This is a genomic window from Brenneria roseae subsp. americana, assembly GCF_003115815.1.
Lineage (GTDB): Bacteria > Pseudomonadota > Gammaproteobacteria > Enterobacterales > Enterobacteriaceae > Brenneria > Brenneria roseae.
The window spans coordinates 57672-115342 of sequence record NZ_QDKJ01000004.1 but is presented as its reverse complement, the minus strand read 5'-3'; the positions used below and the strand labels follow the sequence as shown (position 1 = coordinate 115342).

Sequence of the window (57671 nt, the reverse complement as noted above, 5' to 3'; positions counted from 1 at the left end):
AAGGGGAGATGGTTTTGCCGCTGAAAACAAAAAGGCAGCAGGAATATGCCTGCGAGTAAAAAACGCAGGCCGATAAAGCCAAATGTGGGCATTCCCCGGAGAGACTCCTTGGAGAAAATCCATCCAAAACTGGCTATTAGTGTCGTCGCCACTAATAGCAAATCCGCGCGCCGTTGTTGGCTTAACATTATGTGTTTGACCGCTTCAAAAGAGTGTTCTAATTATCCTGATCTTTTTTTCAAAAAAAAGCATGAATTAAATTCTAAATAGCTGCCGGCTCTACCCTGAGATGAACGGTTTAGCAAGCCCGGCAGGCGCGGTAGTTAATTTAAATCGTGGAATATGAAAAATGCAGAGCCTTCCGCTTTTTAAGTACGATACTACGCGGTATTTTTTTCTGTATGTCGGTCAAATAGAGAGTAAGAGTGTAATGAAATCAATCATGAGTGCCGGTGGTTTGGCAATTTTTATGCTGGCAGGCTACGTTCAGGCGGCAAGTTTGCAGGATTCGCTTTCCAGTGCGGTTGGCCAATTAGGTCAGAATAGTTCTTCATCTGGAGGCCTGAGTGGATTGACGGGGCTGCTCAATGGCGGCAATCAGACGCTGAGCGCGGGCAATATGAACAACGCTGCTGGGATTCTGCAATACTGTGTGAAGCAAAAACTGGTTTCAGCAACCAATACAGAAAACATCAAAAACCAATTGTGGGATAAGCTTGGCCTTACTTCCCAGCAGGAAACACAACAACAGACCGACTATACGCAAGGGCTGGCCGGTCTTCTGAATACCAGCGATGGCAAGCTGTTGAACCTGAATAATATCGGGAATACTCCCTTGGCCGAGAAGGTTAAAACCAAGGCGTGTGATCTGGTATTAAAACAAAGTGTAAATTTTATTTCCTGATCAATGTCCTCTTTTTAAGGGCCGGCGGTGATGACCAGACGTTCGTCACTACGTCATCTTATCAACGATATGATCTCAGTAAAGAATGCAAGCCCGGTTGGTTACTGGCTCATATTTAACATGGTACGGACATTACGTGCACTGGTTGCAATAATATCAATTGCGCCGGTGCGCAACGCACCCATAATCGCCATTGCTTTGGTATTTTCAGAAGCGATGGCGATGACGCAGGGGATCTGTCTCAGCTCTTCAACACTCAGGCCAATCACGCGGTTATCCATGACGGTGTTCACATGTTCCCCTCGGGAATTGAAGAAATCGTAACCGGCAATATCGCCGATGACACCCTGAGTAAGACTGGCATCGTTAATCTCCTGCGGAGTGAACCAGCCCAGCTTCACCATATAGCTTTCTTCATTCATGTCGCCAATGCCCACCAGAGCGATATCGGCTTTGCGCGCGCGGTCGAGCGTTTCCTTAATGGTGCCGTTTTGCAGCAGCAACTCTTTTAACCGAATGTTCTCAACGTAGGCCGGGGCGTACAGTGATTCGCTACTACCGCCAAACTTTTTCGCCAGAAGGCGGCTGATATGGTCGGCGTTGATGATATCGCCTGGCCGGTGAGTGCCGCCGATGCCGCAGATGAAGCGGCAATCGCGCTCCTGGATGGTGCCGGAAAACTCCGCCACCGCAGCTACATTGCGGCCCTGTCCAACCGCCACCACGACATTATCTTTCAACATATTATTGAGATGGCTTGATACCAGCGTGGCAACCTGACGACGCTGATCTTCTTCGTCGTTATGGTCCAGCGCGATAAGCGCGCGGGTGATGGGAAAGCGTTCTTTTAGCTGCTTTTCGAGTTGTGTACTGAAAATCGGGTGGTAACGGACGTTGATCTCGACAATCCCTTCTTCTTTTGCTCGTTTTAGCAAGCGTCCGACCTTAATACGGGAAAAACCAAATTTATTGGCAATCTCCTCCTGCGTCACCTCATCACAGTAGTAGGCGACAGCAATCTCGGTGAGTAACTCATATTCCCGGGACGCGCTCGATTTTTCCATGCGGCTGCTTTCTCCATGCAGTAGATTAATGTTTAGGGCGTGAACATTTGCTGAAAGTATATCAGAAATGTTTTTGCCTCAAGCACGGTAAGCGCGACGGGGCTGGCATGTTGCCCCGTCACATGCATCAGAAACGTAAATCAGTTTCCTGAGTGGCTGGTGATGATTTTCTGCGCCTCTTCAAGAATCGACGCGAAGGCCTGAGGCTGGTGTGCGAAACGTCCGAGGAAAACCCCGTCAACATCTGGCCACAGACGGCTCAACAAGCCGGGGCCAGCGCTTCCTCCGTAGATAACCTGAAACTGTGGGCCGTAATGTTGATGCAAATGCGCGCGCAACGCCTTACAGACATGCCGAATATATTCATCGCTGGCGGGGTGCGGCGCGCCAATGGCCCATTGCGGCTCCCAGGCGAAAATCGCCGGGGGCAGGGGCGTCTCCCCGCGATGCGCCAGCAGCTCCTGCGTCTGGTTAATGGCGAAAATGGCGGCATCTTCGGCGCTCATTTGCCGATCTTCACCGATACAAATGACCGGGGTGAGATAACTTGCAAAGGCCATATCAATTTTCTGATTGATGATTTCCGTTGTTTCGCCGAAATGGCGGCGACGCTCGGCATGACCAAGTTCTACATAGCGGCAGCCCATTTCCTGCAACATCGCCGCACTGGTCTCGCCAGTCCATGCGCCGGGTGGGGCAGCGCAGATATTCTGCGCCCCCGTTGCCATAGTCGTTCCGGTAAAGTATTGCAGCGTCGCCGCCACCGCAGGCATGGCGGGAAAGGTGAACAGCTGCAATTGCGTGGTCAACTCTGCCGGTTGCCGGCGCAATATGTCAGCGACCTGCCGGCACCAGTTCTGCGTTTGCCGGTAGCCAAAATAGGTTTTATGACTGGTGCCGATGACCAGATTCAGGGACATACGTTCTCCCGGGTCTCTTCTGTTTCGGTTTTATCGGTCATACAGGTGCTCACTGTGGTGATGATCATCGCCAGCGATACCGCGCCGGCATCCGGCGTACCGAGACTGCGCTCCGCCAGTGGACGTGCGCGGCCAATTTTAGGTAACAGCTGTGCGGTATCTTTCGCGCTCTGCTGTGCCACCTGATCAGCTTTGCGCCAGGCGTCCGTGAGGGATAATCCTTCGTCGGCCGCAGCACTCAGCGCCTGGCTAAAGGGGTGCAGCACATCGACCAGCGTTTTGTCGCCAGGCTTGGCTTTGCCAAAGTGCATCACCCCGGAGCAAGCCTGTGATACCGCCAGCGCAACCTGCGCGGCATCCGGTTTTTCGTTGTTTCCGATAGTGATGCCCAGCGTATTCAGGATAACGCCCCAGATTGCTCCGGACGTACCGCCAGCTTCATCTGCCCAGGCGTCAGCGGCGAATTGCAGTAAAGTACCGGCTCCGGCGCCTTGTTCCAGCGCATTTTTTGCGGCGACGCGCGCGGCGACAACCCCGCGTTCCATACCGATGCCGTGGTCGCCATCGCCGGCCACGGCGTCAATGCGCCCCAGCTCTTCGGCATGATCAATAACGGTTTGCGCCACGGCGTCAATCATCTTCATGACCTTGACGGCGGCTTCTCTCGATGCCGGGCTGCCCTGCGGAATTTTTACCGCGCCGCTTTGTTCCAACTGTAACGGATCGAGCGGTTTGTGCGGCAGTACGGAACCGCGGCTAAAGGCTGGCGTAGTGGCGGGAGCGAGCCACAGGGCTTCCAGCTCGTCATCAAACCAGACGAAAGTCATCGACATCCCGGCCATATTGAAACTGGTGACAAACTCGCCGATCTGGACATCGGCAATCACCACTTCCGCATCCTGTAACCGCTGTTGAACGTCATGCCAGAATACGAACAATTCTTCATATTTGACCGAGCCAAGGCCGTTAATAATCACGCCCAGGCGCGCGCCTTTGGTTTGTGAGATGGCTTGCGGGCGCTCTTCCAGCAGGGCGCTGGTCAGCATACGCGCCAGTTCGCCCGACGATACGGTGTCCAGTTCGCTGATGCCCGGTTCGCCATGAATCCCCATGCCGAAGCCCATTTTCCCTTCCGGAACGGTGAATAACGGATGTTCCGCGCCGGGGAAGGTGCAGCCGCTAAAAGCCAGACCCAGTGAGCGGGTTTGTTCATTGGCGCGGCGGGAGATGGCCAGTACATCGGCCAGTGAATCACCGCGTTCAGCCGCTGCCGCAGCGGCTTTAAACACCACCAGATCCCCGGCCACGCCGCGACGTTTCTCTTTTTCGGCGAGAGGCGCGCTGGAAATATCATCGGTGATGGCGATGGTTTCGCAGGGAATGCCTTCGGCGCGTAAACGTTCACAGGCCAGACCGAAATGCAGCACATCACCGGCATAGTTGCCGAACATCAACAGTACGCCGCCGCCGTTGTTGGCGGCGCGCGCAACGGAGCAGATTTGCTGGGCGGAAGGAGAGGCGAAAAGATTGCCCATCGCCGCACCGTGGGCCAGCCCCTGACCTACCAGTCCGGCGAACGCGGGATAATGTCCTGACCCGCCGCCTACGACGATAGCGACGCTGCCCGGTTTACTTTGCGTGTTACGCACCACGCCGCCAGGAACCTGCCGCACCATTGAGGCATGCGCACTGACAAATCCCGCCACCATTTCTTTCGCGAAGTCTGACGGTCGGTTAAAAATCCAGGTCATTTTTTCTTCTCCAGATGATTTGCATTTATTACCCCAGCCGCCATTTTCTGGCCTTTGTATAACCATCACAAATGAACGCTAGCAGATCACTTGAATCAATCAAATGTTCAGTGGGTGGATTTGTGATCATGGTCGTGATTTGATGAATAAAGCGATTTTTTGTGTATTCTCCTCTTTTTTAGCTGCGTTTTTCTTGCTAAACATTATTACATACGAACATGCAGTGAACTTTAGTTCGGTTTTGCGATCAGGAATCCCAGTTCGAGCCAATCACATGAGCAATTACTGAGCATAAGTTCAATGCGAACACTGTAATCCATGAGGTAAAAAATATGTTGAAAGTCGCAATCGGTGCAGATGACGCTGCTACCGGACTTAAAAACCTGGTGAAAGAACATCTGGAACAGAGAGACATTGAGGTCGTCGACTTTAGCCACGACGTGGCGGGCAATGACCAAATATATCCGGACATCGCCTTCAATCTGGCTTCTGCGATACGCGAGGGCACATTTGAGCGCGGGATTTTGTTTTGCGGTACCGGTATTGGTATGGCGATTGTGGCCAATAAAGTTCCCGGCGTTCGTGCGGCGCAATGTCATGATGTTTACTCGGCCGAGCGCGCCCGCAAAAGCAACAATGCGCAAATCATGACGCTGGGCGCTCGCGTGGTGGGGAGCGAGTTGGCGTTAATGCTGGTCGACGCCTGGCTTGCCGCCGAGTTTGAAGCCGGGCGTTCCGGACCGAAGGTGAAACGTATCGATTATTACGAAACGCTCATTCACCCGGACGGTGCGGCCCGGGTAGATAAATAAAGGAGCCATCGCGATGACTATTCTGGAAAAACTCAAAGAAGTGACAACTGTCGTCGCGGACAGCGGCGATATTACCGCTATTCGCGAATATCATCCGGAAGACGCGACAACCAATCCGTCACTCATTTTGAAAGCCACCGCGCAGCCGCTTTATCGCCCGCTCATCGAGCAGGCCATTGCGTGGGCCTGCGCGCAGGGCGGCACGGCGCAGACGCGTCTGATCAACGCCAGCGATAAACTGGCGGTTAACATTGGTCTGGAATTGCTGCGTCAGGTGCCGGGCAAAGTATCTACCGAAGTTGACGCCCGCCTCTCCTTTGATCGTGGTTTATGCGTGGCAAAAGCGCGCAAGCTGATTCGTCTGTATGAAGAAGAAGGTATCGATCGCTCTCGCGTGTTGATCAAACTGGCATCGACCTGGCAGGGGATTAAAGCGGCGGAAGAGCTGGAGCGTGAAGGTATCCACTGTAACCTGACGCTGTTATTTTCATTTGCGCAAGCGCGCGCCTGTGCCGAAGCGGGCGTATGGCTGATTTCACCGTTTGTCGGGCGAATATACGACTGGTATCGCGAGCATAATCTGCTGGGAGATGCAGACCCGCAAAACGATCCGGGCGTTATCTCCGTCCGCAATATCTATGATTATTACAAGAAACACCGTTACCCGACGGTTATTATGGGCGCGAGCTTCCGTAAAACGGAACAGATTATCGCTCTGGCCGGATGCGATCGCCTGACGATTGCCCCCGCGCTGTTGGAAAAGCTCAACCAGATGGACGGCGATCTCGTTGTTGCGCTGGCGCCTCCGCTGAAAGGCGAAGTACCGCCGTCGCCGCTGACCGAAGCCGAGTTTTACTGGCTGCACAATCAGGATCCTATGGCTGTCGATAAGCTGGCTGAAGGTATCCGTTTATTTGCTCAGGATCAGGAGAAACTGGAATCGATGCTGAGCGAACTGCTGGCAAAACAGGAGGCGGCGAATGTCATCGCGTAAGACGCTGGCTAATGCTATTCGTGCGCTGAGCATGGATGCGGTACAGAAAGCCAAATCCGGCCACCCGGGCGCGCCGATGGGGATGGCTGACATCGCCGAGGTTCTGTGGCGTGATTTCCTGAACCACAATCCGCAGAACCCGTCCTGGGCCGATCGCGACCGCTTCGTGTTGTCCAACGGTCACGGCTCCATGCTGATTTACAGCCTGCTGCACCTCACCGGCTATGACCTGCCGATGTCTGAGCTGAAAAACTTCCGCCAGTTGCACTCCAGAACGCCGGGGCATCCGGAAGTGGGTTACACCTCTGGGGTGGAAACCACCACCGGGCCGCTGGGGCAGGGGATTGCCAACGCGGTGGGGATGGCGATTGCCGAAAAAACGCTGGCGGTGCAGTTCAACCGTCCGGGCCACAATATCGTCGATCACTTTACTTACGCCTTTATGGGCGACGGCTGCATGATGGAAGGCATCTCGCACGAGGTGTGCTCGCTGGCCGGTACGCTGAAGCTGGGTAAACTGGTGGCGTTCTACGATGACAACGGTATCTCCATCGATGGTCACGTTGAGGACTGGTTCACCGACGACACGGCGAAGCGTTTCGAAGCCTACGGCTGGCACGTGGTGCGCGGTATTGACGGCCACGATGCTGAAGCGATTAAACGTGCGGTAGAAGCGGCCCGCGCCGTGACCGACAAACCGTCGCTGCTGATGTGTAAAACCATCATCGGTTTCGGTTCGCCGAACAAGGCCGGCACCCATGACGCCCACGGCGCGCCGCTGGGCGACGCGGAAATTGCCCTGACCCGTGAAGTGCTGGGCTGGAACCATGCGCCGTTCGAAATCCCGTCTGACATCTACGCGCAGTGGGATGCGAAAGAAGCCGGTCAGGCGAAAGAAGCGGCCTGGAATGAGAAATTCGCGGCCTATGCGCAAGCGTTCCCGCAGGAAGCGGCTGAATTTACCCGTCGTATGAAGGGTGACATGCCGGCCGACTTCGGCGCGAAAGCGAACGAATTCATCGCTAAGCTACAGGCTAACCCGGCGAAAATCGCCAGCCGTAAAGCATCGCAGAATGCGATTGAAACGTTCGGCCCCTGGCTTCCTGAGTTCCTCGGCGGTTCCGCTGATCTGGCGCCGTCTAACCTGACCCTGTGGTCCGGTTCTAAGCCGATTAACGAAGATACCGCCGGTAACTATATCCATTACGGTGTGCGCGAGTTCGGTATGACCGCTATCGCGAACGGTATCTCCCTGCATGGCGGTTTCCTGCCGTACACCTCCACTTTCCTGATGTTCGTGGAATATGCCCGCAACGCGGTGCGTATGGCGGCGCTGATGAAACAGCGTCAGGTGATGGTCTACACCCACGACTCCATCGGTCTGGGCGAAGATGGCCCGACCCACCAGCCGGTCGAGCAGGTGGCTTCCCTGCGCATGACCCCGAACTTGAGCATCTGGCGTCCGTGTGATCAGGTGGAATCCGCAGTAGCGTGGAAATACGGCGTGGAGCGTCAGGACGGCCCGACAGCGCTGATTCTATCGCGTCAGAACCTGGCGCAGCAGGAACGTACCGAAGCGCAGTTGGCGAACATCGCCCGCGGCGGGTACGTGCTGAAAGAGGGTGCCGGCCAGCCGGAGCTGATTTTCATCGCTACCGGCTCTGAAGTCGAGCTGGCGGTTGCCGCGTGGGACAAACTGTCTGCCGAAGGCGTGAAGGCGCGGGTGGTGTCCATGCCGTCCACCGACGTGTTCGACAGGCAGGATGCGGCGTACCGCGAATCCGTGCTGCCGAAAGCGGTCTCTGCGCGCGTGGCGGTTGAAGCGGGTATCGCCGACTACTGGTACAAATACGTGGGCCTGAACGGCGCCATCGTTGGGATAACCACTTTCGGTGAGTCGGCCCCGGCCGAGCAACTGTTCGCGCTGTATGGTTTTACGGTAGAAAACGTGGTGGAAAAAGCGAAAGCTTTGCTGACGTAAGTCAGTCTCCGATCGCTCTGGATGCAGATATCCTGATAAACACGGGCTGATTTATCAGGATCGCAAAGCAAGAAACATAACGCTGGCAGCCCTGTTACGACAAGTAAGGAAGGATCAGCATGAACAAGCTTGTGATTGGAGTGAATACCGCGATGTTCGACGGTCTGGAAACGGACGTCGCTTTTAGCACGATAAAAAAAGCCGGGTTTCGTTATGTAGAACTGGCCTACAACCAGGGCTACGTTGGCGATATGCCGCCGGCGCTTTTTGGTGAAGACAACGCCCGGCATATTCGTGAACTGCTGGAAAAACACCAGCTACGCACGCACTCGCTGGGGGCGACGATGAATATAGGGGCCGTGGATGCGGTTGCCCAATTCAGCCGCCGTATCCGCTTCGCCAATATGATTGGCGCAAAATGGATAAATATTTGTGTCGGCAGAAGCGCCGATCGGGCGCGGATTATCGCCAATCTGCGCGAACTCGCACCTATCGCCAGTGAAAATGGCTGCGTTATCTGCCTGGAAAACGGCGGCGATCCGAATTATGACGTTTTTCGTTTGGCCGACGATGGCTTTGCGCTGCTGGAAGCCGTCGGTAGTCCGGCGGTGGCTTTCAACGTTGATGCGGGTAATATCGTTTCGCTTTGCCCAGACGTGGACCCTATCGAGCAGGCTATTGCTATGTTGCCGGGGGCGCAGCACTGCCATCTGAAAGATTTGCAAGTTCGCAATGGCGAAGTGCATTTCACGCCGATGGGGTATGGGCAACTGAATTACGTTCCGATGCTGAAAGAGCTGGCCGCCCTTGCGATTCCCTGTAGCCTGGAAATTCCGTTACGAATGCATCGCCAGCGCGACAGCTATCCTGTGCGAGGTGATTCGCCCATTGATCCCGCGCGGAGCCTTGAGGTTCTGATTCAGTCTCGCGAGATGCTGGAAAAATGGCTTGGTTACGCTTTGCAGGATGAGTAAATAAAAATCGCGCCTGAGATTAAATTCTTCGCAAAAAAAGCGAGCTTATGGGCGCAATATTTTCTCTTTGAATATCGGAGATTATTTTTTTCATACTTAAGAATGGTATGAAAACCGGTCGGTTATTGTCCTGGAAAATTATGGAAAATGGAAAAATCCATATTGTGTGATTAACGTCGCACATGGTTTTTTATATATATGTTGTTATGTGTTTAACATAAGTTCAATGAATGTTCTTTTGTTCAAATAAATTAAAACCTGTAACTAATGTTCATAGAGTACTTAAGCTTCATTAATTAATTGCGTTTTATTTTTTTTAACGATTTTTAAAACTGAAGGTTAATTATGTCTGACTCTACATTTATTCCATCACCAAATACAAAGAAGCCAACGAATTACCGCTGGATTATCTTTGCAACAATGTTCTTCTTATTAGCCGTCAACCTGATGGATCGTATTACATTATCTATCGGGATGCCCTATATAAAAGAGGAATTTGATCTTTCACCTACCACTCAAGGTTTGATTCTCAGTAGCTTCTTTTGGTCTTACGCCCTGCTACAGGTTCCGGGAGGTTGGTTACTGGATCGCTACGGCCCACGTAAAGTGATCACCGGCGCGCTGTTTGGCTGGGGGTTCTTCCAGGCTATTATCGGTCTGGCGACCGGCGGGATTAGCCTGATTCTTTCCCGTATCGGTTTAGGCGCAATGGAAGCACCGGTTTCTCCCAGCGGCGCAAAACTGAGCTCCACCTGGCTGACGCAGTCAGAAAGGGGCCGCGGTGCGGTTATCATGGACTCCGGTAGCCCACTGGGCGTGGCGGTTGGCGGCATCATTGTTGCACACCTGATTGTGCTGCTGGACTCCTGGCGCATCACCTTCGTACTGGTCGGGATCTTTACCATGCTGCTGGGCTTTGTCGCATGGAAAGTCCTGCGCGACCGCCCCTCCGAGCATCCCAAAGTGGATCAAAAAGAGGTGGAGTACATTGCCGCAGGCAACGTCAACAGCGCCACGGGAGTGGATGATTCCACGCCGACGAAAGGGCTGGGGATTAGCTGGTTTACCATGGTTGCCATCATGATTGGCCGCGCATCGTGGGGCATGGTGTACTGGGGATTGCTGACCTGGGGGCCGAGCTATCTGGCGCAGGCGCAAGGTCTGCAACTGGCTTCTATCGGTAACTCCACGTTCCTGATCTTTATCATGGGTACGCTGGGCTGCTTGTTTAGCGGTTTCTTCGTTGACTTCCTGGTGAAAAAAGGCGTCAGCCATAACGTGTCGCTGAAAAGCCTGCTTTCCGTCTCAGGTATCGTCGGACTGGGCGTGCTGTATGCTTTGTCGACAGTCACTAACCCCGATCTTGCCGTTGGTCTGCTCTCTGTCGCGGCATTCTTTATGATGTTCGGCAGCCTGTACTGGAGCTTCCCGGCCATCCTGGCGCCGAAAGATCGCGTAGGTCTGGTTGGTGGGCTGATGAATATGGCTAACAGCTGCGCCGGGATTCTGGTGCCCATCCTGGTTGGCGTTATTCTACAGGCTACTGGCAGCTATGAAAGTGTATTGGTCTATTTCGCCATCTGTGCCGGGTGCTATACCCTTGGGACACTGTGCATTAACTTCAATAAATTGCCGATTAAAAACGGCCAATTATCGTTCCAGAAATAAGGCGTCAAGAAGCATTGGGTTTCTGATGCGGACGAATAACTATTAAATACAGGATACTGATATGTCAGTTATATTACGAGTGGAGAAAGTACCGCAGGTGTTGGCGGAAGCGTTAGCGCTCGACCACACGTTGTATGAATACAGTAAATTGTCAGCAGAAGAATTACATGCTATCGCCGGGGAAATTCAGGTGATATTAGCCAGTGGGGAGTCGAAAGTTGAAGCCACATTGATTAATCAATTGCCGCAATTAAAATTAATAGCCGTATTTGGTGTCGGTTACGACGGCGTGGATATCCACGCCGCATTTGAACGGAATATTCAGGTCACTAACACACCGGATATTTTGACCGATGATGTTGCTGATTTGGGTATGGTTTTGATGTTAAACGTATCAAGGAGAATTAACGGCGCGCAAAAATTTATTGAGCGCGGCGGCTGGCAATCTGGATCTTACCCACTGTCGACTAAAGTAAGCGGAGGGCGGTTAGGAATTGTTGGTTTTGGCCGCATTGGCCGTGCGGTCGCCAAAAGGGCACAAGGTTTTGCCATGCGCATTGCCTGTTTTGATCGGTATCCCGTTGAAAGCAGCGAGGTGACGTATTATCCCGATTTGGTTGAGCTGGCGAAAAATAGCGATGTGCTGATGGTGTGTGCGAGCGCGGGTAAAGATAGCATGAAGCTAATCAATCGCGACGTACTCGCGGCGCTTGGACCGAACGGCATTTTAATTAATATCGCCCGAGGCAGCGTGGTGGATGAAGACGCGCTGGTTGAGGCCATCACCCAGGGAACGATTGGCGGAGCGGGTCTGGATGTGTTCGCCAACGAACCCCACATTCCGCAAGCGTTGCTTAATCGTGATGATGTGGTGGTCACGCCGCATGTTGGTAGCGCAACTCACGCAACGCGTACGGCGATGGCGAAACTGGTGATGGATAATATTGCGGCGTTTTATTCCGGTCAGGCGTTGCTGACGCCGGTGCCGCAGCCACGGTAAGAGAAAATCGCCCGGTAGCGCAACGCTTACCGGGCTTTCGCGCGTAAGTGCATCAGGTTTTAATTGGCGCGACGTCAGCAATTAAAAGGGGCCCTTGCGGGGCCCCTTACTGTATGCACTGAGGTATCAACGCAGCGCTTCGCGCCAGGCGCCTTGCAGAAACTCACGACACTGCCGTTCGTTATCCCACAGGTCGTCCTGGTCAGTGGTGCGCATTTCGACGGCGAGAGAAATCGGGCCGAGTTCCTTCGGCAGTTCAAGGTTCATCGCGGTTCTAATGATATGCGCCGCCGTAGCGGTAGTGAGGAATCCTGGTTCGCCGAACTTCATATGATAATCGCCATAGCCTTGCGCCTGCGGGTCAAGGATCGCGTTGGCGAGATGCAGCTGTGAAATTAGCGGCGCCGCCAGCGCCAGTGATTCAGCGAGATCTTCCTGATTCAGCGCGACGTGGGCGCTGTCCCAGGCGAGATACAGTTTCGGGCAGTCCGGCCGTAGCGCCTTCATCCACTCCACGGTTTCATCGGTAGGGCCAATCAACTGGCATTTGTGCGCAAAGCGATCGAGCGGCTCCACCTGCAACAGCATATTGTCATACTGACCGACGACTTCGCCAATGCGTACCAGCGCCTCACCAAAGCCCTTTTTCGCCTCGTCGCGGCGCGCATCGCCAGGATCGCCGCCGCTTACCAGCGAAAGTTTGCTCGTGCCGCATTCTGCTGCCAGCTGTACCAGCTCACAGGCACGGCGAATGGATTTTTCGCGCAGCTCAGGGTCCAGACTGCTGAGGTTCAGATTGTCTTTGAGTAATTCGAACGTCAGCCACTGAGTCACGTTTAAGTGGTTCTGTTCCGCCACCGTGCGGATGTTTCTGGCGATTTCCGGCTGATGAATAATACCGGTTTCAAAACCCCGGTAATAACCGATGCCGGCGATTTCGCGGATGACATGCAAAATTGCTTTTTCATCATTGGCGAGTGGAAAGAAAATCTCTGCAATGTGCGCGGAAGGATACAATGTGCTGGTCATAATAATATCGCTGCCTCCTCATGAGATGGGAAAGAGTACGTCTGATGCGTGGCTGTGGTGCGTGTGAAAAAAACTTCAGGTTGATATGAACATTTTAATTTCTATTGAACATATGAACAAGCAATGAACACCAGAGAATCCAGAATTTTGACCTTGATCGCACTTTACTACATCGGAAAGTTTTGATTTCAACTCATTGAAAAAAAATTATTTTGGTGGTTTTGACGCTCAGCATGGATGATCGCGAGGAATAAAGAATTAATTTTGAAGGTTATTCAATAGTTATATCATTGTTCAAATGATTGGGTTTGCAGTTTTGTTATTTTGAATTAGGTGGTCAACATTGATTGATGAGGCAACACGCAGTCGGTGTTATTACAGCGGCACAAAGGCTTTCCGGCCACATATAGATACGCAGGAATGAGTATACAGGTTCAACTATAACCGTTTGTTGGAACCACTCAGTTACGTAGCTTTGATAAATCACAATATCTTGTTTTTTATGGCGTTTCCTTCGCGTAGCGACGCGATTTCCCGCGAAAAGCCCGGAGTCATGGGGCGACGGCGATCAAGCTGCCCTATGCCGGGCGCGTGCTGCAACGCTTGCAGAAATCTGCGTTAGCTACCGCGCACGAAACCCTAACTGCACTTACAGATATTCTTCCCCAAATTTGTGGGGATCCCTCAGGTTTAACGGCCCTTTTGTGTTTCAGCTTATTATAAAATATCTATTCAGATATTAACTCACTTCTGCTTTTTGATAGTTTCGACACAGAGTATCGAGCCTTTCCTACAAAACAAAAGACAGGATCTCTTTTGGCGTGACAGAAAAATAAAGAACAAGGAATTTGAGCGAGAGGGTAATGACAAGGAAATAATAATATATGAGTATAAGTAAAAATTTAAGGAAGAAGCTCTGTATATAACAAACATTGAGCTTTGGCATTGCGACAGGCGTAAAGACCACACAAAATGGGGTCAGCCGAAACGGATATATCTATAGTCAAAGGAGAATGACGATGCCGGGTGCCGCCCGTCTGAATGATATCGGAAGTGGTCATGACTGCTTCCCTGAAACGCCGATCGTTGAGGGCAGTCCTGACGTTATCATCAATGGTCAGCCTGCTGCCCGTCAGGGTGATACGGTTCTGCTTCATGGTTGTCCCTGCCCAATGCCCCGCATGGTGTGCATCCCCGAAAGATAGCCGAAGGCTCATCGACGGTTCTCATTAATGGTAAACCCGCTGCCCGTATTGGTGATGGTATCAGTTGCGGAGGTGTCATTATTTCCGGCAGTGGCAACGTCATTATTGGTGATACGCCCTATAAATCTCCGGTTCAGGAATGTGCTAAACAGGCGGCGTCGAACCGTTCTCCTTTGCTGGCGCTGACACCGATGCTGGCAATGGAGCCTGTGTTTGCAAAATCCTGTTTACGTCGCGCGGGCTGTACGGACGCGGGGACAGAAGAAGAGCCGCAGACCAATATTGGTGAAATGAGCGTGTATGTCGCTGAGCCTGTTGGTCATGCTGCTCCACCATCAGAAAAGCCGGGTGAAGTGAAGCAGTATGCGCAGTCGGCAAAACAGAAAAATACGTCTCCGGTGCAGACCAAAACCGATACCTCAGTTTCACCTCAATCGTTTACCGGAAAAAACGAGCCATCACCCAAGTCATCAGCCAATACGGTTAACAAACCGGCCCTGCCACCGCAGGAGCCGTGGTATCAGACGATATTCGGCCTGTTAGTGGGTAAAGCGGATGCGGCGATGTTGCCTCCACCCCCACAGGTCGTTATGGCAGGAACGGCAGCACAAGCAGGTGCGACCGCTGCTGCCGGTGGTGCGGTAGCGCAAGTCAATCAGGATGCGGCAAAGGTGCTGACACATCAGATGAAACGGTTATCTGGTCCGTCTATCTGGCAAGGCCAGTTGCAGATGGTGCAAAGTTTTGTGCTGATGGGAGCGTTGATTCAGCACCACCTGAAAGGTGAAAAAGAAGATTTATTGACACCGGAAAAATTGCTGAAGGTTGCACAACAACAGGGAACGGTACCGAGTCGTGTTCGTTATCAGTGGTTGGAGGATGAGGAAACCGGCAGGCTGAAGGCGGTGGGTTATCACACCAGCATGGAAAGCGGCCGTGATCGGGTGCGTGTCAGATTACTTAACTATGATTTTCCCAATAACCGCTACGAGTTCTGGGAAGAGGGCGCAACAGGGCCAACGCTTTTATGGACGCCGGATAATCCGGGCATGGAGTAGCCAACGGATACGGCACACGGTGAACAGCCTGTTATCTCTTCAGCGATACCGGGATTTGAAATTCCAGAGATCGAGGATGTCAGTATCCTCGCGACACCTATCCCGGAAGAAAAGGATTTCCGTGATTATATTCTGGTGTTCCCGGAGAATGCGTTTCCGCCGATTTATGTTTATTTGAGTAAACCGCCGGTTAACTTGCTTGATGTTGATTTATACAGTAATTTTAAGGGGCGTTCACGGCAGGGGAAATACCATGCAGACCATATGCCATCGGCTGCAGCGGTCAAAGCTTATCTGCGACGTTTGTACCCTAATACGCGAAAAGATAAATTAGAGCAAATGGCTAGAGATGTCGCGGCGATTATCATTCCTGCTGAAATACACCAGAAAATCAGTGAAACCTATGGTAAGCGCAATAGATCGCAAAATATTGAACAAGACTCTTATGATTTACGCGGTGCTGTAGATCGCAACTTTGATGCTATAAAACCTACTCTGAAAGAGTATGGTGTGACAGAAGATCAGTTGGAGTTGGCAAGAGAAAAAATGCATAAACTCAATGAAGAACAGGGGTTATACTAATGTCTGTAAATGTAGACGCATTAATCGATAGTTTGGGGAAAACCTATCAGGAAATATTTGATGCAGGTCTGATCCCCTATAAAACAAAACCGACAGGCTTTTCTGGTGATCCTGATATCAGTTTGGATATGGTAAAGGAGGGGGTTTATCTCTCTTTTAATCGAATTGACAAAGTCCTGAATGAAATAACATTGAGAATTCAGTATGAAAAAAGAAAGAGTTGGTTTTTCCCAAATGAGCTTCCAGTTCCCTTGCGTAAAAATATGATACGTAGTTGGATACACCAGAATATCAGATCTCCTGATAAGTATCTTTCTCCAAGAAAAATGTTAAAAGAAGATATTGGTTATACAGATCTTTATCATTTAAAAAACTATAGCATTCCGGTGAGCATGCAGATAGATTATGATCTTAATGAAAAAGTTGAGGCAATCACATATTTTCCTACTTCAATGGTCAGATGGTGATCATTTAATGAAGGTCATGACTGGCCTTCATGATTTACCCTACCACCTTTTATCCCTGAACATGAAAAGAACGAAATAACAGATCAAGTCTTTCCCATAGCACGAAGCTCAGAATCTCTTTTGCCTTGGGCTTATCCAGTTCAACAACCGCGTAAATTAATGCCCGGCATTGATCGATGATCTCCTCCAGTTCCAGCGGCGTGTTATCGAACATGATAACGGTAGGCTATTTGCCAGTATTTCGAACCTTTAGGGGTAACACGAAGGAACATACCAAAGCCATCAGTTAGCTTGTATTCCTTCTCAAGGGGGGTTGTATTTTTTACTTTAATATCAGTAAGTGACATGACGGCTCCCTCCGATTGCTGGTAAAAACAAAATCGAACCAGCTTTACCAGTATTTTTACCAGCAAACGGGTATGGCTTCGAGTGTTTTTGAGTGAACGAGGGCGAACCTGAAGAAGGGGGTAACCAATTGATCAAAAGCAAAAAAGCAGACGTCAGTGAACGTCTGCTTTCTCTAAAATGGCTCCTCTGACTGGGATCGCCTTCACCAATAACTGGCTAATATTTAAGCTAAACCTGAATTTCCCTCTTGTCAAGACCACCAGAATGACCACCTTTTATTACTGACTTTCCCTTCCGGCGTACAAGTCAAGTACAATTAACCCGCATGTCATCTATGCTGCATCTGCCCACATACCAAGGTGTAGCTGTGAGAGAGGCCGCTCTGTTACATGGTCAATTCACTCCTAGGGGCAAAGCGTTACTGATGCTTCAGTCAACCTTACTGACTCAGGATTTAGTGACTGCCTTGTTGCAGGCATAGATTTTGGCATTTCCCCTTTCTGACATTACAGCGGAAGCCAGAGAATACATTCAGGCTTCCGTTGCCATGTTACACGATTACAGCTTTTTCGAACTCATCGGTTACAACAAAAACGTATCCCAAATGGCGGCTGCAGACATGGATTTTTATCCATATAAAATTATGGGATTAAGTTTCTGATGTTTGCATAATGTCAGGTAAAATACACACTTAGTCGCCATCACAGTAGCGATTGAGCGTAGTATGTTGAGTGTATTTTACACAGCCTGCTAACGCTGTGTCTGTTGCGTTAAAACGCCCATACCCGATTTTCAAAATGCAGTTGTGCCAGAAGGAATTGAAGATATGCAATCCGAACAAAATCACAACATCCGACATCTTCCATTGCCACGAAGTGTCAGAGAAGCTATTACCGCAGCAAGAAAACAGGCTGGTACGTTTTACGCCTTTACTGAAGCATATGCACCACTACTGATTCAATCCCAGGATGGTACGGCGAGCGGTAAAAGCTATAATGTTTTCGCTCAATACATCGAAAGCGTAAATCCAGCAATCAACCCTGGCAATAGTCATCGCAATCTGGTGTTTATCACACCGTTGAAATCACAAATTGACATCCCGGAACAACTTATCGCTCGCGCCCGAGATAAGAAGATTGAATTGTTACCTTATCTTTCGCAAGGGGATATCGCAGATCTTGGTTTTACGTCATGGGTCAAATCTCCTGAAGGGAAAACACCTACAAACCGGGAACGTTATCGTCGCTGGATCAAACAAGCCAACGAATTGATGTCGGGTGAAATTCAGCTTATTTTTCAACGTCTGAAAGCTGAAGTTGATGCGCGTAATAGTTTGGAAGTACGTCTGGAAACAGAGATTAAAGTGGGGGCAACGTTTGAACAAAAACGTCTGGAGGATGAGTTACGTCTCAATAGTTTTCATTTAGCCGGTCGTTTACAGGAAGCGACTGTGGCGATGCTTAATGCCCTGAATCAGGATCTGGCGGCTTTACTCGATGGGGAAGCGACTAACCCTCGATATGTACTGGCGACGGAAATGGTTAAACATCTTTTCCCGTTTCAGATTGCACTGCATCGCCGATGTATCCTGCTGGCCACGACGAAAAAGTTCGATGGCAGTGTGCTGTTACTGAAACGCGATAAAGAAGGCGGCTATCACCGGAGTTCACAACAACTGGACCACGTTCTGGGCCAGAAAAAAAGCCTCAAAGTAAATCCATTAGGCGAGATTGCTAACCAGACTAATCCACAGCGAATTGAGAGCTTAAAAGAGCAATATTGGATAACCGACGAAGACTCGCCTTTTGCACAACGTGATATTCGTTTTACATTAGTTTTGGACGAAGAGCACGAAGCCTACCGTATCTTCCAGCAGAATGTTTGCCAGACATTAATGAACGACGATCAGCAGCTTCCTTCGTTACTGGCAATTTTACATCGTGTACTGGAATATGTGGATGAATGTTCTTCAGATGAAAGAGCGCCAGGATATACCCCTCTGAAAAATTATGTCGATGAGATCAACAAAGCCTTATTACAATGTGATTTACGACCAGATTTCGATCTTAAGAAGCTGACCAGACTCTTTAGAAATAGTTTGCTTGATATCGTCGTCGATAGCCGTAATGCTGAGCAGGTTATCGCGTTAATTGGTAATATTTTCAGTTATCAGATTCAGCGATTTTACCGTGAGTCAGATCTTCGTCGTATTCATTTACGTAGTCACGGGCGTCATTCATACACTGAAGTCTATGTTTCTGAGGATGACAAAAAAGTTCCAGATGAATTTACCTTATATGAACTGTATCAGACACTGACTGCTCTATTATTAGCCTCTGCCCGGTTGGAAACACCCAAACATGTCTGCGATTTGCTGGCACAGCAGGAGATGGCAAATCAGAATAACCCATTATCTGTTTTCATTCGTAAAGCCCAAAGTATTAAAGGAGATATAGATCATTTATCTTCCAGTGAGCCTCAGAAAGAACAGTTGATAGATGACTTTTTTACCTATTTTCAACCCAAGACATTGTTTTCCCTTTCGCCACGTGAACAGGTAAGAATTGAGGCTGAACAACTGAGGGGATGGGTATTACTCAAATTTCGGATGGAGTTAATTAAGGAGTTACCCGAAATAGCATTATTACGTGTGCTTTATAATACACGTAATACTATTATTTTACTGTCTGCTACAGCGGGATTTCCTGCAACGTATAATGGGCAGTATAGCCGCCCGTTTCTGGATAAATACGCCCGCGACTTGAACTTTCGCATCAGGCAGCGGGATGTTGATTCTGCTTGGCCCCTGTCGACGATCCGCGACAACAGAAACCTTCATCGTCCTGTAGCGCTGGAGGTATTTGATGATCAGGTACTGGAGTTTTTACCACAAAACGAGGAGTCTGAGTTCAGGAATGAATATCGTTTCTGGCTCAAAATGCTCGAACCATATTCTACAGCAGTTCAGTTTAATCGTTATCATAAACGAGAGTTTCATCGCCAGTTACAGTGTATGTTACTTGCGGCTTATACTGGTCGGCACATTTTATGTATCGGGATCAGTAGTCGTTTTTTTGCGATTATCGGGAATTTTCTTCGTGCCAATAAGTTAAGTGCGAATCCCTATCGTGGGGTTGCCATTCTTGACAATGAAACACGTCGGGGGAATGATTTACCTCGTGTATTTGAAATCACACCTTTTGCTGAGCGGCATAGATTGCGTGTCGTCATGTTTGATTCAAAACTCAACCGGGAAGATCCGGTAAGAGACTATCTGCAAATTGATCACCAAAATTTAGCAATATGCATGGTTTCCCATTTCCAGGGGGCCGGGACAGGGCTTAATTATTATGTCACTTATCCGGCACCGTCAGAACCTGCAGGAGCAGATTCAGAGCAAATCGACTTTGATGAATTAGCAATGGTCTGCGGTAGCTACTGGAGTCAGATTAATGCAACTCCATCGCGAAATACGCTGGAAAATTATATTACCTTACTTAAGCATTATGCTCATGGAAGTGTGCCTCGTCAGGTTGGTAATTTCGATACGGATCTAGTTGATTCTGATGCTGCCCAATTGCTGGATACTGAACATACCGTCGAGCTTCATAAAATTGCAATGCAAACTATTGGCCGTACAGAACGGCGTGATGCCCAAATGAATGGGATTATTCGTTTACCTTCTGGTGTTCATCATAATGCATTGTGTGTTTTTCGGGATTTGGATCGTCACCCAAATGCACAATCGTTACTTGCTTCCCTGAGTCTGCATAACCACCTGTGGTTCAAACGCTCAAAAGAGGATTTATTAAAAGCCAGCTTTTCTTCCGATAGTCAGCGTAGCGAATTTGAAAATAAAGTCGCTAAAGCAATAGATAAGTATAGCGACTTTGAAACTGAACTGAAAAATAAAATTCTGCCACTGGCAAGACAAGGTGATCGAGATGCAATAGAGTTAAATGAAGCATTACGTCACCGGGATAGTTTTACCGAACCTCAGTCATATATAAAGCGTCTTAAACGCAACTCGATTATTAAGAAAAATGCTTACCTTAGCGACTGTGTAAGCCATTTTTATCTGGAGCGTACTGCCGATTGGGGAAATGTGATACTGGCTAAAACCTTAGATGGTTATGGATTAACAGATATTTCAGCTGGAGCAAATCCATACAAACCGGAATATTGTTTACCCCAATATCATGAAGCCATGGCTGAAGAGTCATCCGGAACTGAACAGCGTATTTTTGCGAAGATTCTGGGATTAGATGCCACGCCTTTACAACAATACGTCCCCATTCCTTCATTGATGCCACTTTTGATTGGCAATATTGGTGAATGGCAATTACACCTTGTGCTCCAGGAAATGAATATTACTCCGATCCGACCACAAGAACTATCACACTATCTGGATAGCTCTTGTTATGAGCTGTTTGATGTGTATTGCATTAACAAGAACCGGATTGTTGCAATCGATGTAAAAAATTGGCGAATGCAAGGAAATAACCGACAATTAGCGAAAAAAATGCATAATAACTCATTGGGGAAAGTCAGTGAGTTGCAGAAAATCGTTACAGCAAAAACACAGTTTGATGGTGTTGACGTTGTTTATCTTAATACCCGATATGCTTTAAACAGCCTCAACATTCGTGCCGAACATTCTAATCATAAGGGGATCTGTTATTATAATCTTTTTAAAAATATTTCTTCTTATGAAAAAGATAATGGCAAAAATCCTTATGATGCAAAAATAAAATCAGAATTAAGAATAAATCAATACTTACTTAATCTTTTAGGAGTGAATTATGACTGATGTAACTGATAATCAACAGCATAATGAAACGGATGTTGTGATGGCTGCCGAATGGGAGCTTCAGCCTCCAGATTATGCACCTAATGCACGAACACAGCTCTTTGATATCCATGATACTGCAGATGTAATGTTGGAAAAACTTCTGCAATTACCTTCGATAAATGGTTGGGGAATTGATACAATCTGTATCAACAAGGTAAAAGAATACTCCATGAAATGGGATGATTTTTTTATTGAATTGCACAGAGAAATTCAAAATTTATTATCCTTAAAACTAGGCGTGAAGAATAACAGGGAGTTTCAGTATCAAACTTTAAAAAAAGCAAACAACTATCTAGTGATATTTCTTTCACCAGATGCCCGTCCGTATCATCAATGGGTTAATGAACTAAAAATAAAGGGCTTTGATCAATATAAAATTGCTCAAACTGTGCTCGGGCTGCGTCTGAAACTACATTTTTTAGATAATGCCGGAAAGTATTTTGATGTGAGTCATGGGGCTTATAATAGCGAAATTTTTCTGGGTGCCGTCGTACAAAAAGAAGAACCAGACAAGAGAGGAAACTATTACGTCGATGCATTGCAAAGTGACCTCTTTTACAGCCCGGATTATGGTGACCTCACTTTTACCCTGAAAGGGATCTGCTTCAGAGCTAAAGCGGAAGAGCTTGGTGTACTCAGCGATTATGGTCGGATTCTGATTAAGGGTAAAAAATCATTGCAGTTACTTGAGAAAGTAGATGGTAGAAAATACCGGAAAATGCCCTATATGCGTTTTGCCAGTAAAGCTTATTCTGGCTGCAAAAATCATGCAGAAAATCTGGTTCAGAGCGTGCTCGGTGATATCCTGTCTCAGGCTGACATCACTTTTTCACCACGTGTTTTTTGTGCAACCCACAGTCAGTTAGACTTTTTAACGACCAATGTCAAAGTACTTCAGCGCCCGTTAGTTATTATAGACAATCTTGATAATGGCGAAGAACTAGAAGCGCACCAACGATTTATTCACTATCTGAAAAAAGAATTAGGTGCAGTAGATATAATTTCACCTCAGGAACTTATTGATCTTGATAAAAATGTTAACTATCTGGTGCTGAATCAGTCTAAAAAAATAAATGGGTCCAGCATTTCCCTTGGTGAATATACCTTTTTAAACTCTACCTGGCAGGCACTGAATGAGGCAAAAGCGGGTAAAAAAGATCTGTTAGATTATTATTCAAGGCTAAAAGTGGATTTTATCCTTGATTTTGAGAAAAATCATCAGCGAGTCTTTCAGGGATGTAATATTGAAGCCATAGAGCAGAATAAAAAAGATCCTGTTACCCAAGTGGTTAAAAAAGTTCTTAATCCTGTATCTGTCGCTAAGTTGGAAATGATCCGCAGCGAACTCTGGCTAAAAGAAGCTGTGCTGGTGAGAAAGAAACTTACCGGTTTTAGCATTAACGATGGTGAGTATATTCTTGTCTCAATTCGGTGTTCCTCTTCCGGAAACAGAAGAGGGAATGATTTTTATGGTGTTGCTACGCCCGTCGTATTCAGTCATGGCGTAATGAACATCGCAGAGCCGAAAATGTATACCGATGAGATCGATTTCCGTAATAATGTTCCAGGGATGAATATCAACTGTATTGATAAATTGCGTGATGATAATTTCTATCTTGTTGATACAATAAATCAGGTTGTGATTAAGCGATACAATACTGTTCGTATTCCGAGATTATTAGGTTCTGCGGAGCTTTGTTCTCTTCAGGTAGCAGAAGAGAATCATGATAAAATTAATAAATTTGGTGCAGCGGATAAAACATGTTTGCCTTACTACTTAACGCCAAAACCTAAAAGTCATGCTGTCAGCCAGTATCAACAACTCTTTATTGAAAAACGAGGTAATGAAGCATTACTTTTTTGTACTAAAAGCAACCAGCCCAACCAGATTATGGACAGGGCAACCCTAGTTTATAATTTGGTGGCGACAACATTTGACGGTAAAGAGGCCGATGTGATGACGCAACAGGCAACCGAATTACTGTTGCGAACTTTAACTTATGATACCACCCGTTATAACGAAGTCAGTCAGACATCTCTTCTGGAAAAAATATCGCGTTTGATGCTGCACAACTAATTTTATCAGCGTCTAACGTGCCCCTATTAAGTTGTCAAGCATATTTATGACGCCGTAGGGGTGTAAAAAGTCCCGTCGCGCATCATGGCGAACAGGACATCACAGCGCCGTCTTGCCAGGGCGATAAGCGCTTGGTTGTGCCGTTTTCCTTGGCTCATTTTACGTGTGTAGTAGGCCCTGGATATCGGATCTCTGAGCGCAGCGAAGGCCGACAAGAACAGAGCCCGTTTGAGTGTCTTATTACCCCGTCGCGAGGGATGCTCCCCTCGTATGGATGAGCCGGAGCGCCGGGTTACGGGCGCAAGACCGGCATAGGCTGCGAGATGTGCAGCAGAGGCGAAGGCGCGGCAAGCGACTTCTGTAAGGAGTCTGGCTGCGGTCCTGACACCGACTCCGGGCATGCTGGTCAGGACCGGGTAAAGAGGGTGGGCAAGAACCCGCTGTTCTACCTCAAGGGCCACTTCATCTCTTTGCTTACGCAGCGTGATGAGCTGGAGTGCCAGGCGTGGCAGAACAACGACAGCAGCATTCGTACCGGGAACGACGACGGTTTGCTCGGTCAGTGCCTGGGTGATATCTGCAGCAAGGCGTTTTCCCAGACGAGGCGCAAGTTTGCTGAGCTGGGTTGCCAGCTTCTTTTCCTCCAGGGAAGCGAGTTTTTCGGGTGAGGGATATCGCTGGAGCAGATCGAGCACTGCCGGGTGATCCAGTCGCGGACCGAGGATGCGCTCCAGAGCCGGATGTATCTGGGTCAACAGGCCGCGGATACGGTTACTGGCCTGCGTTGTCTGTGCAGCAAGAGCATCATCAAAGCCGCAGAGCATGGAGAGTTCGGCTATTTGCTCGTCCGCCAGCTTTAGCGTGCGTAGTGCGTGAGGCAGGGTACGGGCAGCTTCGGCGATGATGGCTGCATCGCGGGCATCGGTTTTGGCTTCACCGGCGTGTAAGTCGGCGATGCGGCGCATTGCCAGCCCGGGAAGGTGTCCGACAAGAACGCCTTCAGTGCGGGCAACCGCGACGGGTAATGCACCGATGGTGGCTGGCTGGTCAACGACCAGCAGTATCTGACCATGCTGTTTCAGGTCAGATATTAGCGACCTGAGTTTGGCTTCGTTGTTAGGTAATGCTTTATCGAACAGGCGCTTACCTGAACGATTAACGGCAACGGCGTGATGGGTATCTTTACCGACATCAACGCCAATAAAGACCTGGACTGATTCGTAATCGCTGGATTCGGTCATTCTGTCTCCCTTGTATACGTGTTAACCAGATAACCACGGGGAGCAGGTACCGGCATCCACGTTACAGACGGTCCCGGCAAATGTGCCTGACCTGGCCCCTATTAGCGGTTACCCGCGCCCCACCAGACCCGGTGACATCACCCCCCGGATCATGGACGACTGGGGGCTGCAATCATGCCGGGTCTGGCTGGCTAACACCCCATTATAAGGGGTTTGAATAAAGTAACGGGCACTTCCAGATGAAGATGGCTGGGACATCGGCAACTGAGTTGTCCGCGGACCTAAATGTGAGTGGTTGAATTCAGCTTGATACTTAAAATTAAGTCCACAATCTCCGCTCCTGGCCGCTCAAAGCGGACCGTGCCACGTTCGCAATGACTGCATTATGCCAAAGCGGGCATAGCTCACAAAATAGCGAGTTAATCGTTGGAAGGCAGTCAATCTCAATTGAAAGCTTTCATCACATCCCATATATCTATGCAGAGGGCTTTCCTCTCAAACCGCTATAGGATAACTATCATGGCTCTTAAACCTGGTCCTAAACCAATTGCTAAATCGACAGGAAAACCTGATAAACGTCGGCGTGATAATAAGGATACTCCCGGTAATACTCCGGAGTTAAAACCTAGTAAATCCACAGGGAAATAAAAAATAAGGTTGCGAATAATTTAGGGTATAAATAAATTTTTTATACCCTATTACGAAAATAGACTACAGAATATTTCTCTGTAGCCAGATCTGCGTGCCTTCAATGTTGTACGCCTTTGCTCCATATCCTTTCTCAAGCAGGGACTTCGGCAGATAATCGTCATATTTATCCAGATATTTTTCTGGAACATCTGCAGCGAGTTCTGATTCTGAAGGCAAGCCCGAAAATAGCATTTGTTTTAGCGCGTGTTGGACAGTGGGTACACTTGCGTCATCTATTTCTATAACACCTGCAAATGAACTGGCTTTAAAGCTGCTACGTATGAGTAAGGCCGTTATTGTATTAACGACTTTATCCCCCATCCAGGGGAGAACATAACTACGCTGGCCGTCAGAAATAAAATGGGAGTTTTGCAGATTGAAACGCTTAAAACTGTCACATCCTTCTGCAAAGAGGCTTCTGGCGGTGGCATCGGCATAATCGACTCTCTTACTTCCTATCGCGATGCGATAATCATTCTCCCTGTATATGGCGAGCATCTCTTGGCGAACAACATCATGAACAGACATACCCCCACCACTAAACCGTGGCGGCTGGCCGCCTTTGGTCGCCTCGACATAGATAACTTTTTTTTCCACCTCGATCTCTGTCACTTTCCAGCGGCGTCCACCGAAGATTATGTGCTGGTCAGGCAGAAGGGGAGAGTCCACTGGTACTGTGCCAAGGGTTCGGCTTCCTGTGACAATGCGGAACTCTTCTGGAGTATTGAACACGGCGTAAAACGTATAATGGTTAGTCAGTTTCTCTCCCTCAGCCCCGATAACCATTTCACCGCTAGCAAGTTGTGTCAGCAGACCGTATCCCCCCATATGCCGAAGCAGAGTTTTGAAATCAGTTAAGTCGATGTTCCGGAAGGGGCCAGTCTGGCACAGTTGTGACCAAAGTTGATCGGCTCGAACCCCGCCCCATTGCGCTGTGATCGCAAGGATTTGGTGCAGCAACGTGGAGTAATGCATCTGGCGGGCATCAGCCGGTTCGAACCATCGCTTAGTGATCATCAATCTAATCATCGCCATCGACTGAACCAGTTGTAGCCGCAAGCAGTCTACCATGTCGCTGGTTGCGGTAAGTTCTTGCTCAGAGATCAGCATTCTCAGAACCGATGGCGAATCTCGCCGTCCTGACCGGCCCATACGCTGACGTAGGCTGGAGACGGAATGTGGAGGAGTAACCTGTATAACCGACTGCACCTTACCGATATCAATACCCAGCTCAAGCGTCATGGTACAGACTGCTGTTGTAGGCAAATTACCCTGCTGTAGGCGGGCTTCGAGCGTCTCGCGTAATTCCCTAGACAGGGAGCCGTGATGAGGAAAGAATTCATTGGGAACAACATTTTCCTCACACATGTCGCTCAGCGTCGCCGCAATGCTTTCAGTGCGCTTTCGACTGTTTGCAAAAACTAAATGGGAGTCTCCACGGCAGAGTCTGAAAATGTCAGCGCAGACGTGTTTTTCTGCTGAGCTTTGTGGCTCTTCTCCTTTTTCGGTCACCGGTATCAGATAGCCTTTAACCTGCACTTGCAGTGTGGCTGTGTTATTGCTGTCTGTCACAATTTCGCAGGGCAATCGCTGATCCGGACGCAACAGTTCGGGCACTTTATCCAGTTCTCCTAACGTAGCGCTCAACGCAACGCGGGGAACCGGATTCGCATGACGGCCCAGTACATGATCAATTCTGTTGAGAAGGGAGAGCAACTGCATGCCTCGCTCAGTACCAATAAAGGCATGAAACTCATCAATAACAATGTAGGCTACTGACGAAAAAGCCTGTTTAATCCAACCCGATGAATTTATGAGTAAAGACTCAAGCGATTCTGGCGTAATAAGAAGGATGCCTGCTGGGCCAGTCCGTATTTTCTTCTTTTTGCTTTGCGGTACATCACCGTGCCATGGTGTCACCGGCATATCCAGCGCTTCGCCAAGGCTCTCAAGACGTCGATACTGGTCGTTAATCAGCGCCTTAATCGGGCTGATATAGATAATACCAAATCCACCTGTGATATCTGCAATCGCTGAACAGGCAGGCAGAAAGAAAGCCTCTGTTTTACCTGCTGCCGTACCTGCACTGATTAACACGTCTTGGTCACGGGCTAAAACTACCGGGATAGCGCTTTCTTGCAGGGGCCTTAATGCAGACCAGCCCTGCTTATAAACCCACTTACGGACGCGGGGATCGAGACTATCGTATGCGCTGCTCATAATTTGAAGTTGGGCAGGCCGTTATCATCCTCTTCTTCCTGCGCAATGGTCTCATCCATGTCGCTGGGCCTGTCATCTTCAATCGCTACACCCGAGATTAGCGTCTGCCAGCTTATCGTACTGTTTTGTTCCAGCACGGCCAGCATATCCAGGAAACCTTTGATGGTGTTTCGGGGGGTACGGAAGTAAGCATCTCCGATGATTTTACTGCAGTGGTGCAGAAAACCGGTAAGCGCATCATCTGATACCAGATACTTTTCTGGCTCTCCGCCTGCATAAACATGGCGAAGATTTTTCAGTAAAATATACAATTCCTCTGGGGTGAGGCTGGCAAGATGTAGCGTAGGTGATGAGTAGTCAATCACTCCTGCTTTCTGAGCGAACCGATTTTCCGCCAGACGCGATTGCAACGCCTCATAGCTGTAGAGCCCTTTACGCGGATCAAACAGGAACTCGGGCGTGCCTCCAAGAACAAAACCAATATTCTCGGCAGAACCCTGCAGACAGTCATTCAGGATCCGCAGGATCTGTTCATAGTTTGCAGTCCTCGCCTGAGTGTTGTTCAGCTTATAAAGGTTTACCATCTCGTCGAGGCTGACCAGTAACCCTGCATAGCCTGCCTGACGAACAAACAGGCTTACCAGCTTCAATGAATCGTAAAACGAGGCGTCTGAGATAATAGTCCGGACGTCGAGATCGTTTCGGGCATCGGTTTTTGTGGTGTATTCACCCCGAAGCCAGCGAATGGCATTGGATTTTAACGTCTCGTTATCCTGTTCATGTCCGCGCCAGAATGCATCGATGACTTTAGCAAAGTCATATCCTCCCACCATGTCGGACAGAGCAGCCAGGCGTTGGTGAATAACCGACGAGACTGTAGTGCCATCCGCATCAGCCTCCTTCCTTGCCTCCGTGACGAACCGCTCCACAACACTGAGTAACGCATTACCATCAGGTTTGTTGCGGGTGGACATGTTCTTCATAAGCTCCGAGTAGAGATTGCGCGCCTGACCTCCCGATGAGTGAATGCGCCTGTCGGGGGAAAGGTCGGCACTGACTGTTACCAGCTTTTTTTCCAGCGCAATAGAACGTACAACGCTCAGAAAGAACGTTTTGCCTGATCCGTATTCACCGATGATAAGTCTGAAGCTCGCGCCGCCGTCTGCGACCCGCTCAATATCCTGATGGAGAGCCGTTATCTCATTCATCCGGCCCACCTGGATGTGCTGAATGCCTATTCTTGGCGTTACACCAGACTTCAGTGATTGGATAATAGCATCCCGTTCTTTAACTCTTATGCGTGTCACAGACATTAACTATCCCTCTAATTCTTTGGCAATTTCCAGGTCTACCCAGATATCATCATCGTCATCATCCAGCACTGGTGCATCAACCACTGCATAGGACCAGTCATTAATAACCTCAAGTGCACCGCTGAGCATCAAATTAAAATTCTCGCACAGTTCCGACACCTCTTTCCGGGGCCACTGTTCCTTTTCCAAAAGCCTGTGGTAAAGCTGGCTATGTGCATTATCAAGGCCACCATCCTGCGCTCCGGCTACGGGAGTGCTCTCGCGCAATTCCGGTTCGTCCTCGGTGAAAATCGCGCTAAGTAATTTACGGACATCGTCTGTGGCTGACTCATGGTGAGCCAGCACGCTGGCGTCCAGCGTGAACTCAGCGGCCCCAAGACTCGCTGATGCAGATGACAGCGGGGTAACCTCTGCCGTAGAATGCTGATGGATGTTGCCGGAGATAGTTGAAGGATCCAGTCCTAGGCCTGAATAAATTTTTTCCAGCTGTTTGATTTCGGCAGGCTCAATTCTGCCATCTGAGCAGGCTACTCCCACGATAACCTTACCTACTGCTGATTTTTCCATCGCACTCAACAGCGCTATTCTATTTTTCATGCCAGCCATGTTGGCCGGGGTATGAAGTTGCCACGTCAAATACGCATGTAAGGAGCGTTTTTCATCTTCGCTAAAGCCAGAATTATGGTCGATAGCATTTTCCAGCACTTTCTGCTCGGCCTGATCAAGGCTATTGTCGGTTAAGGCCACCATTGACCCCAGCCTTAGCGCCATCACCGCTGAGATAAACGCCGGAGATGGCGGTAAGCGCGCTCCCTCACCAGCGGCAAATAAAACCAGTGTGCCGTCAGCTTCTGCTTTCACATGGTGGTAAAGCGGATCAGGTGCCAGGCAGTAGCCCATTTTCAGTGCAAAGGCCCGCATCAGGTCGGCCTCTTTTTTATTGATTTTCGCCGGGCAAGTGGCTCCCATATGTGCCCAAAAGTCAGCAACGGTGGTTAACCCCTTGTGACTCGCTATCACTTCATCAGCCCAGCGTTTGAATGTATTTAAAACTTTTCCTGCGCTTTCATTGATGATTTCCATAGGCAGCAACATGATTGCCGCAGTATCATTTTCTGATGTACCTTTCCTGCCAAGATAGCGGCTGTAAGCATCCAGTTCATCTGTACAGATCTCTGCAAGCGTCATGATCTTCTGGACTGGTCCCTTCAATGCACTAGGGTCAGGCAAGTCTGGAACAGGAAGGCGAACGCCGCGCAAGCTGGGACTTGCAGGGTTGTAATCCAGACGCAGTCGCGTTTGATTCGGTTTGACAACCATACCCTCACCGTACTTGAGGGTATAGCGCCGTTTGAAAAGCGCAGCGAATTCTTTCGCACAGCGGCGGGCGGGAGTTCGTAACGCATACTCCGTGTGATTTGTTACCCACGTCAGCGCCAGATCGGCTGACACAGGAACTCCAGCATCCACAGCCTTTGCCAGCGCTAGCTTAAACAGCATACCATTGCTGAAACTCGAATCACGGCCAAGATCGGCAACCAGATCAACATCTGGGCGCAGAATAGACATTGCTTCCAGTAACTGGGACGAGTAATTCCGGAAAGAGCGGTTCTCAATGAATACCGATCTTAACCGGCAGATTTCATTAAATAGAGTACGGAACTCTGCGTCAGGTGTATTACCATCCCGGCAGTCAACAAGTGCCTTTCTTTCCAGCCCATACAGATAGATAAATACGTAACCTACAGGGCATGACGCGTCGGACCTATCACTGGCAAGCCAGTTTAGATACGCGCCGCGCGCATCAGCTGAAAGCGAGGAATAGCTGGGCCAGTATCCCAATGAACTATCTTCATAAAGATAAGGTTTGTGGCGAATATTGAGCGTGTCGTCAATTAATGATGCCTCAGTGCCATCATCATAATAGCCGCTTAAGCTCTGCCCAGCGGGCTTCATCCGCTGACCGAAATAAAAGTAACCACCGGTAATCTCCACACTACCCACAGTGGTCACATCACCCGGCAATACCCATCGAGCCAAAGTACCAGTAGTAGTTTTTGAGGTATTCTGACGTTGAGTCGTTGTTATTCTGTATTCGACATTACGACCATCCAGTGTAAAAGTTGCCAGATCATCATCTTCACTGTCATCGTTTCTCACAACAGCCTCTTTTTTCTTGATGTCAGCAAGCCATTCTTTAGGTGGCGCTTTCACGATTTTGGAAGGATAAGAATCTACAGATTTATATTTTTTCTTTTTGAAAAACAGTAGATAAATTACATAAATCGCCGCTATAAATATCCATAGCTCCATGGGTAATAACCTTAAGAATGACTTTTCTCATACGCCGAAAAAATGGCGAGGGAAAATAGGAGGAAGTGGATTAATCCTAAAATAATACTTCTGTATTGCGAAGTTTAAAATCAAAACATGACCAATTTAGCTCATTGGTTTTCACCGATAAAACCATTAGCTAGCAGCTAAATGCGCAAAGTCGGCAGTTAATTCTTAAGACGGACTAATGCGAGGCCTCCGGGTACTGTTGCGTTATTGCGCTAACATGTGAACAACAGCCACATAGATGGAGATTCGGCAGAACCTTTACACTGGCTGGCAAAACACACCTGTTTGCTGAGCAGAGCTCACGATCCTGCTGGAGACCATCGCGCACCAGAAGATCGAAATCAGAAAAGGCAAAAATGAGCAGTTCAGTGACTACTTCGCAGGCAGACAATTACAGGTGTCAGAGGTTATTGAGCCCGTTAAAGCGTCAATGGAAGAAACCGACGTCCAGAAAAAACTCGATGTACTGGCCCTGGCTGACAAGCTTGGTAATGTCGCCGAAGCATCACGCCTGAGCGGCGTATCCCGCGATACAATTTACCGCCACCGACGACTTCTTAAAGAAAGTGGGATCAACGCACTTAAACGGCAGGAAACGCCTAATGTGAGGCATAAAAACTGCACAGAGCTCAGCATTGAGAATACAGTTGTGCAATTTTCTACCGAGCATCCTCATCTGGGTCAACAAAAAGTCGCCCTGAAAGTGAAGGCTGAGTACGGTATGGACATCAGTCCCGGAGGTGTTCGTAGTATCTGGCTTCGCCAAAACATGAACACGATTGCCTTATGCGTCGCCAGAGCAAAATCAATACAACAAACGGCCTGATTGCTGTTTGATTGATAGATATATGAGGAATTGGTAATCTGGTTGCGTCAAAATCGCCTGGTAATTATACCGTCAGTATCCCTTGGTAATCACACTAATACCGTTAAATTCAAACCCATTTCACCGCTGCGGAACAAAGGGCGCTACGTTCGGCTATGCAGGGGCAAAATTTTTCTCCTGTGTGCTTTTCGTTCCTGTATCGGCTTCCGGGTAATCGTTTCCCGGCACAACTTGTCCCTCAAGGGTAAATGGCACACATGCTGCGCCCTCGCGGGCCAGAACGACGCAGGGAAAGCCAACCGCCAAGCGATACGAAGACGAAAATCACACCACTGACGGAGAAAAAGCCATGACGATTTCCCTGCATACACAGACCTGCGCCCCTAAGACCGCGGCGACCAGCATATCCCGTTGGAGCAGCCAGACTCATAAAAACGAAATTTTATAAAATAAAAACATATGGTTGCCATTTCTTTACCAACAGCATCATTGCAGTTGCGATCCGCACACCATAAAACCTTCTTGCCGTTAGTTACCTAAAGCGGTATCTTTTCTCAGCATCTGCAAAATCAGGTGCCGGGATTGACCTCCTGAAATACTTCACTGACGACACAAGGCGCGTCTGCGCTTTTTTTGTGTCGTGCGTTCGGCTACGTTTCAATGGTGGGCCGGGCGGGGGCGTCGCAAGACGCGCCGGTGTCAGTGAGGCCGGTAAGGTCAACCCCGCCCGGCTCCACCACCCATGAGATTGACCTCTCTGGTGGTGGGAATAATTTGTTACTCACTGGAGGCTGCCTTATGGCTACAACCCTCGATCAAACTCACCCTTTACTTTCTTTCCCTTTTAATGCCGATACAGACTTTACCGTGCTGGCCGATCATTGCGAAAATTGCGCAGATATTCAGGCGGAAAGCTACGATCCTGTACTGAAGATGGCTCTCTGCGGTCGGCTTGCCGCCGGTCTTGCGCTGCTGAGACCGGGCCTGCGCGATCTCATTCCGCCTCACCTGATAGACAGCCTGACCGTTGATACCTTGCCCACAAACTCTCCCCGTTTTGCTCCCGATGCGGATACGCTTTGCGATTACTGTTTTACCCTGACTCAGCTTCTGCTTTGCCGGATGTTTCCGCCACAAGCGGAAGAACAATTGCGTTGGCTCCTGGCGGAACTGGTTGATTACTTTGCTTCGGAATTGAAAGCCCCGCGTTGGATACGCACTGCTGACGGCGTGAAAGGCATTGATGAGGTGGCCGTATGAACCAACAGGACTGGCACCCCGCCGATATTATTGCGGCGCTGAAAAAGCGGGGAACGTCGATGGCGGCGGTTTCGCGTAACGCGGGGCTGGCCTCTTCCACGCTGGCGAATGCGCTGACAAAACACTGGCCCAAAGGTGAAAGGCTGATTGCTGAAGCGCTGGGCGTCGCGCCTGAGCAAATCTGGCCTTCTCGCTACCATTGACGTTCTACCGGCGCAAATCCGATACGGGTTCTGCGCCGTTTCTCCTGTTTATCTGATTACTCAAAAATCAACCAATAATCTTTTAAAGGAGTTTGTGATTAGTAATTGTACATCCTCATGTGGCAATGTTATATTAAAATATAATATCTGGAGGTGCGCTATGTATACCACTCGTCTGAAAAAAGTCGGAGGATCTGTCATGCTGGCAGTGCCTCCCGCCGTGCTGAAAACGCTGGATTTGTCGCCGGATAGCGAGGTCGGGGTGACCATTGATAACGGCTGCCTGATTATTGAACCTCAAAAACGACCTCAGTATTCGCTTGCCGAACTACTGGCGCAGTGCGATCCGCATGCTGAAATGAGTGAGGAAGAACGGGAGTGGGTCAACGCGCTTCCCGTGGGTAAGGAGATCCTGTAAATGGACAGAGGGGAAATCTGGCTCGTTTCACTTGATCCCACCGCCGGGCATGAGCAAAGCGGAAAACGCCCGGTGCTTATCGTTTCACCGGCACCGTTTAACAAGATCACCCGATTACCCGTTGTTGTTCCTGTCACCAGCGGCGGAAACTTCGCCCGAATGGCCGGTTTTGCCGTTTCACTGGATGGCGCGGGAACGAAAACCACGGGTGTTGTTCGCTGCGACCAGCCCAGAACCATTGATATGGGGGCCAGAAACGGCAGAAGGCTGGAGCGTATTCCTGACAGTATCGTAAACGAGGTGCTGGCCCGACTGGGGACAATCCTTAGCTGATGGCGTTTTACGTTAACTGAATAGGGGCGCTGCAACAGTGCCCTTGCTTATTTGTGCGGAATGATGTCCCGGCAGTAAACAATCTTTTCTTCCTCAAGATAATTTTTGCTTTTAGCCGCCGTAGCGACGGCGTAGGCTCTGCCATGCAATAGGTTGTCTGCGGACAACGCCCACGCTTCATGACTTGCAAGAAGCGGCCTGACGTTCAGGCTGGTCGCCCGATACGGCAATGCCCCTGAAAACTGCCGAACCGCATCGCGGTCGGGGTCATACCTTACACTTGATGGTTTATTGTTGCTGCCTATCGCAGCCGAACATTCCTGAACCTGCTGATTATCAGCGCCTTTTACCTTTATGAACTGTGCGGTCAGCAAAGACAGCGGCTTTGCTGCCGAGTGACCGCTATCCTGCACCAGCATTTCAATTTTCAATCACTGCGCCAGTCCAGTGCGTCACTTTAACCGCGCCAAGCGGGAAAGTGACGCACCAGCCCTTCAGACCTGCGCCAGAGAACGCCACTGCGCCAGCTCATGGCGGGATTCTGACACCACCTTTTCAGGCCATTTACCCATAGGAGAACGTGAACCGATACCGGAGGGGGATCAGGACGATCCGGGGGATAACCCGCGCAAGCGGGCGGCTGCTCAGAGAGCACAACCGAAGCCCCGTAACACCTCAACGGCTGCCGCCCCGGCGCTCAGGTATCGTTCGCAGCCCGACCACCATTCAGGGCTATCGGCCTACGCGCCGGGGAAGGTTGTATCAGATTTTGGAGTTGCTGCAATCATGAAAAGGGGAAAGAGAAAATGGGCATTCTGGAGCAGGAAATGAAAACGCTGGCGCGGCAGGCGGGCGGCAGTCATAAAACCGTTCACGATCGCATGGCGCTGGCGCAGCGATTCTGTATCCGTTTGCTGGAACAGAATGTGCAGATTCGGCGGGTGGAGCAACTGAAAGCCCGACATGTTGAAAGCTACATCCGGGAACGGCTGGAACAGGGCATAACGAAACGCAGCCTGCAAAACGAAATGGCGGCGATCCGCTGTCTGCTGAAGCAGTCTGGACGTGATCGGTTAGCAGCCAGTGAACGGCTGTCCAATAAATCGCTCGGCTTATCCGGTGCATCCCGCAACGGCACCCGGCGGGCCATCACAGCGGAGCATTACCAGAAGGTGCTGGAAACCGTTCATGCAAAAGACGCCGGGATGGCTGCAGCGCTGGAGCTTTCAAGGTTGATGGGCCTGCGTTCGCAGGAAGCAGTGCAGTGTGCGCAATCGCTCGGAACGTGGAAACAGGCGCTGGAGCACGGTGAAACGCGGCTAACCGTGGTGTTCGGCACCAAAAGCGGGCGACCTCGCGAGACAATAATTCTGGATGTTGGCGCAGTACGGAAAACGCTGGATAACGCTTTATCTGTTGCGGAGAACCGTAACGGCAGGTTGATTGATAAGCCCGACCTGAAAAGCGCGATGAAATACTGGCATGGTCAGGCCTCGCGTATCGGCTTGACTGGCGCATATTCCCCGCACTCATTGCGTTACGCCTGGGCGCAGGATGTTATTCGCCATTATTTGGCGCAAGGATTTAGCGAAAAAGAAGCGTTGGCGCTGACGGCGATGGATTTAGGCCACGGCGACGGGCGCGGGCGCTATGTGGCGCAGGTCTATGGGCGTTGAAACGACGGATGATTTTTGTGCTGGTGCAGTCAAAAGGGAAAAGGCCGGAAGGGTAAAGGAAGGCTAAGGGTAACAGCGCCAAACCGGAAAGGGCCAAAAGGCTGAAAAGGCTGTCACTGGTGCAGTTCGATATTTGTTCAACGGGGTATCTGGTGCAGCGTTGTGTTTTTCCTGCGGCGGGATATTGGTGCCGTTGGCCGAAGCGTTTGGTTCTGGCGCAGATTTTTCATCATCATGACGATAAATTTTCCTTCAAAAACTCCCTTTATTGATAGGTAACCGGCTAAAAATATTCTGCCAGAATAATTTTTGACGATTCCCTATTGATTAATGAAAATATAAAGTTAACACCTATTAAAAACTAACAAAGCAGATCCTGAACTGTCTGGATCTGCTTTCGTATTATCCATTGATTACGTCATCGTGGGCTTAGCCAGCCTGTTTGCCCCAAATATAAGGCGGAATGTAAGTTTCCCGGCACGCATCCAGATAATCCGACCACCACTGCATCATCGCTTTGCGGGCTTCAAGATGTGCGGCTTTGTGGATATAGGCCGCCCGCACGCTGTTGCGCTCCTGGTGGCTCATCTGGCGTTCAACGGCATCCTGCGACCAAAGCTCAGATTCCATTAACGCGCTACAGGCCATCGCCCGAAAGCCGTGACCGCAGACATCCGTTTTGGTGTCATAGCCCATTAGTCGCAATGCTTTGTTGACCGTGTTTTCGCACATCGGTTTATACGGGTTATGGTCGCCGGGAAACACCAGTTCCAGATGGCCTGAAATCGCTTGAATCTGCTTCAGGATGTCGATGGCTTGCCGGGATAGTGGCACGATATGCGGCGTGCGCATTTTCGCGCCACGCCCGGAGTAGCGGACGCCGGTAATCGCGTCGCGGGTAGCGGGAATGGTCCAGATTCTGTTTTTGAAATCAATTTCACTCCACCTTGCGAAACGCAGTTCGCTGGAACGGATAAACAGGTGCAGGGTGAGCAGTACCGCCAGCCGGGTTAACTCCCGGCCTTGCCGATAGCCTTCAATGCGTTCCAGCAATTCCGGCAGACACTCCAGCGGCAGGGCCGGATAATGACGCCTGACCGGCGGAGCCGTTACGCCGACCAGATTCAGCGCCGGGTTGTTTTCCACCCATCCTTGCTGAACCGCGTAACGCATAATATTACACAGGTGCTGCCGGGTACGGGATGCTACCTCCAACAAACCTTTTTCCTCAATACCTTTCAGAAGGGCAGTGAAGTGTCGGGTTTTCAGTTCCGTTATCGGCTGATGACCAATCGCCGGGAAAACGTGATTGTTCAGGCTGGCAAGCAGGCGGGCGGCATGGTTCTCCGACCATGTTTTATTGCTTTTATGCCAGCCCAGCGCCACGGTCTTGAAATTCTTAACCGGTGAACGCGCCGCCTGCTCAGCGGCACGCTGTTGCGCCGGGTTGATGTTCTGCGCCAGCAGCTTGCGGATGCCGTCGCGCTGTTGCCGGGCGTCAGCCAGCGATACATTGGGATAAGCGCCTAAACCGAGGCGGGACTCTTTGCCGTCGAGACGATATTTGAGATACCAGAGACGTGAACCGCCGGGATTGACCAAAAGGTACAGGCCGTGAGAATCGGAAACTTTGAAAGGTTTAGCGGATGGTTTTAAGTTGCGGATTTTTGAGTCGTTAAGAGACATTTGGGGGTCACTCCGTCATCGAACCAACTTGACCCCAAATCTGACCACCAAATTCTCCCGATGCGGAGGGAAAACTGAAAATGCACCGGGAGGACTTTTCACGCTAACTCATTGAATCGATATCACATAAGAATTCGCAGAGCGGCATGAAAACAAGAATTTGGCTCCTCTGACTGGACTCGAACCAGTGACATACGGATTGACAGTCCGCCGTTCTACCGACTGAACTACAGAGGAATCGTGTGAACGGGGCGCATCATAACGGGGCGCTCAGTGCATGTCAAAGGCGGAAACCACAAATTTGATCTGTTTGGCGAGAGAATGCGCAATCTGTTGAGTTTTTTTATAATAACTGACAATAAATGGCCAGCATGAACCGAGAAGCGCTGCCGTGAGGAAGGGCTTGGTGGGGAAATACCGGGCGCAAGGGAACGCCCGGTGAGTGTGAACTTATTGGTCTGCCAGCACAAACATCCCGTAAGGATGAATCTGCAGGTAGTAGCTATCGCCCGGATTAGGCTGGAGCTGCGTGGCATTGACCTGTAGCAGTAGCGATTGTCCGTGCCAGTCAACCTGCACTTCATACTGCGGGCCCATGTAGGCGACCTGAGTGATGGTGCAGCGCTGACTCTCTTCCCCCTGAGCGCTGAGCGTGATGGCTTCCGGTCGAACGCCCACCGTGCACTCGCGTTGCCCTTCGGCAAAACCTTGCGGGCGAGGGAGCCTGTAGCCGTAAATATTGACGCTGTCATGGTCAATGGTGGCTGGGAAGATGTTGGCATCCCCCATAAAGCTGGCCATAAAGTGAGACGCGGGTTGGCGATACAGTTCCTGCGGTGCGCCCAACTGCATGATTTTGCCCTTGTTCATGACCAGTACCATGTCGGAAACGGCAAAGGCTTCGCTCTGGTCGTGGGTCACGTAGAGCGATGTGATATTGAACTGCTGCTGAAGTTCACGAATTTTTTCACGCATGCTGCGGCGCAGGTTCGCATCCAGATTGCTCAGCGGTTCATCAAACAGTAAGACTTTCGGCTTGAGGATTAACGCGCGGGCCAGCGCTACCCGCTGCTGTTGTCCCCCGGAAATCTGATCGACATAGCGATCTTCAAAACCGTCCAGATCGACCAGCGCCAACGCTTCTTTTACCCGTTGATTGATTTCATCTTTCGGGCGGCCCAGCATTTTCAATCCGTAGCCAATGTTTTCTCCCAGCGACATGTGCGGGAAGAGGGCGTAAGACTGAAACACCATACAGATGTCACGCTGTTGAATCGAACGATCGGTAACGTCTTCACCATCGATAAAAATCTGTCCTTCGGTGGGTTTTTCCAACCCGGCGACCAGACGAAGTACCGTGGTTTTGCCGCAGCCGGACGGCCCTAGCAGCGTCACCATTTTCCCCTGTGGGATTGCCAGATTCAGATCGTCAATGACGGTGTTGTGACCGAAACGTTTAGTGACATGCTTCAGTTCAACGAAATTCTTATGACGGACGTCCTGCCCGTCGCCCTGCGGGCCGCGGTAAGCGGCGTTAAAAAACGTTTCCGACGTTTTTGGGTTTTCAGTATTCAAGGTAATCACTCCGCTTAGTCACTATTCTGAGCTTTGGAACGGGAAACGCGTGCTTCACCGACCAGGTAATCAAACAGGAAAATAATGGCCAGCATGACCACAATCAGGATGGAACCGTAGGCGATGGCCATACCGTATTCACCGTCTTCCACCCGGTTAAGGATGTAGGAAGTCGCGACACGGGTATCCGGTGTAACCAGAAAGATAATGGCGCTGACGGTGGTAATGGCGCGGACAAAACTGTAAATCAAAGCGGACAGGATCGCCGGACGCAGCAGCGGCAGCAGAATATAGAACACGGTGCGCATCGATCCGGCTCGCAGGCTGAGCGACGCTTCATCCAGCGATTTATCCAGTTGACCCAGTCCGGCGATACCCGCGCGGATACCGACCGGCACGTTACGCATCACCATCGATATAATCACGATGGCGGCGGTGCCGGTGAGGTAAACCGGCGCGCTGTTAAACGCGAGGATATAAGAGACCCCGGCCACGGTGCCCGGGACGGCAAAGCACAGCATGGTGGTGAATTCGATGGTCTTTTTGCCATAGAACTGCTGACGCACCACGATGTAGGCGATTAACAGCCCGAACAGTGCGGTAATCGGCGCGGCGATACCGGCAAACAGCAGCGTATCCAGCAGGGAAGGCCATGCGCCATCGCTGAATCCCTGTCCGAACAGTTTGCTGAAGTTGGCCAGCGTCAGGGTGTAATCAACGCCCCAGTTCACGGTGAAGCTGCCGTAGAAAATGCTGCCGTACAGCAGGATGTTGAAGGCAATCCAGATATACAGCAGGATGGAGACGATCCACACCAGCGAAACCGGCAGCGGCTGCACATCGCCACGGTAGGATTTGCCGGAAATGGTGACGTAAGAGCGTTTCCCAATCCACATATACTGGATACAGAACACCGCCAGCGAGAAGAGCAACAGGATCACGCCGAGCGTACTGGCAGCCTGATAATCCAGCTGCGCGCCGACGATATAGAAGTAGATCTGAGTGGCGAGTACGTCGAAGTTGCCGCCCAGCACCAGCGGGTTACTGAAATCAGCCAGCGACTGGACAATCACGATCAGGAACGAGTTGGCCAACGCCGGTTTCAGCAACGGCAGGAAAACCCGCTGGAAGGTCTGGTAGCGATTGGCCCGCAGCGTGTAAGACGCTTCTTCCAGCGAGGGATGAATGGTTTTAATCGCCCCTTCCAGAATCATAAACGACATGGGCGTAAAGGCGAGTACCTGCGCCAGCCAGATACCGGTAAACCCATACAGCCAGTTGGTGTTGGTCAAGCCAAACCAGGTGACCATCAGTTCGGTGACGTAGCCGGAACGCCCCATCATTAGCGTCACACCCAGACCCACGACAAACGGCGGCGTCACAATCGGCAGAATCGAGAATACCCGGCCGATGATGGCGGAACGACGTGCGATACGAGAGGTGTAAATCGCCAGTACCAGACCAAAGAACGTACAACCGATACCTACCGCGACGGAGAGCAGGAAAGAGTTTCTGATCACCTGTAGGATATGGGCTTGCCCCAGAATCTGCGTGAAGAGCAGCGGTGCGAATTCGCCGCTGTCGTTGGTGAACATCGGGATAAAAATGGCGACGCTGGGATAAAGAATAAATACTCCGATCAGCGCGATGATGCCGACCAGCGAGCCAATCACGAATTGATCGCCGCCGAGCCAGTCCAGCCGTGATAGCGATAGCGTGATAATCGCGCCGAGCGCAATGAACAGCAGAATCGTGGCGTAGCCCATGCCGCGTCCTTCAATCGTGGCGCTGACAACTACGAAGACGACGCAGAACAACGAGTATGCCGCATCAAAACGGTGTCGGCCGCGCTGCTCGCGGCTGGCGGCGAATGTCGTGCGCAGGAAAAGCGCCATTGGCAACAGGAACCACAGCAGACTGATGTTCAGATTGGACCAACTGTAGGCAGCCAACAGTTCATCGCCTGAAACATCAAGCAGGCCGTAGTCCAGACTCCACGCCGGTAGCAGCATAAATGCCACCACGATCAGCGCCAGCCACAGGAAGATGGCATCCCGTTTGCGCGGAGGAGAAAGCGTTAATGTGTGTGACATGATGGATTCCCTGGTATGTGTATTATCATTGGTATGGGGCATCACAGGTTGCAGTTAAAAATCATGGATGAGTAAGGGACTAGCGATAATGATCCCCATGGATAGGCGACAGTCCGTTGCTGGCCTGTCGCGCTTCCATTTATTTGACTGATAGCCAGAGTCTTAAGCGATCGGCTCCGCGTTATTGACCCATTTTTACTTCGTTAACCCATTTAGATATCAACTCTTTACGCACGTCGGCCGCGCCGTATTTGTCCATGTCGTAGTTGATCAGTTTCAGGTCTTGTAGCTTCAGTGAAAGCGGGGAGGCTTCGGCAGTGATATTGGTCAGAATCTGGTAAGACTGGCCTTTCTTCCAGGAGAGTTCCTGCGCCTCTTTTGACAATGCCCAGTCAACGAACAGCTTGGCGTTATCCATGTTTCGCGCCCCTTTCAGTATGCTGATGCCGCCGATTTCATAACCGGTGCCTTCACAGGGAGAGATCAGCTCCAGCGGCGCGCCTTTCTCTTTTTCCAGGGAATAGTCGTGCAGGAAACCGACGCCGATGGCGGTTTCGCCGCGGGCCGCGTTACGCGCCGGAGCAATACCGGATTTAGTGTACTGGGAAACGTTGGTGTTCAGCTTTTTCAGGTAATCAAAGGCCTGGTCCTGTCCCCAGAGCTGAGAGAAGGTGGCCAGCGCGGTGTAGGCCGTACCGGAGCTCTGGGGATCGGCAATCTGGATTTCACCTTTATAGATGGGATCGGTCAGATCTTTCCAGCACTGCGGAACCGGCAGGTTTTTCTCTTTCAGACGGTTGGTGTTAACGCCAAAACCGAGGATGCCGACGTACACGGCGGAGGAATAGTTGCCTTTGCGTTTTGCCGGATCGCGAAACTGCGGCATGATCTGCTCAAGGTTGGCAGACTGGTATGGTTCCAGCAGGTCCATTTCGCCTGCCTGAGACTGTGGGTCCAACGTGCCGCCGTACCAGACATCAGCCTGTGGGTTTTTCTTCTCGGCTTCGACTTTTGCCAGCGTACTGCCGGAACCATTACGAATGAAGGAGGTTCTTACATTGTATTTCTCACCGAAGGCTTTGGCTTCTTCCTCACAGAAGGCGTTGGTGGCGCTACAGTAAATGACGAGACGTCCGGCGGCCTGGGTGGCGGTGGACACGGCAGCCAGGGTCAGCCCGGCGGCAATCAGCGTGGTTAATGTAGTCAGTTTCATTTTATGTTTTCCTGTTGGGTATAGAGAACTACTGCATGCGTTACAGCGATTTCAATGTCGATAGTCGTTCCTGTCGGCTGACGCCCGCCATTAACAGCGGCATCAGTAACAGTCCGATGCAGGCTGACGCCAGAGCCAGCAGCGTAAAAAATCCAGACCATCCATAGTGTTGCAGTATCTGCGCCAGAGGCCACCCCGCCAGCGCCGCGCCCAGATAGGCAAACAGGGCCAGAAAACCGGTCACGGTGCCTGCCGCATCTTTGTGGCTGTATTCCGTCGCCGCCAGTCCAATCAGCATTTGCGGGCCGAAAACGAAAAAACCGATGCTGAAGAAACACGCGGCCAACAGCGAAGCATGGTGTACGGGTGTCAGCCATAGGGCCGTCATCGTCACAAACAGTCCCAGCGCGAAAAGCAGGATCATGGGCGCGCGCTGGCCCCGAAATAACAAATCTGACCCCCAACCGGCGAACAACGCACCGATCAAGCCGCCCAGTTCAAACAGCGACAGCGTGGCATTGGCGCTGAGCAGGTTGAAACCGTGACTTTCCGCCAGCCAGATGTTTCCCCAGTCATTCAGTGCGATACGAATCAGGTACACCAGAATGTAGGAAACGCCCAATAACCAGATGGTCCGATTGCGCAGGATGGCATCCCGCAAAATCCGCCGCATCGGCATCGGGGGACTCTGCTGCTCCTGACGGATTTCCAGCGCGTCACGTCGCCACTGTCCGACGCTGGGTAGCCCTTGCTGTTGCGGCTTGTCACACAGCTGCCAGCACAGCCACAGCCCGATCAAAATACCGATAATGCCGGGCACCAGCAGCGCGGCCTGCCAGCCCCATTCGGAAGCCAGATAGCCCGCTAACAGAGGGACCGCGGCGCCGCCGATATTGATCGAGGTATTCCAGCATCCCCACCAGAAGCCGCGTTCATTACGCGAATACCAACTGGTCAGAAGCCTAGCGCAAGGGGGCCATCCCCATCCCTGAAAAAAACCGTTCAGCGCCCACACAATCAACAGTCCGGTGAGTGACTGACAGAACATGAACAAAATGTTCAATACGCCGGTAATCAACAGGCCGACGCCCATAAACCAGCGCACCTGACTGCGATCGCACACGATGCCCGAAATAAATTTGGACGCGCCGTAGCACAGATAGAACAGCGTGCCTAACAGGCCGATATCGCCTTTGCTCAGTCCCAGTTCCAATTGCATCACCGGCATGACAAAGTTGATGCTTTTACGCGTCAGATAAAACGCGGCATATCCGATCACCATCGAAATCAGCAGTCGCGGCCGCCAGTAACGATAACGCTGGCTGATTTGTGTCGGTGTAAGCTCGGTCGTGTGCATGGATACCTCAATCAGCGATGACGCAAGAGTAGGGAGATGTGTCTGAAAAAGGATGAGATAAGGTTTTAGGACACTAGGAAGAATTCCTAGTAATCAGTCCTTTTGTTTAAATTTTGTGGGTAAGTTAACAATTATGTGCGTGCCTTTTTGCAGCGAAGCGCTGGCTTTTGATTTTGCCAGCCAGTTTCCGCCTAAAGCACATACGCGCTCTTCAATCCCACGCAAACCAAAGCCTCCGCTATTACCGGGGCGAAGACCGATACCATCGTCAATGACTTCCAGCGTGAGTAAATCGCCTTGCTGATACAGCAGTACTTCGATGTTATTGGCGCAGGCATGCTTGTTGATGTTGTTAAGCAACTCCTGCACCATCCGGTAAAGCGTGAAGATGACCACATCGTCATCCGGCTGTTGAGGCAATCGATAGTCGAGATGAAAATTGATGCCCCGGGCGCTGAAGGCGAAATCGTCTGCCAGATGGTGCAGCGCCTTATCCAGTACCATTTCATTCAGAACGGGAGGGCGTAGCTGGCGTAAAAGCTGGCGGGTGGTGTGATGAATACGCAGCGAGAGATCGCTGATCTGTCCGGCCGCATTCTGGGCGGCCCCTTCAGGGGCGCTGTGTTTGACCAGCATGGCCTGAATCTGAATTGCCGTAATATTCTGTCCGATATCGTCATGCAGCTCGCGGGCAATGTCTTTTCTGACTTCTTCTTCGGTATGAATGATGCGCTCCATCAATCGGCGGCGGGTCTTCAATTCCTGTTCCAATTGTTGACGATAGCGTTGCAATCGTTGCGCCAGCTGTTGCTGACGGCTGATGGCAATCCCCAACCCGATTCCAAGCAGCGCCTGCGTGGACAAAAATAGCTCTAGCTCCCGCAGGTCGTTAAAAGCGCCGCTAACCTGACGCGTGACGGTAATCATCAGGCTACCCAGTACGGCGGATAATACCCCGCCTTGCCAGCCAAACTTGTAGGCCATAACCACGTTAGGCAGGAACACGAAGATAAGCAGCAGACGCTCCATGTCAGGCGTAAACGTCATTTGCAGGCAGACGCCGATCGAGAAGAACAGTGAGCACCAAATCAGCAATGAGGTGCGCAGCGGCGGATCCGGGATCTCCTGGGCCAGTAGCGTTTGCAGATGCTGTTGCTTGATATATTCATGGATTAAATAGATAAACGGAATGAGCAGCACGCCGCCGGTAAAGGTTGCCAGTAACGTTTGGGTTAATTGCGATTGCAGCCAGGGGCCGATAACGAGGCCGTGCAGCAGGGTATTTAGCGTCAAGGCGCTCAATAACAACAACAATCGCTGCCAGTAAAGCGTATAACGGTGCCAGATTTTCTGCGTCATAACGGCGGGAAGTAAACTCAGCCACGGCGATAGCAACAATAATGCACGCGTTTGAAGCTGTTCGTTCATTAACCAGCTTTGTATCGCGATTTCCGACAGTAGCAGCACCGGCCAGTATTTTCGCGGTAGCAGAATCATCAGCGCCAGCCGCAATCCTTGCGGTAATAGCAGCGTTGCCTGCTGGCCGTTATTGCTCAGATAGAAGCTGATTGTCCACAGCGCCAGCCAGCTCAGGCCATAGAAGAAAAGCAGGAACAGCATCATGCCTGTGGTACGCAGCCGGCGCATGGATCAGTTGCCTGCCAATAGCTGATGCTGCAAAGCGAAATGCACCAGTTCCACTGTCGTCTCACATTGTAATTTGCTGAGAATATTCGCGCGGTGTACGTGCACGGTTTTGTGACTCAGGGTAAGTTGCTCGGCAATACTTTTCACGCTGAGGCCGTTGATTAACATCGTGAAAACCTCTCGTTCGCGCGGCGTTAACGAGAGTAATTCTTTTGGCGGCTGTTGCTGGTGGCGAATAGCATGCAGGGCGTCCGCGCAAAGATATAAACCGCCACGACTGACTACGCGTACCGCCTGAACCAACTCTTCCGGACCGCAGCGTTTAGTGAGGTAGCCGCCTGCGCCGGCATCCAGCGCGCTCTGCACAAACGCGCTGGTATCATAAATGCTCAGAATAATGGCGTGGAAGCCGGGGCGCTGCTGACGCAGACGGCTCAATAAACTCAAACCGCTTTCATCCGGCATCGCGATATCAATCACCGCCACATCGACAGGCTGCTTGAGCAGATGCGGCCATGCCTGTGCCGCGGATGAATATTGCCCGATGATCTGAATGTCATTTTCTAATGTCAAAAGCTGTGCAAAGCCAGATCGGACAACGATGTGATCGTCTACCAGAGCCACATTAATCATGGTTTCGCCATGTAATATCAAGATTACTGAGAATAATAATGCTCAGTAACAGAGATACTCGCAATTGCAGAACATAAAAGTGGAACCGGGTTAACAAATATGGGCTACGGTTTGGTTTTTCAGGCCGCAATCTCGCTTCTGTGGGCATGAGAAAAATACCATTCGACGGTTTTCTTGATCAGCTCTTCCGTGGCGTCAATATAGTTCTCTGGCGCAGTCTGGATCTCGTTTTCCAGAATAAGCGGCAACTCAGTACAGCCGAGGATAATTTTTTCTACCCCGCTTTGCAGCAGCCGATCTTTTATTGGTGAAAGCATGTCATGGGCCGTGGCCAAATCGCCGGCTTTATAAGCATAAATGCTTTCCATCACCCGTGTTTGTTCCTCTTCCGTTGGAATATGGCAGTCGATTCCTTTTTCTGCGAGATTATTTTGATAAATACGCGCCGTGATGGTTGCGGTTGTTGCCAGTAATCCGACCTGAGATATTTTTCTATCCTGAATAACCTGACAGGCGGTATCAATAATACTGATCATCTCCACCTGCGTGTGTTGCTTTAATTCATTGAACCAATAATGAGCGGTATTACACGGAATAATAATGCATTCGGCGCCTGCGTTTTCCAATATTTTCATATATTGAATCATTTTTCCCAGCGGCGATGGGCTATGGTCAAGAATGCATTTTGTCCTGTCGGGAATATCCGGAATGGAAACGGCAATCGTCGGGATATGGTCCTGATCCCGGTAGGCCGGGGTGTTTTTAATCAGTTTTTGCATCGCATCAACGGTTGCACCCGGTCCCATACCACCCAGAATTCCTACCAGACTGTTCATGCTGTTTTGCTCCATAACGGTTTGAAACTGAAAGAATGGTCGCATATTGCCGGTATTTGTGAATTGCTAAATTCCCATCCCCTATGTATGTTTTGCATAGTGAATGGTATCTTTATGCTTTTCTTGGGTTAGGGCGATCGGTAGAATAAAATGGTGAGATATTATGCTTAATAATATTGAGACAAAGTGGCTTTATGATTTTATCGCGCTGGAGGAGTACCGTAGTTTTACCACCGCTGCCGAGAAAAGAAATATTTCACAGTCTTCATTCAGTCGGCGTATCCGTGCGTTGGAAACCGCCATCGGGTTCGATATTTTTGATCGCAGTTCTTCCCCGTTGCAATTAACCGAGCAGGGGCGTGTTTTTCACGCGCATATTCGCAATACACTGGACGATCTGGAATATCAGTTAAACAAGCTACATGGCGGCAGCCACTATAAAAATAAAATCATGATTGCCGCCGCGCATTCGCTGTCCGTCTTTCTTATGCCCGAGTTATTGAAAACCGTACCGGAGCCTCAGGAAAAGATATTTTATGTTGAATCGATTGATGTCGATGAAGCGGTATTAAACCTCAAAGAGGGGCGGAGCGACTTCATTTTCTCGTTCTATAACGAAGAGCTGATGTCTGAACCGTTTATGCATGAAAAAATACTGGAATCCCGGCTTTATCCGGTCTGCGCCCGTGGCAGCAACGGTGAACCGTTATTTGATATGCATGCGCCCTCTGTTCCCCTGCTGAATTATACCGATACCAGCTATATGGGGCGTCAGGTCAGCCGGTATTTATCCTCCGTGGACAGCGATCGGTTTACGGTGCATTTCGTTTCTTCAATGAGTGACTTGTTGAAGCGGATGACCAAAAGCGGTTATGGCATAGCGTGGCTGCCGGACTATTCCATCAAAGAAGAACTGGAAAGTCAGGAACTGGTGATTCTTGATAGGGGAGATGCCGTGATGAATATGGGCGTATACCTTTACCGTCTTGATGCCAGGCTGAATATGGCGTCGGAAAAGTTCTGGCGATATATAAAAGCGTTGCCGCGTTGACCGTGAAGATGACGACAAGTATTGCAGGAGCGTCGTGGTATTGTCGGCACTGGCGGCCATAGGGCCGCCAGATAGCCGTTCGACTTATCAGGTATTTTGAGTGGCCTGAACGTGTTCGTAGGCGATGTCGGGTTCTTCGCTTTCCTCTTCGTCGTCGTGAACGTCTTTTTCCAGACTTGCCACAACGGCGGTAGAGATACTGTTACCAATCACGTTGGTTGCAGTACGGCCCATATCGAGGAACTGGTCGATACCGATAATCAGCAGAATACCGGCTTCCGGCAGGCTGAACATCGGTAGCGTGGCCGCAACCACCACCACCGAAGCACGCGCCACACCGGCCATACCTTTACTGGTGATCATCAGGGTCAACAGAATCAGAATCTGCTGGGTCAGGCTCAGATCGATGTTGTAAGCCTGTGCGATAAACAGAATCGCAAAGGACTGATACATCATTGAACCGTCAAGGTTGAAAGAGTAGCCCAGCGGCAACACGAAGCTGGTGATTTTCTTCGGTACGCCGAATTTGGTCAATGCTTCCATGGTTTTCGGGTAGGCGGATTCACTGCTCGCGGTTGCGAATGCCAGCATGGTCGGTTCGCGAATCAGTTTTGCCAGTTTAACGATTGCCTTGCCCAGAAACGCATAGCCGACGGCGAACAGAGCCGTCCACAGCAGCGCCAGACCGAGGTAGAACTCGCCGATCAGTTTGCCGAAGTCGTAGATCAAACCCAGGCCCTGAGTGGTGATGGCGGATGCGATGGCAGCGAATACGGCGATAGGGGCCAGAGCCATAACGTAGTCGGTCACGCGGAACATCACTTTGGCCAGCTCTTCAATCATCGAAATGATGGTGGTCGCGTGCTTGTTTTGGTGTTTAACGTAGGCAAGGGCAGAGCCGAAGAACAGTGAGAAGACCAGAATCTGTAGAATTTCGTTGTTGGCCATCGCTTCCACGATACTTCTCGGGAAAATGTGGCTGATGAAATTCTTAAGCGTAAAGCCATCGGTGTTCAGGCCGGTGGTAACATGCGCCGCGGCGGCAGGAACTTCCAGATTCATGCCTGCGCCCGGCTGGAAGAAATTCGCCAGAACCATCCCGATGAGCAGCGAGAGGAAAGATGCGGTAACGAACCAGATCATCGCTTTCATACCGATACGGCCAACCGCGGAGGATTTCCCCATGCTTGCCAGGCCGGAAACCAGCGTTGCAAACACCAGCGGCGCAATGATCATCTTGATAAGACGAAGGAATATGTCCGTAACCATATTGAAGTAAGACGCGATTTCTTTTGCGCGTCCAGCATCCAGATATTGGTGGCATGCCCATCCAATGAATATACCTAATATGATAGCGACAGCTATCTGTATAACTAACTTCTGCCTTTGCATATAAACCTCATGTTGATGAATTCATTCAGACAACACAATATTATTGCAGCGCGACGAGCGGGTGGTTATAAATTGAACACACCTAACCCATCACCCTGAGCTGTTATTGAGGTGTTGTGTCTGCACGCTGATATTACAACGATTCTGACTTTTTACATTTTTTTTCTGTTGGTTGAAATGTAATTGTGAACTTCGTCATGCAAAAAATGAATATTAAGGCGTAATGCAATATGGAGAGGAACCGGGTGATTAGCATTAATGCTTATTTAAACAGACAGTTAAACAGTAGGTCAGATTGGCCGTCGGCACGGATATTCTGAAAATAATAATGTGCTGAATCTGTTTAACCGTACATATCGTAAACCGGCGTTTATTCATCGCGCTATGTTAAATACATCTGATTACTTTAATTTAATAACTGGTTTTCGTTTGAAGTGCTGGTGTTTTTATGAGCGTTTGTTGCCGTAATTTTATTCGATTAATATATTTCCTGTTTTTACTCATGCAGTTAATTTATCTGTGATCGCGTTCAGAGAAATATTTCATGAAATGGTTTTTGATTAATATTTATACCGGATTTGTAATTGGTTTGTTTCTGGTTTGTGAGCGTTTTTTGCGAGTGGTGATCGATAAGCAGATGTTTACCCTGTATGGACGTCAGGGTATTTCCCGTTTTTGACAACGGGCTATCACGCTATAAAATGATGGTTATTGGATAATAATATTTATCTTTTTTTTGCTAATTCTGCTGGTTAATGGCGATTCAGATCAAGCTATCGGCATGATGACATAGGATTTCAGCGCGTTAATCCTTACACTGTATATCCCCAGTAATTATGTTGATTTTAATTGCGGTGGTTATGGCGATACGACTGACAGATTCCCCATCACGGTTGTCGATTCTGTGGCAGGACGCCTTACTGAAGGTGTCACAAACTTTGCTGCAACAACGCAGTATCGAAGCATTGCTGCAAGTGTTGGATAGTTTGTCTTTTTCAGTCGTGCGATTCGGGCGCGTCAATCTGCTTCTGATCGATCCGCTTCGTAACCAAACCCTGCTTTATCGCTACGACCGTAGCGGGAACAAAACGATCTGTAGTGAAGAAACCATCCTGTTATTGGATGGGCCGGGCGGTGTCGTGTGGAACACCCATACGCCGTTGCATTGCAGCCGGGCGCATTTCCAGCGCGAATTCTCCCACCTGATGGGGCAACCGGCTTATGCCGGGCTCAGCGACTATTGCCAGTTTCCCCTGCTGGCGTCCCCCCAGCGTTCATTGGGCGGTGTCGAATTCATTAAAACAGACGGCAGCCTGTTTGATGACAGTGAAATAACTTTCTTTCAATCCCTTACCGACGTGATTACGCTGGCGCTGGAGCATATTGGCGAGCGGACGCTGGCACAGCGCGAGGAGGAGCGGCTACGCCATGAACGCGATCACTTCCGTATTCTGGTTGATGTGACGAATACCGTGATTTCCAAACTGGAGCTGAAGGCGCTGGCGCAGGAAGTTTCCAAAGAGATTCACCGTTTTTTCGGGATTGATTTTGTGGCGCTGACATTACGCGACAGCGATGACGACGATAAGACGCTTAAATATTACGCCACGCATTACCTTTCGGGACGCTCGCCGCAGTCAGGCGAAGGCACGCTCAGGCTGTCGGAAACGCGGGCGGAAGAAGTCATGAAGAACAATGATGTTCTGTTGATCGATCGCGACAATGATCTGAATTCGCCAGAACATGCGCGCTATCTGGCGCAGTGGTTTGACAGCGGATTGAAGCATGCCTGTCTGCTGCCGTTGGCGTTTGGCAATCGCGTGCTGGGCGTTTTGGAACTGGCGCACGGCAGTGATTTATCGGTCAGCAGTGCGGACATAAAATTGCTGCGGCAGATTGCGGCGCGCATTGCTATCGCTCTGGATAATGCGCTGGCCTACGAGCAGATCACCCGTTTGAAGGACAGTCTGATCCACGAGAATTTCTATCTGACGGAACAGCTCACTGAACGTACCCAAAGCGTGGGCGGTGAGGCATTCGGTGAAATTATTGGTCGTAGCGCGGCGATTCGTCAGGTGCTGGAACAGGTGGAAATGGTGGCCGTGAGCGATAGCACCGTTCTGATCCTCGGGGAGACGGGAACAGGAAAAGAGCTGATAGCCCGCGCGATCCACAACCTGAGCCTGCGCAATGCCCATCGTATGGTGAAGATGAATTGTGCGGCGATCCCGTCCGGTTTACTGGAGAGCGATCTGTTCGGTCATGAGAAAGGCGCTTTTACCGGGGCAACAAGCCAGCGTCAGGGGCGCTTTGAACTGGCGGATAAAAGTACGCTGTTTCTGGATGAAGTAGGGGATATTCCGCTGGAATTGCAGCCTAAACTGCTGCGTGTTTTGCAGGAACGGGAGATTGAACGCTTGGGCGGAAGCAAGGTGATTCCGGTGGATGTTCGCCTGATTGCGGCCACTAACCGTGACCTGAAACAGATGGTGGCCGATCGGGAATACCGCAGCGATCTGTATTATCGTCTGAATGTCTTCCCGATTGTGATCCCTCCGCTGCGTGAGCGGCCAGAGGATATTCCGCTGCTGGTGAAGTTTTTTACCCGCAAGATCGCGCGCCGTATGAACCGCACCATTGACAGTATTCCATCTGAAATGCTGCGTCAGTTGAGCAGACTCCCCTGGCCGGGCAATGTGCGCGAGCTGGAAAATGTGATTGAAAGGGCGGTGATCCTCACAAAAGGCACGACGTTGAATTTGCAGTTAGCTGAACTACAGCATCACTTTGCGCCATTGGAAACGCCGAAGCCTTCTCCTGTTGTCGCACCAGACGCGCCGATAGCGCCACCGGTAATGGAAGATGACGAAGAAGAGTCTGAACGTCAGCGCATTATCCGGGTGTTAAGGGAAACTAACGGCATCGTCGCCGGGCCGAAAGGTGCCGCCGCTAAACTGGGTTTGAAGCGTACAACCCTGCTATCGCGTATGCAGCGGATGGGCATTTCGGTTAAGGCGATTGAAGATATGGAGTGAAAGATGGCGGCCAGAAGCCTGGCCGCCGGGCAAGGTGAGTCTAGTTTACTTCTTCCGCAGTTCTGCGCAGACGCGCTTTCAATTCACTGTATTCCTGCTGCACATAATTTTCTGCCGCCTGCTGATCCTCGATGGCTTCCAGTTTGACGGCGCAATACTTGTATTCCGGCGTTTTGGAAATCGGATCGAGGTGATCCAGCGTCAGCTCGTTACAGGCGCCAATCCACCACTGGTAGGTCATGTAAACTGCGCCCTTATTGACCCGCTCACTGACGGAAACACGCGTAATGACTTTACCGCGCCGTGAGGAAACCCAGGTTAATTGCTGATCGCGCAGGCCTATCCGCTCGGCATCTTCCGGGTTGACCTGTACATAGCCGGGTTCATCAGCCAGCGTTTGCAAGGCGGTGCAGTTACCCGTCATCGAACGGCAGGAATAGTGTCCCACTTCGCGCACGGTACACAGCACCAGCGGATAGTTCTCATCCACCAGCTCCATCGGCGGTCGCCATTCGGTCGCGAACAGCAGGCCTTTGCCGCCAGGGCGGTCAAACTTGTTCCCTTCGTACAACCACGGTGTTCCCGGGCTGTCTTCCGTGGTGCACGGCCAGGGCACATAGCCCAATCCGGCCATTTTTTCGTAGGTTGCGCCGTAATACAGCGGGCAGAGATGACGAAGTTCGTCCCAGATTTCCTGCGTATTGTTGTAGTGCATCGGATAGCCGAGCGCGGTTGCCATCAGGCTGATGATTTCCCAGTCCGGCTTAACGTCGCCCTGTGGCTCAACCGCTTTGTAGAAACGCTGGAAGCCGCGGTCGGCGGCGGAATAGACCCCTTCGTGTTCCCCCCAGGAGGTGGCAGGCAAAATCACGTCGGCTACTGACGCGGTTTTGGTCATAAAAATGTCTTGCACAATCAGCAGTTCCAGCTCGTTGAAGGCTTGACGCATCATGGACAGATCCGGCTCGGTTTGCAGTGGATCTTCACCCATCACGTAGTTGGCTTTGATTTTGCCTTCTTTAATCTTGTGCGGCACATCGGTCAGGGAATAACCTATCTTGTCGGACAGGCTGGGGACGCCCCAGGCTTTGGCAAACTTGTCCAGAACCTCGTGGTCCGTCACTTTTTGATAACCGGGGTACACATTGGGCAGCGCGCCCATATCACAGGCCCCCTGCACGTTATTCTGACCGCGCACCGGACCGACACCCACGTTCGGACGACCCAAATTTCCCGTCAGCAACGCCAGACCGGACAGGCCTTTCACCACATCAACCCCCTGACCCCATTGGGTCACGCCCATGCCCCACAAAATGGTGGCGGAAGGCGCCGCGGAGTACATCCGCATGGCATCACGAATCAGCTGTGGCGACAAGCCGGTGATTTCTGCGACATATTCCGGCGTATATTTGGCGACGATCTGGCTATATTCCTCGAACCCTTCGGTATGGCGTGCCACATACTCCCTGTTGTAAAGGCCTTCATTAATCAGCACGTTGGCAAACGCGTTGACCAGCGCCATGTTGGAGCCATTGTTCAGCGGTAGCCACAGGTCGGCGATACGTGCGGTTTCAATGTGGCGAGGGTCGCACACAATGATTTTGGCGCCGCGCTCTTTGGCTTTCAGGATGCGGCGGGCCACGATGGGATGCGAATCGGCGGCGTTATAGCCAAAGACCAGAATACATTCGGTATGCTCGATTTCGCAGATGGAATTACTCATGGCCCCGTTACCCAGCGTCACCTGCAAGCCGGCGACCGAAGGACCGTGGCAGACGCGGGCGCAGCAGTCGACATTGTTATTGCCGGTTACGGCACGCGCGAACTTCTGCATCACATAGTTGGTTTCGTTACCCGGCCCGCGGGATGAGCCGGTATGCATGATAGCGTCGGCGCCGTATTTCTCTTTAATCGCTTTCAGGCGGGAACTGGCGAATTTGATGGCTTCATCCCAGGATACCGCCTCAAACGGCGCTCCTTTTTGGCGGCGAATCAGCGGTTGTTTCAGCCGCGGGGTCAGTAGCTTGGTGTCGTTCAGAAAATCCCAGCCGTAATAGCCTTTGAGGCACAGTTCACCTTCGTTGGTAACGCCGTTGGCCCCCTCTGCGCCAACCACTTTGCCGTTTTCAACCAGCAGGTTGATTTTGCAGCCTGACCCGCAATAAGGACAGACGGTGATCACTTTATGCATGATGATTCTTCTCCTTCAGCGTACCGTACGGCACCGTTCAGAACTGCATTCCTGCGGCTTCATCAAGCGCCGCACGCCGTTGTTTTCGTTGGATCATGGCCTGAATATCATCACGGCTGATCATGTATAGTGCTTTGGTTGGACAAACCTCAATGCAGGCCGGACCGGCGGCTCGTCCCGCGCAAAGGTCGCATTTCTGCGCCTCGGCTTTGATACAGTTACCCAGTCCCTGATAATGGCTGATACGGGCGACCGGTTTACTGATCACGGTCATGGCGCCGTAAGGACAGGCGACGACGCAGGTTTTACAGCCGATGCATTTTTCCTGCTGTATCTGAATATAGTCATCGGCATGAATGATGGCGCCATTCGGGCAAACGTTGGCGCAAGGCGCGTCTTCACACTGACGGCATTGAATGGGGGTGCTGATGTTCAGCCCTTTAACGACGCTGAGGCGCGGCGAAAAGTGTTCCGGGGATAACGAGGCCGTCTTCCCGTCGCTGTGGGCCAGCACACAAGCAATTTCGCAAGTGCGACAGCCAATACATTTCCTGGGGTCTGCAATAACGAACCGATTCATGACATCGTCTCCGACCTGGGCTCAGATGAAAAACAGTGGTGTCGAAATAATCGTGTAGTGACACCTCGCCCTATATAAAGCAGGGTTTATGCCAGGAAAAGAAAGGTTATTTTAACTGATTGAATATTAAAAATATTTATGCGATTTAATCAGCGAATTGCGATGGATGTGTCAATGGTGACGATGGTAACAAGCAAAGGGTCGGCAGATTTGACGACGTTATCTGGCTCAACTTTTTTTTGTAAGAACGCAATAAATTCATCACGAAACGGGGGGAGATCTCTCACCTTCGGCCGTTAGTGTCTATACTTTATTTCAATAACTGGACTTATACCCGCCATCTTTCAAATTGCCGCGTTCCTGCATCTTGAAATCTATTGGGTATCGATAAAAACAGGGAAGGCTCTCACGCTGTGAGTATTAATGAGCTTTTGAAACCTCTCCAATTTTCTTTTTATCGGTATCTGAATCAGGGATCCCGGAACGTCTGGGTATTCACGTTTGCTCCACGAATGTGAAACGCCAGGGCGATACAGTAGCAATGATCAAAAAAATAAATACTTTCCAGAGATCGGTCTGGTATGCAATGTATTTAATAAATTCATGGGGTGTATTATGAGTTTTCTAAAAGATATTAGCATAAGAATTATGGTGCTAATTATTATTGCTTTTCTGTTGATTATTTGGGGCGTGGTGGTAGGTTTTAATTTTTACTCGCTTAATCAGGTTGCAAATTTACTTGATAAAAGTGAAATCCAAAAGAAAACTTATGCACAGCTGGTTTATGGAAATGAGCAATATTTTCAATCGATTAGTCGATTGGAGCGGGTGGAAGATTATTTCCAGAATGACGATCCGGAAAATGCCAGAAAAACACTGGCAACAGCGCAGGTTGCTATAAAAAACGTTCATGATGCGCTGGAGAATTTTAAATCGTCAGAACATATCGGCGTGGCGCGCTCGACGGTCGATTCCCTCAATAATACCTGGACGTCGTTAGTGACGTCGGTGATTGAGCCGATGAATAGCGCATTACAGCGTAATGATATTGCCGCCTTTCGTCAGCTATTCCGTTCGGTTTATCCCCAAATCAATCAAACTTTTGGCGACGAGGTAAAGCGATACACCGATGAAATGGCCGCATCATCGCTGATTCCGCTGGTGAACAATCACAACCGAAATAATCAAAACATGCTGATTGCCGCCATGATTATTGGTCTCTTGCTCCTGCTGTTTACCGAATTCTATCTGAAAAGCTATCTGGTTAGGCCGATTGGCGTACTGAAGTCGCATTTGGCGCAGTTGACCGCGGGGCGACTGGGAGTTGAATTAGTCGAATTCGGTCAGAACTGTGCCGGGAGGTTAATACCGGATATCAAACGGTTGCAGAAAAGTTTGCGTGATACGGTAACGGTTATTCGTCAGGGAGCGACGGAAATCAGTTTGGGAACCTCGCATATCAAGGAGGGGAATGACAACCTCTCCAGCCGTACTGAACAACAGGCTGCGGCGCTACAGCAAACGGCTGCCAGCATGGAACAGATCAGCTCCACCGTGAAGCAAACCACGGAACATGTTCATCATGCCCGTAAGCTGGCGCAGAATGCGGCGGATATCGCGCAGAAGGGCGGCAGGATCAGTAGTAACGTGATGGAAACCATGGAAAATATCAGCGCCAGTTCGCACCAGATTTCAGACATCACGACCGTTATCAACGGTATTGCGTTCCAGACCAATATTCTGGCGCTCAATGCGGCGGTCGAGGCCGCCCGTGCGGGTGAGCAGGGCCGGGGGTTTGCGGTGGTCGCGGGTGAAGTGCGTACTCTGGCGCAGCGTAGTGCGCAGGCGGCGAAAGAGATAGAGGATCTGATTGCGGAGTCGGTGTCCCGGGTTGCCGCGGGGGCGGAGCAGGTGAAACAGTCTGGTGAGGCAACCACCTCGATTATTGATGCCATTTCCCATGTGAACGATCTGATTGCTGAAATTGCCGCCGCGACTGATGAGCAAAGCAGAGGCATTACCCAGATTAGCCAGGCCGTTCACGAAATGGATAGCGTCACGCAGCAGAACGCGGCGCTGGTGGTTGAAGCGGCAGAAGCGGCGGCGCAACTGGATGTCCAAACCGATGAACTTTCCGCCGCGGTGGATGTTTTCCACCTTGAGGGCGATAGCG

45 protein-coding genes, 1 tRNA gene and 3 pseudogenes (2 of these 49 cut by a window edge) are annotated in these 57671 nt (G+C 50.4%); 24 read left to right on the top strand and 25 right to left on the bottom strand.

The genetic code is table 11. The features are described 5' to 3' along the window. A protein-coding gene (locus B4923_RS06420) for a DMT family transporter (protein ID WP_109053531.1) crosses the window boundary here: on the bottom strand, positions 1-188 show its 5' portion. Its footprint begins 694 nt before the window's first position; only the first 188 of its 882 coding nucleotides appear in the window; the start codon lies at positions 186-188; the stop codon falls past the left edge of the window. A gap of 242 nt (positions 189-430) precedes the next feature. On the opposite strand from B4923_RS06420, the gene B4923_RS06415 reads away from it, so the two are divergent. Next, positions 431-904: a YjjA family protein gene (locus B4923_RS06415; protein ID WP_109053530.1), complete on the top strand. Its 474-nt coding sequence runs from the start codon at positions 431-433 to the stop codon at positions 902-904. Positions 905-1005: 101 nt separating this feature from the next. Here B4923_RS06415 and B4923_RS06410 read toward each other — a convergent pair whose 3' ends face one another. The 3 genes from B4923_RS06410 to B4923_RS06400 form a co-directional block, all read right to left on the bottom strand. After that, complete coding sequence (locus B4923_RS06410; RefSeq protein WP_109053529.1) at positions 1006-1968, bottom strand: sugar-binding transcriptional regulator; 963 nt, start codon at positions 1966-1968, stop codon at positions 1006-1008. Between the two features lie 140 nt (positions 1969-2108). Continuing rightward, complete coding sequence (locus B4923_RS06405) at positions 2109-2888, bottom strand: triose-phosphate isomerase family protein (RefSeq protein ID WP_109053528.1); 780 nt, start codon at positions 2886-2888, stop codon at positions 2109-2111. Then, entirely contained in the window at positions 2879-4639 is a 1761-nt protein-coding gene (locus tag B4923_RS06400; protein ID WP_109053527.1) for a dihydroxyacetone kinase family protein, read from the bottom strand. Before B4923_RS06400 ends, B4923_RS06405 begins: the two co-directional genes overlap by 10 nt. A 332-nt stretch (positions 4640-4971) precedes the next feature. Between B4923_RS06400 and rpiB the strand changes: the two genes are divergently transcribed. The 6 genes from rpiB (at position 4972) to B4923_RS06370 (ending at position 12068) form a co-directional block, all read left to right on the top strand. Further along, a complete protein-coding gene (rpiB, locus tag B4923_RS06395) occupies positions 4972-5451 on the top strand; it encodes a ribose 5-phosphate isomerase B (RefSeq protein WP_109053526.1) in 480 nt (159 codons plus the stop codon). A gap of 13 nt (positions 5452-5464) precedes the next feature. After that, a complete protein-coding gene (tal, locus tag B4923_RS06390; RefSeq protein WP_109053525.1) occupies positions 5465-6445 on the top strand; it encodes a transaldolase in 981 nt (326 codons plus the stop codon). Further along, entirely contained in the window at positions 6432-8426 is a 1995-nt protein-coding gene (gene tkt, locus B4923_RS06385; protein WP_109053524.1) for a transketolase, read from the top strand. The genes tal and tkt overlap by 14 nt, the downstream gene beginning before the upstream one ends. Positions 8427-8545: 119 nt before the next feature. Further along, the gene (locus B4923_RS06380; protein ID WP_109053523.1) at positions 8546-9400 is read left to right on the top strand and encodes a sugar phosphate isomerase/epimerase family protein; all 855 of its coding nucleotides are present in this window, start codon (positions 8546-8548) and stop codon (positions 9398-9400) included. A gap of 345 nt (positions 9401-9745) precedes the next feature. Beyond that, positions 9746-11068, top strand: a complete 1323-nt coding sequence (locus B4923_RS06375) for an MFS transporter (protein WP_109053522.1) — start codon at positions 9746-9748, stop codon at positions 11066-11068. Positions 11069-11129: 61 nt separating this feature from the next. Further along, complete coding sequence (locus tag B4923_RS06370) at positions 11130-12068, top strand: 2-hydroxyacid dehydrogenase (RefSeq protein ID WP_109053521.1); 939 nt, start codon at positions 11130-11132, stop codon at positions 12066-12068. Between the two features lie 126 nt (positions 12069-12194). Here the strand turns inward: B4923_RS06370 and B4923_RS06365 are convergent, their stop codons facing one another. Next, positions 12195-13097, bottom strand: coding sequence for a sugar phosphate isomerase/epimerase family protein (locus B4923_RS06365; RefSeq protein ID WP_109053520.1), 903 nt, complete (start codon positions 13095-13097; stop codon positions 12195-12197). A gap of 902 nt (positions 13098-13999) precedes the next feature. Continuing rightward, complete coding sequence (locus tag B4923_RS21070) at positions 14000-14254, bottom strand: hypothetical protein (RefSeq protein ID WP_245929507.1); 255 nt, start codon at positions 14252-14254, stop codon at positions 14000-14002. Here B4923_RS21070 and B4923_RS21300 point away from each other — a divergent pair. The 4 genes and pseudogenes from B4923_RS21300 to B4923_RS06355 form a co-directional block, all read left to right on the top strand. After that, positions 14135-14499: pseudogene (locus tag B4923_RS21300) on the top strand (type VI secretion system PAAR protein); the annotation flags it as partial. The gene B4923_RS21070 and the pseudogene B4923_RS21300 sit on opposite strands and share 120 nt — an antisense overlap. Further along, positions 14494-15474: pseudogene (locus B4923_RS06360) on the top strand (S-type pyocin domain-containing protein); the annotation flags it as partial. The pseudogenes B4923_RS21300 and B4923_RS06360, both read left to right, overlap by 6 nt. A gap of 21 nt (positions 15475-15495) precedes the next feature. Next, on the top strand, positions 15496-15942 hold the full coding sequence (locus B4923_RS21295; protein ID WP_425428596.1) for a hypothetical protein: 447 nt from the start codon (positions 15496-15498) through the stop codon (positions 15940-15942). Beyond that, positions 15942-16409, top strand: coding sequence for a DUF6392 family protein (locus tag B4923_RS06355; RefSeq protein WP_109053519.1), 468 nt, complete (start codon positions 15942-15944; stop codon positions 16407-16409). Before B4923_RS21295 ends, B4923_RS06355 begins: the two co-directional genes overlap by 1 nt. Before the next feature lie 49 nt (positions 16410-16458). On the opposite strand, the gene B4923_RS20860 is transcribed toward B4923_RS06355, so the two are convergent. Then, positions 16459-16623: a hypothetical protein gene (locus B4923_RS20860; protein WP_170116022.1), complete on the bottom strand. Its 165-nt coding sequence runs from the start codon at positions 16621-16623 to the stop codon at positions 16459-16461. Position 16624: 1 nt separating this feature from the next. Then, positions 16625-16756 (bottom strand): annotated as a pseudogene (locus B4923_RS06350) (Arm DNA-binding domain-containing protein); the annotation flags it as partial. A gap of 485 nt (positions 16757-17241) precedes the next feature. Here B4923_RS06350 and B4923_RS20855 point away from each other — a divergent pair. The 3 genes from B4923_RS20855 to B4923_RS06340 all read left to right on the top strand — a co-directional run bounded on the left by B4923_RS20855 (position 17242) and on the right by B4923_RS06340 (position 23686). Next, positions 17242-17418 (top strand): hypothetical protein, encoded by a 177-nt coding sequence (locus B4923_RS20855; protein WP_170116021.1) that lies wholly within the window; start codon positions 17242-17244, stop codon positions 17416-17418. 165 nt (positions 17419-17583) lie between these two features. Continuing rightward, the gene (locus B4923_RS06345) at positions 17584-21567 is read left to right on the top strand and encodes a hypothetical protein (RefSeq protein WP_109053518.1); all 3984 of its coding nucleotides are present in this window, start codon (positions 17584-17586) and stop codon (positions 21565-21567) included. Next, complete coding sequence (locus B4923_RS06340; RefSeq protein WP_109053517.1) at positions 21560-23686, top strand: hypothetical protein; 2127 nt, start codon at positions 21560-21562, stop codon at positions 23684-23686. The genes B4923_RS06345 and B4923_RS06340 overlap by 8 nt, the downstream gene beginning before the upstream one ends. A gap of 44 nt (positions 23687-23730) precedes the next feature. On the opposite strand, the gene B4923_RS06335 is transcribed toward B4923_RS06340, so the two are convergent. The 4 genes from B4923_RS06335 to B4923_RS06320 form a co-directional block, all read right to left on the bottom strand. Next, positions 23731-24927, bottom strand: a complete 1197-nt coding sequence (locus B4923_RS06335; RefSeq protein ID WP_109053516.1) for an IS110 family RNA-guided transposase — start codon at positions 24925-24927, stop codon at positions 23731-23733. Between the two features lie 711 nt (positions 24928-25638). Further along, positions 25639-27837 carry a DEAD/DEAH box helicase gene (locus B4923_RS06330; protein ID WP_109053515.1) on the bottom strand — a complete coding sequence of 733 codons (2199 nt, stop codon included), beginning with the start codon at positions 27835-27837 and terminating at the stop codon, positions 25639-25641. Then, the gene (locus tag B4923_RS06325) at positions 27834-29150 is read right to left on the bottom strand and encodes an ATP-binding protein (protein WP_109053514.1); all 1317 of its coding nucleotides are present in this window, start codon (positions 29148-29150) and stop codon (positions 27834-27836) included. Before B4923_RS06325 ends, B4923_RS06330 begins: the two co-directional genes overlap by 4 nt. A gap of 3 nt (positions 29151-29153) precedes the next feature. Continuing rightward, positions 29154-31463 (bottom strand): tellurite resistance TerB family protein, encoded by a 2310-nt coding sequence (locus B4923_RS06320; protein WP_109053513.1) that lies wholly within the window; start codon positions 31461-31463, stop codon positions 29154-29156. Between the two features lie 460 nt (positions 31464-31923). On the opposite strand from B4923_RS06320, the gene B4923_RS06315 reads away from it, so the two are divergent. The 5 genes from B4923_RS06315 to B4923_RS06290 all read left to right on the top strand — a co-directional run bounded on the left by B4923_RS06315 (position 31924) and on the right by B4923_RS06290 (position 34533). Then, positions 31924-32319, top strand: a complete 396-nt coding sequence (locus B4923_RS06315; RefSeq protein ID WP_245929501.1) for a helix-turn-helix domain-containing protein — start codon at positions 31924-31926, stop codon at positions 32317-32319. A gap of 633 nt (positions 32320-32952) precedes the next feature. Continuing rightward, entirely contained in the window at positions 32953-33579 is a 627-nt protein-coding gene (locus B4923_RS06305) for an ash family protein (protein ID WP_281261833.1), read from the top strand. Continuing rightward, the gene (locus B4923_RS06300; RefSeq protein ID WP_094107104.1) at positions 33576-33782 is read left to right on the top strand and encodes a helix-turn-helix domain-containing protein; all 207 of its coding nucleotides are present in this window, start codon (positions 33576-33578) and stop codon (positions 33780-33782) included. Before B4923_RS06305 ends, B4923_RS06300 begins: the two co-directional genes overlap by 4 nt. Before the next feature lie 160 nt (positions 33783-33942). Continuing rightward, positions 33943-34200 carry an AbrB/MazE/SpoVT family DNA-binding domain-containing protein gene (locus tag B4923_RS06295; RefSeq protein ID WP_109053511.1) on the top strand — a complete coding sequence of 86 codons (258 nt, stop codon included), beginning with the start codon at positions 33943-33945 and terminating at the stop codon, positions 34198-34200. Then, positions 34201-34533: a type II toxin-antitoxin system PemK/MazF family toxin gene (locus tag B4923_RS06290; RefSeq protein WP_109053510.1), complete on the top strand. Its 333-nt coding sequence runs from the start codon at positions 34201-34203 to the stop codon at positions 34531-34533. A 47-nt stretch (positions 34534-34580) separates the two neighbouring features. On the opposite strand, the gene B4923_RS06285 is transcribed toward B4923_RS06290, so the two are convergent. Next, complete coding sequence (locus B4923_RS06285; RefSeq protein ID WP_146187250.1) at positions 34581-34964, bottom strand: hypothetical protein; 384 nt, start codon at positions 34962-34964, stop codon at positions 34581-34583. A 375-nt stretch (positions 34965-35339) separates the two neighbouring features. Here B4923_RS06285 and B4923_RS06275 point away from each other — a divergent pair, with 375 nt between their 5' ends. Further along, positions 35340-36209: an integrase domain-containing protein gene (locus B4923_RS06275; RefSeq protein ID WP_109053508.1), complete on the top strand. Its 870-nt coding sequence runs from the start codon at positions 35340-35342 to the stop codon at positions 36207-36209. Positions 36210-36638: 429 nt separating this feature from the next. Here the strand turns inward: B4923_RS06275 and B4923_RS06270 are convergent, their stop codons facing one another. The 9 genes from B4923_RS06270 to cuyB form a co-directional block, all read right to left on the bottom strand. Next, positions 36639-37895, bottom strand: a complete 1257-nt coding sequence (locus tag B4923_RS06270; protein WP_109053507.1) for a tyrosine-type recombinase/integrase — start codon at positions 37893-37895, stop codon at positions 36639-36641. Between the two features lie 161 nt (positions 37896-38056). After that, positions 38057-38132: transfer RNA gene (locus B4923_RS06265), tRNA-Asp, on the bottom strand. Between the two features lie 213 nt (positions 38133-38345). Next, positions 38346-39470 carry a ferric ABC transporter ATP-binding protein gene (gene fbpC / locus B4923_RS06260; RefSeq protein ID WP_109053506.1) on the bottom strand — a complete coding sequence of 375 codons (1125 nt, stop codon included), beginning with the start codon at positions 39468-39470 and terminating at the stop codon, positions 38346-38348. A gap of 14 nt (positions 39471-39484) precedes the next feature. Next, on the bottom strand, positions 39485-41563 hold the full coding sequence (locus B4923_RS06255) for an ABC transporter permease (RefSeq protein WP_109053505.1): 2079 nt from the start codon (positions 41561-41563) through the stop codon (positions 39485-39487). A gap of 181 nt (positions 41564-41744) precedes the next feature. Further along, positions 41745-42776 (bottom strand): ABC transporter substrate-binding protein, encoded by a 1032-nt coding sequence (locus B4923_RS06250; RefSeq protein WP_109053504.1) that lies wholly within the window; start codon positions 42774-42776, stop codon positions 41745-41747. 40 nt (positions 42777-42816) lie between these two features. After that, the gene (gene uhpC, locus B4923_RS06245) at positions 42817-44133 is read right to left on the bottom strand and encodes an MFS transporter family glucose-6-phosphate receptor UhpC (RefSeq protein ID WP_109053503.1); all 1317 of its coding nucleotides are present in this window, start codon (positions 44131-44133) and stop codon (positions 42817-42819) included. Between the two features lie 93 nt (positions 44134-44226). Further along, positions 44227-45780, bottom strand: a complete 1554-nt coding sequence (locus B4923_RS06240; protein WP_109053502.1) for an MASE1 domain-containing sensor histidine kinase — start codon at positions 45778-45780, stop codon at positions 44227-44229. Between the two features lie 3 nt (positions 45781-45783). Continuing rightward, complete coding sequence (locus tag B4923_RS06235; protein WP_109053501.1) at positions 45784-46413, bottom strand: response regulator transcription factor; 630 nt, start codon at positions 46411-46413, stop codon at positions 45784-45786. A gap of 119 nt (positions 46414-46532) precedes the next feature. Next, entirely contained in the window at positions 46533-47249 is a 717-nt protein-coding gene (gene cuyB, locus B4923_RS06230; RefSeq protein ID WP_109053500.1) for a cysteate racemase, read from the bottom strand. A gap of 163 nt (positions 47250-47412) precedes the next feature. On the opposite strand from cuyB, the gene hypT reads away from it, so the two are divergent. Then, positions 47413-48300 carry a hypochlorite stress DNA-binding transcriptional regulator HypT gene (hypT, locus tag B4923_RS06225; RefSeq protein ID WP_109053499.1) on the top strand — a complete coding sequence of 296 codons (888 nt, stop codon included), beginning with the start codon at positions 47413-47415 and terminating at the stop codon, positions 48298-48300. 87 nt (positions 48301-48387) lie between these two features. Here the strand turns inward: hypT and B4923_RS06220 are convergent, their stop codons facing one another. Next, positions 48388-49692: a dicarboxylate/amino acid:cation symporter gene (locus B4923_RS06220; RefSeq protein ID WP_109053498.1), complete on the bottom strand. Its 1305-nt coding sequence runs from the start codon at positions 49690-49692 to the stop codon at positions 48388-48390. Positions 49693-50236: 544 nt separating this feature from the next. Between B4923_RS06220 and B4923_RS21205 the strand changes: the two genes are divergently transcribed. Together B4923_RS21205 and flhA are read left to right on the top strand one after the other, a co-directional pair. Beyond that, a complete protein-coding gene (locus tag B4923_RS21205) occupies positions 50237-50371 on the top strand; it encodes a hypothetical protein (RefSeq protein WP_281261832.1) in 135 nt (44 codons plus the stop codon). 181 nt (positions 50372-50552) lie between these two features. Continuing rightward, positions 50553-52727 carry a formate hydrogenlyase transcriptional activator FlhA gene (gene flhA, locus B4923_RS06215; protein WP_109053712.1) on the top strand — a complete coding sequence of 725 codons (2175 nt, stop codon included), beginning with the start codon at positions 50553-50555 and terminating at the stop codon, positions 52725-52727. Between the two features lie 40 nt (positions 52728-52767). Here flhA and fdhF read toward each other — a convergent pair whose 3' ends face one another. Further along, positions 52768-54918: a formate dehydrogenase subunit alpha gene (gene fdhF / locus B4923_RS06210; RefSeq protein WP_109053497.1), complete on the bottom strand. Its 2151-nt coding sequence runs from the start codon at positions 54916-54918 to the stop codon at positions 52768-52770. A 37-nt stretch (positions 54919-54955) separates the two neighbouring features. Further along, entirely contained in the window at positions 54956-55498 is a 543-nt protein-coding gene (locus B4923_RS06205; RefSeq protein WP_109053496.1) for a 4Fe-4S binding protein, read from the bottom strand. A 615-nt stretch (positions 55499-56113) separates the two neighbouring features. On the opposite strand from B4923_RS06205, the gene B4923_RS06200 reads away from it, so the two are divergent. Continuing rightward, positions 56114-57671, top strand: partial view of a methyl-accepting chemotaxis protein gene (locus tag B4923_RS06200; RefSeq protein ID WP_109053495.1) — the 5' portion only. It continues 164 nt past the right edge of the window; only the first 1558 of its 1722 coding nucleotides appear in the window; its start codon is at positions 56114-56116; the stop codon falls past the right edge of the window.

Bases quoted from the DNA above. Each gene is read 5' to 3' on its own strand.
- B4923_RS06415 (WP_109053530.1), top strand. From the start codon at position 431: ATGAAATCAATCATGAGTGCCGGTGGTTTGGCAATTTTTATGCTGGCA.
- B4923_RS06410 (WP_109053529.1), bottom strand. From the start codon at position 1,968: ATGGAAAAATCGAGCGCGTCCCGGGAATATGAGTTACTCACCGAGATT.
- B4923_RS06405 (WP_109053528.1), bottom strand. From the start codon at position 2,888: ATGTCCCTGAATCTGGTCATCGGCACCAGTCATAAAACCTATTTTGGC.
- B4923_RS06400 (WP_109053527.1), bottom strand. From the start codon at position 4,639: ATGACCTGGATTTTTAACCGACCGTCAGACTTCGCGAAAGAAATGGTG.
- rpiB (WP_109053526.1), top strand. From the start codon at position 4,972: ATGTTGAAAGTCGCAATCGGTGCAGATGACGCTGCTACCGGACTTAAA.
- tal (WP_109053525.1), top strand. From the start codon at position 5,465: ATGACTATTCTGGAAAAACTCAAAGAAGTGACAACTGTCGTCGCGGAC.
- tkt (WP_109053524.1), top strand. From the start codon at position 6,432: ATGTCATCGCGTAAGACGCTGGCTAATGCTATTCGTGCGCTGAGCATG.
- B4923_RS06380 (WP_109053523.1), top strand. From the start codon at position 8,546: ATGAACAAGCTTGTGATTGGAGTGAATACCGCGATGTTCGACGGTCTG.
- B4923_RS06375 (WP_109053522.1), top strand. From the start codon at position 9,746: ATGTCTGACTCTACATTTATTCCATCACCAAATACAAAGAAGCCAACG.
- B4923_RS06370 (WP_109053521.1), top strand. From the start codon at position 11,130: ATGTCAGTTATATTACGAGTGGAGAAAGTACCGCAGGTGTTGGCGGAA.
- B4923_RS06365 (WP_109053520.1), bottom strand. From the start codon at position 13,097: ATGACCAGCACATTGTATCCTTCCGCGCACATTGCAGAGATTTTCTTT.
- B4923_RS21070 (WP_245929507.1), bottom strand. From the start codon at position 14,254: ATGAAGCAGAACCGTATCACCCTGACGGGCAGCAGGCTGACCATTGAT.
- B4923_RS06355 (WP_109053519.1), top strand. From the start codon at position 15,942: ATGTCTGTAAATGTAGACGCATTAATCGATAGTTTGGGGAAAACCTAT.
- B4923_RS20860 (WP_170116022.1), bottom strand. From the start codon at position 16,623: ATGTTCGATAACACGCCGCTGGAACTGGAGGAGATCATCGATCAATGC.
- B4923_RS06345 (WP_109053518.1), top strand. From the start codon at position 17,584: ATGCAATCCGAACAAAATCACAACATCCGACATCTTCCATTGCCACGA.
- B4923_RS06340 (WP_109053517.1), top strand. From the start codon at position 21,560: ATGACTGATGTAACTGATAATCAACAGCATAATGAAACGGATGTTGTG.
- B4923_RS06335 (WP_109053516.1), bottom strand. From the start codon at position 24,927: ATGACCGAATCCAGCGATTACGAATCAGTCCAGGTCTTTATTGGCGTT.
- B4923_RS06330 (WP_109053515.1), bottom strand. From the start codon at position 27,837: ATGAGCAGCGCATACGATAGTCTCGATCCCCGCGTCCGTAAGTGGGTT.
- B4923_RS06325 (WP_109053514.1), bottom strand. From the start codon at position 29,150: ATGTCTGTGACACGCATAAGAGTTAAAGAACGGGATGCTATTATCCAA.
- B4923_RS06320 (WP_109053513.1), bottom strand. From the start codon at position 31,463: ATGGAGCTATGGATATTTATAGCGGCGATTTATGTAATTTATCTACTG.
- B4923_RS06315 (WP_245929501.1), top strand. From the start codon at position 31,924: ATGGAAGAAACCGACGTCCAGAAAAAACTCGATGTACTGGCCCTGGCT.
- B4923_RS06300 (WP_094107104.1), top strand. From the start codon at position 33,576: ATGAACCAACAGGACTGGCACCCCGCCGATATTATTGCGGCGCTGAAA.
- B4923_RS06295 (WP_109053511.1), top strand. From the start codon at position 33,943: ATGTATACCACTCGTCTGAAAAAAGTCGGAGGATCTGTCATGCTGGCA.
- B4923_RS06290 (WP_109053510.1), top strand. From the start codon at position 34,201: ATGGACAGAGGGGAAATCTGGCTCGTTTCACTTGATCCCACCGCCGGG.
- B4923_RS06275 (WP_109053508.1), top strand. From the start codon at position 35,340: ATGGGCATTCTGGAGCAGGAAATGAAAACGCTGGCGCGGCAGGCGGGC.
- B4923_RS06270 (WP_109053507.1), bottom strand. From the start codon at position 37,895: ATGTCTCTTAACGACTCAAAAATCCGCAACTTAAAACCATCCGCTAAA.
- B4923_RS06255 (WP_109053505.1), bottom strand. From the start codon at position 41,563: ATGTCACACACATTAACGCTTTCTCCTCCGCGCAAACGGGATGCCATC.
- B4923_RS06250 (WP_109053504.1), bottom strand. From the start codon at position 42,776: ATGAAACTGACTACATTAACCACGCTGATTGCCGCCGGGCTGACCCTG.
- uhpC (WP_109053503.1), bottom strand. From the start codon at position 44,133: ATGCACACGACCGAGCTTACACCGACACAAATCAGCCAGCGTTATCGT.
- B4923_RS06240 (WP_109053502.1), bottom strand. From the start codon at position 45,780: ATGCGCCGGCTGCGTACCACAGGCATGATGCTGTTCCTGCTTTTCTTC.
- B4923_RS06235 (WP_109053501.1), bottom strand. From the start codon at position 46,413: ATGATTAATGTGGCTCTGGTAGACGATCACATCGTTGTCCGATCTGGC.
- cuyB (WP_109053500.1), bottom strand. From the start codon at position 47,249: ATGAACAGTCTGGTAGGAATTCTGGGTGGTATGGGACCGGGTGCAACC.
- hypT (WP_109053499.1), top strand. From the start codon at position 47,413: ATGCTTAATAATATTGAGACAAAGTGGCTTTATGATTTTATCGCGCTG.
- B4923_RS06220 (WP_109053498.1), bottom strand. From the start codon at position 49,692: ATGCAAAGGCAGAAGTTAGTTATACAGATAGCTGTCGCTATCATATTA.
- B4923_RS21205 (WP_281261832.1), top strand. From the start codon at position 50,237: ATGAAATGGTTTTTGATTAATATTTATACCGGATTTGTAATTGGTTTG.
- flhA (WP_109053712.1), top strand. From the start codon at position 50,553: ATGGCGATACGACTGACAGATTCCCCATCACGGTTGTCGATTCTGTGG.
- fdhF (WP_109053497.1), bottom strand. From the start codon at position 54,918: ATGCATAAAGTGATCACCGTCTGTCCTTATTGCGGGTCAGGCTGCAAA.
- B4923_RS06205 (WP_109053496.1), bottom strand. From the start codon at position 55,498: ATGAATCGGTTCGTTATTGCAGACCCCAGGAAATGTATTGGCTGTCGC.